General features: G+C 68.4%; 50 protein-coding genes. 36 read left to right on the forward strand and 14 right to left on the reverse strand.

The window, feature by feature from the left end:
- Positions 1 to 180 precede the first annotated feature (180 nt).
- Positions 181 to 723 (reverse strand): hypothetical protein, encoded by a 543-nt coding sequence (locus QRN67_RS31695; RefSeq protein WP_285414994.1) that lies wholly within the window; start codon positions 721 to 723, stop codon positions 181 to 183.
- Positions 724 to 841: 118 nt separating this feature from the next.
- Between QRN67_RS31695 and QRN67_RS31700 the strand changes: the two genes are divergently transcribed.
- Positions 842 to 1,822 carry a LysR family transcriptional regulator gene (locus QRN67_RS31700; protein ID WP_081267392.1) on the forward strand — a complete coding sequence of 327 codons (981 nt, stop codon included), beginning with the start codon at positions 842 to 844 and terminating at the stop codon, positions 1,820 to 1,822.
- A gap of 20 nt (positions 1,823 to 1,842) precedes the next feature.
- Here the strand turns inward: QRN67_RS31700 and QRN67_RS31705 are convergent, their stop codons facing one another.
- Positions 1,843 to 2,016: a hypothetical protein gene (locus tag QRN67_RS31705; protein ID WP_172839818.1), complete on the reverse strand. Its 174-nt coding sequence runs from the start codon at positions 2,014 to 2,016 to the stop codon at positions 1,843 to 1,845.
- 126 nt (positions 2,017 to 2,142) lie between these two features.
- Between QRN67_RS31705 and QRN67_RS31710 the strand changes: the two genes are divergently transcribed.
- Both QRN67_RS31710 and QRN67_RS31715 read left to right on the forward strand, forming a co-directional pair.
- The gene (locus QRN67_RS31710; RefSeq protein ID WP_285414995.1) at positions 2,143 to 2,949 is read left to right on the forward strand and encodes a metallophosphoesterase; all 807 of its coding nucleotides are present in this window, start codon (positions 2,143 to 2,145) and stop codon (positions 2,947 to 2,949) included.
- 108 nt (positions 2,950 to 3,057) lie between these two features.
- Positions 3,058 to 4,554 (forward strand): amidase, encoded by a 1,497-nt coding sequence (locus QRN67_RS31715; protein WP_285414996.1) that lies wholly within the window; start codon positions 3,058 to 3,060, stop codon positions 4,552 to 4,554.
- A gap of 17 nt (positions 4,555 to 4,571) precedes the next feature.
- Here the strand turns inward: QRN67_RS31715 and QRN67_RS31720 are convergent, their stop codons facing one another.
- Positions 4,572 to 5,189, reverse strand: a complete 618-nt coding sequence (locus tag QRN67_RS31720; RefSeq protein WP_081267389.1) for a TetR/AcrR family transcriptional regulator — start codon at positions 5,187 to 5,189, stop codon at positions 4,572 to 4,574.
- Between the two features lie 86 nt (positions 5,190 to 5,275).
- On the reverse strand, positions 5,276 to 6,010 hold the full coding sequence (locus QRN67_RS31725; protein ID WP_081267388.1) for a GntR family transcriptional regulator: 735 nt from the start codon (positions 6,008 to 6,010) through the stop codon (positions 5,276 to 5,278).
- 262 nt (positions 6,011 to 6,272) lie between these two features.
- Between QRN67_RS31725 and QRN67_RS31730 the strand changes: the two genes are divergently transcribed.
- The 8 genes from QRN67_RS31730 to QRN67_RS31765 all read left to right on the forward strand — a co-directional run bounded on the left by QRN67_RS31730 (position 6,273) and on the right by QRN67_RS31765 (position 14,051).
- Entirely contained in the window at positions 6,273 to 7,607 is a 1,335-nt protein-coding gene (locus QRN67_RS31730; protein WP_285414997.1) for an aromatic ring-hydroxylating dioxygenase subunit alpha, read from the forward strand.
- A gap of 10 nt (positions 7,608 to 7,617) precedes the next feature.
- Positions 7,618 to 9,072 (forward strand): glutamine synthetase family protein, encoded by a 1,455-nt coding sequence (locus QRN67_RS31735; protein WP_285414998.1) that lies wholly within the window; start codon positions 7,618 to 7,620, stop codon positions 9,070 to 9,072.
- 19 nt (positions 9,073 to 9,091) lie between these two features.
- Positions 9,092 to 9,415, forward strand: a complete 324-nt coding sequence (locus tag QRN67_RS31740) for a 2Fe-2S iron-sulfur cluster-binding protein (protein ID WP_081267385.1) — start codon at positions 9,092 to 9,094, stop codon at positions 9,413 to 9,415.
- A 107-nt stretch (positions 9,416 to 9,522) separates the two neighbouring features.
- Entirely contained in the window at positions 9,523 to 10,722 is a 1,200-nt protein-coding gene (locus tag QRN67_RS31745) for an ABC transporter substrate-binding protein (protein ID WP_081267384.1), read from the forward strand.
- Between the two features lie 45 nt (positions 10,723 to 10,767).
- On the forward strand, positions 10,768 to 11,628 hold the full coding sequence (locus QRN67_RS31750; RefSeq protein ID WP_285414999.1) for a branched-chain amino acid ABC transporter permease: 861 nt from the start codon (positions 10,768 to 10,770) through the stop codon (positions 11,626 to 11,628).
- Positions 11,625 to 12,587, forward strand: coding sequence for a branched-chain amino acid ABC transporter permease (locus QRN67_RS31755; RefSeq protein ID WP_285415000.1), 963 nt, complete (start codon positions 11,625 to 11,627; stop codon positions 12,585 to 12,587). Before QRN67_RS31750 ends, QRN67_RS31755 begins: the two co-directional genes overlap by 4 nt.
- Entirely contained in the window at positions 12,584 to 13,354 is a 771-nt protein-coding gene (locus QRN67_RS31760) for an ABC transporter ATP-binding protein (protein ID WP_285415001.1), read from the forward strand. The genes QRN67_RS31755 and QRN67_RS31760 overlap by 4 nt, the downstream gene beginning before the upstream one ends.
- Entirely contained in the window at positions 13,347 to 14,051 is a 705-nt protein-coding gene (locus tag QRN67_RS31765) for an ABC transporter ATP-binding protein (protein WP_285415002.1), read from the forward strand. Before QRN67_RS31760 ends, QRN67_RS31765 begins: the two co-directional genes overlap by 8 nt.
- On the opposite strand, the gene QRN67_RS31770 is transcribed toward QRN67_RS31765, so the two are convergent.
- Both QRN67_RS31770 and QRN67_RS31775 read right to left on the reverse strand, forming a co-directional pair.
- On the reverse strand, positions 14,048 to 15,208 hold the full coding sequence (locus QRN67_RS31770) for an ABC transporter substrate-binding protein (RefSeq protein WP_106936180.1): 1,161 nt from the start codon (positions 15,206 to 15,208) through the stop codon (positions 14,048 to 14,050). The two genes, QRN67_RS31765 and QRN67_RS31770, sit on opposite strands and share 4 nt — an antisense overlap.
- Before the next feature lie 104 nt (positions 15,209 to 15,312).
- Positions 15,313 to 16,896 carry a phospholipase D family protein gene (locus tag QRN67_RS31775; protein ID WP_285415003.1) on the reverse strand — a complete coding sequence of 528 codons (1,584 nt, stop codon included), beginning with the start codon at positions 16,894 to 16,896 and terminating at the stop codon, positions 15,313 to 15,315.
- Between the two features lie 75 nt (positions 16,897 to 16,971).
- On the opposite strand from QRN67_RS31775, the gene QRN67_RS31780 reads away from it, so the two are divergent.
- Positions 16,972 to 18,201, forward strand: a complete 1,230-nt coding sequence (locus QRN67_RS31780) for a spore maturation protein (RefSeq protein WP_285415004.1) — start codon at positions 16,972 to 16,974, stop codon at positions 18,199 to 18,201.
- Positions 18,202 to 18,474: 273 nt separating this feature from the next.
- Here QRN67_RS31780 and QRN67_RS31785 read toward each other — a convergent pair whose 3' ends face one another.
- On the reverse strand, positions 18,475 to 20,451 hold the full coding sequence (locus QRN67_RS31785) for an alkyl/aryl-sulfatase (RefSeq protein WP_285415005.1): 1,977 nt from the start codon (positions 20,449 to 20,451) through the stop codon (positions 18,475 to 18,477).
- 73 nt (positions 20,452 to 20,524) lie between these two features.
- Between QRN67_RS31785 and QRN67_RS31790 the strand changes: the two genes are divergently transcribed.
- From QRN67_RS31790 to QRN67_RS31800, 3 genes are read left to right on the forward strand one after another with little or no spacing between them, the layout of a single operon-like run.
- Positions 20,525 to 21,454: a LysR family transcriptional regulator gene (locus QRN67_RS31790; RefSeq protein ID WP_285415006.1), complete on the forward strand. Its 930-nt coding sequence runs from the start codon at positions 20,525 to 20,527 to the stop codon at positions 21,452 to 21,454.
- A gap of 44 nt (positions 21,455 to 21,498) precedes the next feature.
- Positions 21,499 to 22,008 (forward strand): flavin reductase family protein, encoded by a 510-nt coding sequence (locus QRN67_RS31795; protein WP_081267374.1) that lies wholly within the window; start codon positions 21,499 to 21,501, stop codon positions 22,006 to 22,008.
- Positions 22,005 to 22,505, forward strand: a complete 501-nt coding sequence (locus QRN67_RS31800) for a BON domain-containing protein (RefSeq protein ID WP_285415007.1) — start codon at positions 22,005 to 22,007, stop codon at positions 22,503 to 22,505. The genes QRN67_RS31795 and QRN67_RS31800 overlap by 4 nt, the downstream gene beginning before the upstream one ends.
- A 13-nt stretch (positions 22,506 to 22,518) precedes the next feature.
- Here the strand turns inward: QRN67_RS31800 and QRN67_RS31805 are convergent, their stop codons facing one another.
- Genes QRN67_RS31805 through QRN67_RS31820 form a run of 4 tightly spaced genes read right to left on the reverse strand, consistent with a single transcriptional unit; the run spans position 22,519 to position 26,189 of the window.
- Positions 22,519 to 23,322 carry an ABC transporter permease gene (locus QRN67_RS31805; protein ID WP_285415008.1) on the reverse strand — a complete coding sequence of 268 codons (804 nt, stop codon included), beginning with the start codon at positions 23,320 to 23,322 and terminating at the stop codon, positions 22,519 to 22,521.
- Between the two features lie 10 nt (positions 23,323 to 23,332).
- The gene (locus QRN67_RS31810; protein WP_285415009.1) at positions 23,333 to 24,100 is read right to left on the reverse strand and encodes an ABC transporter ATP-binding protein; all 768 of its coding nucleotides are present in this window, start codon (positions 24,098 to 24,100) and stop codon (positions 23,333 to 23,335) included.
- Positions 24,097 to 25,065: an ABC transporter substrate-binding protein gene (locus tag QRN67_RS31815; RefSeq protein WP_285415010.1), complete on the reverse strand. Its 969-nt coding sequence runs from the start codon at positions 25,063 to 25,065 to the stop codon at positions 24,097 to 24,099. Before QRN67_RS31815 ends, QRN67_RS31810 begins: the two co-directional genes overlap by 4 nt.
- Positions 25,062 to 26,189, reverse strand: coding sequence for an aryl-sulfate sulfotransferase (locus tag QRN67_RS31820; RefSeq protein ID WP_285415011.1), 1,128 nt, complete (start codon positions 26,187 to 26,189; stop codon positions 25,062 to 25,064). The genes QRN67_RS31815 and QRN67_RS31820 overlap by 4 nt, the downstream gene beginning before the upstream one ends.
- Before the next feature lie 112 nt (positions 26,190 to 26,301).
- On the opposite strand from QRN67_RS31820, the gene QRN67_RS31825 reads away from it, so the two are divergent.
- The 3 genes from QRN67_RS31825 (at position 26,302) to QRN67_RS31835 (ending at position 29,187) form a co-directional block, all read left to right on the forward strand.
- The gene (locus QRN67_RS31825) at positions 26,302 to 27,255 is read left to right on the forward strand and encodes a LysR family transcriptional regulator (RefSeq protein WP_106936188.1); all 954 of its coding nucleotides are present in this window, start codon (positions 26,302 to 26,304) and stop codon (positions 27,253 to 27,255) included.
- Between the two features lie 73 nt (positions 27,256 to 27,328).
- Positions 27,329 to 28,237: a DMT family transporter gene (locus QRN67_RS31830; RefSeq protein WP_081267365.1), complete on the forward strand. Its 909-nt coding sequence runs from the start codon at positions 27,329 to 27,331 to the stop codon at positions 28,235 to 28,237.
- On the forward strand, positions 28,234 to 29,187 hold the full coding sequence (locus QRN67_RS31835) for a glutaminase (protein ID WP_285415012.1): 954 nt from the start codon (positions 28,234 to 28,236) through the stop codon (positions 29,185 to 29,187). Before QRN67_RS31830 ends, QRN67_RS31835 begins: the two co-directional genes overlap by 4 nt.
- Before the next feature lie 13 nt (positions 29,188 to 29,200).
- Here QRN67_RS31835 and QRN67_RS31840 read toward each other — a convergent pair whose 3' ends face one another.
- Positions 29,201 to 30,193 carry an SDR family oxidoreductase gene (locus tag QRN67_RS31840; RefSeq protein WP_285415013.1) on the reverse strand — a complete coding sequence of 331 codons (993 nt, stop codon included), beginning with the start codon at positions 30,191 to 30,193 and terminating at the stop codon, positions 29,201 to 29,203.
- Between the two features lie 95 nt (positions 30,194 to 30,288).
- Between QRN67_RS31840 and QRN67_RS31845 the strand changes: the two genes are divergently transcribed.
- The 12 genes from QRN67_RS31845 to QRN67_RS31900 all read left to right on the forward strand — a co-directional run bounded on the left by QRN67_RS31845 (position 30,289) and on the right by QRN67_RS31900 (position 42,501).
- Complete coding sequence (locus QRN67_RS31845; protein WP_081267363.1) at positions 30,289 to 31,236, forward strand: LysR family transcriptional regulator; 948 nt, start codon at positions 30,289 to 30,291, stop codon at positions 31,234 to 31,236.
- Positions 31,233 to 31,727 carry a hypothetical protein gene (locus QRN67_RS31850; RefSeq protein WP_081267362.1) on the forward strand — a complete coding sequence of 165 codons (495 nt, stop codon included), beginning with the start codon at positions 31,233 to 31,235 and terminating at the stop codon, positions 31,725 to 31,727. Before QRN67_RS31845 ends, QRN67_RS31850 begins: the two co-directional genes overlap by 4 nt.
- A 377-nt stretch (positions 31,728 to 32,104) precedes the next feature.
- Positions 32,105 to 33,298, forward strand: a complete 1,194-nt coding sequence (urtA, locus tag QRN67_RS31855) for an urea ABC transporter substrate-binding protein (protein ID WP_081267361.1) — start codon at positions 32,105 to 32,107, stop codon at positions 33,296 to 33,298.
- A gap of 5 nt (positions 33,299 to 33,303) precedes the next feature.
- A complete protein-coding gene (urtB, locus tag QRN67_RS31860; protein WP_106936193.1) occupies positions 33,304 to 34,206 on the forward strand; it encodes an urea ABC transporter permease subunit UrtB in 903 nt (300 codons plus the stop codon).
- 4 nt (positions 34,207 to 34,210) lie between these two features.
- On the forward strand, positions 34,211 to 35,266 hold the full coding sequence (gene urtC, locus QRN67_RS31865) for an urea ABC transporter permease subunit UrtC (protein ID WP_285415014.1): 1,056 nt from the start codon (positions 34,211 to 34,213) through the stop codon (positions 35,264 to 35,266).
- A gap of 14 nt (positions 35,267 to 35,280) precedes the next feature.
- Positions 35,281 to 36,063 (forward strand): urea ABC transporter ATP-binding protein UrtD, encoded by a 783-nt coding sequence (urtD, locus tag QRN67_RS31870; protein ID WP_106937606.1) that lies wholly within the window; start codon positions 35,281 to 35,283, stop codon positions 36,061 to 36,063.
- 16 nt (positions 36,064 to 36,079) lie between these two features.
- Complete coding sequence (gene urtE / locus QRN67_RS31875; RefSeq protein WP_081267357.1) at positions 36,080 to 36,769, forward strand: urea ABC transporter ATP-binding subunit UrtE; 690 nt, start codon at positions 36,080 to 36,082, stop codon at positions 36,767 to 36,769.
- Between the two features lie 45 nt (positions 36,770 to 36,814).
- Positions 36,815 to 37,852 carry an aliphatic amidase gene (locus QRN67_RS31880; protein ID WP_081267356.1) on the forward strand — a complete coding sequence of 346 codons (1,038 nt, stop codon included), beginning with the start codon at positions 36,815 to 36,817 and terminating at the stop codon, positions 37,850 to 37,852.
- Positions 37,849 to 38,667, forward strand: a complete 819-nt coding sequence (locus tag QRN67_RS31885; protein WP_285415015.1) for a CbbQ/NirQ/NorQ/GpvN family protein — start codon at positions 37,849 to 37,851, stop codon at positions 38,665 to 38,667. The genes QRN67_RS31880 and QRN67_RS31885 overlap by 4 nt, the downstream gene beginning before the upstream one ends.
- Complete coding sequence (locus QRN67_RS31890) at positions 38,664 to 40,310, forward strand: nitric oxide reductase activation protein NorD (protein WP_285415016.1); 1,647 nt, start codon at positions 38,664 to 38,666, stop codon at positions 40,308 to 40,310. Before QRN67_RS31885 ends, QRN67_RS31890 begins: the two co-directional genes overlap by 4 nt.
- A gap of 40 nt (positions 40,311 to 40,350) precedes the next feature.
- Positions 40,351 to 41,505 (forward strand): transporter substrate-binding domain-containing protein, encoded by a 1,155-nt coding sequence (locus QRN67_RS31895; protein ID WP_081267353.1) that lies wholly within the window; start codon positions 40,351 to 40,353, stop codon positions 41,503 to 41,505.
- Between the two features lie 345 nt (positions 41,506 to 41,850).
- Complete coding sequence (locus tag QRN67_RS31900; protein ID WP_172839817.1) at positions 41,851 to 42,501, forward strand: ANTAR domain-containing response regulator; 651 nt, start codon at positions 41,851 to 41,853, stop codon at positions 42,499 to 42,501.
- 15 nt (positions 42,502 to 42,516) lie between these two features.
- Here QRN67_RS31900 and QRN67_RS31905 read toward each other — a convergent pair whose 3' ends face one another.
- Positions 42,517 to 43,407, reverse strand: coding sequence for a LysR family transcriptional regulator (locus QRN67_RS31905; RefSeq protein ID WP_081267351.1), 891 nt, complete (start codon positions 43,405 to 43,407; stop codon positions 42,517 to 42,519).
- A 125-nt stretch (positions 43,408 to 43,532) separates the two neighbouring features.
- Between QRN67_RS31905 and QRN67_RS31910 the strand changes: the two genes are divergently transcribed.
- The 3 genes from QRN67_RS31910 to QRN67_RS31920 are packed head-to-tail and all read left to right on the forward strand — an operon-like array spanning position 43,533 to position 45,828.
- Positions 43,533 to 43,727, forward strand: coding sequence for a YjiS-like domain-containing protein (locus tag QRN67_RS31910; RefSeq protein ID WP_081267350.1), 195 nt, complete (start codon positions 43,533 to 43,535; stop codon positions 43,725 to 43,727).
- Between the two features lie 57 nt (positions 43,728 to 43,784).
- The gene (locus tag QRN67_RS31915; RefSeq protein WP_285415017.1) at positions 43,785 to 45,458 is read left to right on the forward strand and encodes a hypothetical protein; all 1,674 of its coding nucleotides are present in this window, start codon (positions 43,785 to 43,787) and stop codon (positions 45,456 to 45,458) included.
- A gap of 16 nt (positions 45,459 to 45,474) precedes the next feature.
- Entirely contained in the window at positions 45,475 to 45,828 is a 354-nt protein-coding gene (locus QRN67_RS31920) for a hypothetical protein (protein ID WP_081267348.1), read from the forward strand.
- A 16-nt stretch (positions 45,829 to 45,844) separates the two neighbouring features.
- Here QRN67_RS31920 and QRN67_RS31925 read toward each other — a convergent pair whose 3' ends face one another.
- A complete protein-coding gene (locus QRN67_RS31925) occupies positions 45,845 to 46,882 on the reverse strand; it encodes a LacI family DNA-binding transcriptional regulator (protein WP_081267347.1) in 1,038 nt (345 codons plus the stop codon).
- A gap of 130 nt (positions 46,883 to 47,012) precedes the next feature.
- On the opposite strand from QRN67_RS31925, the gene QRN67_RS31930 reads away from it, so the two are divergent.
- The 3 genes from QRN67_RS31930 to QRN67_RS31940 are packed head-to-tail and all read left to right on the forward strand — an operon-like array spanning position 47,013 to position 49,544.
- Complete coding sequence (locus QRN67_RS31930) at positions 47,013 to 47,879, forward strand: dioxygenase family protein (RefSeq protein WP_285415018.1); 867 nt, start codon at positions 47,013 to 47,015, stop codon at positions 47,877 to 47,879.
- Between the two features lie 19 nt (positions 47,880 to 47,898).
- The gene (locus QRN67_RS31935) at positions 47,899 to 48,663 is read left to right on the forward strand and encodes an SDR family NAD(P)-dependent oxidoreductase (protein ID WP_285415019.1); all 765 of its coding nucleotides are present in this window, start codon (positions 47,899 to 47,901) and stop codon (positions 48,661 to 48,663) included.
- Positions 48,660 to 49,544: a beta-keto acid cleavage family enzyme gene (locus QRN67_RS31940; protein WP_285415020.1), complete on the forward strand. Its 885-nt coding sequence runs from the start codon at positions 48,660 to 48,662 to the stop codon at positions 49,542 to 49,544. Before QRN67_RS31935 ends, QRN67_RS31940 begins: the two co-directional genes overlap by 4 nt.
- Positions 49,545 to 49,620 lie beyond the last annotated feature (76 nt).

Consider the following 49,620-nt stretch of genomic DNA (forward strand, 5'->3'; position numbering starts at 1 on the left):
TGATGAAACCCCTGAGAGCACCAGCCGTCTGCCGAGCCTTCGATCATACAACGGATTTTCCCATTTCGTCAAAGTTCGAAGAACTTTTCACGCCGGCGCCAAGAGCCTTGTCTTCTTCTATATATATAGAAATGAGAAAGCCGCCCGGAGGCGGCTTTCTCAGATCGAAGCTACGCGAGCTTAGTAGTAACGCGAGTTGTTAGTACGGCGCATCGCTTCATACAGCGTGGGCATGCGCACTTCCTGCGAGCGCTGGCTCATACGGGCCAGCGCGTCGATCTTGGCGGCTTCAGCGGCAGGCACAGTGCCTTCGGATTGCTGGCGCCACACCGCGGCTTGCAGCTCCTGCATCACGCGCGGGTCGTTCTTGGCAGTTTCCAGGAAGCGAGCATCAGCGCGAGCTGCGGCACGGCGTTGCGAGGCTGCGCGCCAGAGGCCGGCGACGCCGCTCTTGCCGACCGAACCGGCAAACAGGGCGAACAATGCGATTGCAGCAACGCAGAGCACAGCCCAGACTGCGAGCAGCCCGCCTTCGCTCCAGTTGGAAACAAGCGCATCGGTCACCACCAGCACGGCTGCGGCGATGGCGACGATCAGCAACGCGATGAGCGGACGGGCGCCGTTGGCACCGGCGCGTGCGGCCTGGATCTGGCCGAAAAGAACTTCGGCGCGACGCACGCCGGGGTGGACGGTGGGTTGGTCAACGTGAACAAAGCTGGTCATGATGTCCTCCTGGGACGTTGGTAATCGGTGGTGGCGAACAAGGCCTATGCGCCAATATTAGGGCTTACCCTAGTACGATTCCACTTTATCTTTCTGATGTTTATCATTCACAAAACTGATGGACGTCAACTTTCGCACGCTCGACCTCAACCTGCTCCGCGTCTTCGACGAGGTAATGGCAGAGCGCAACCTCACGCGCGCTGCCCGTAATCTGTCGATCACGCAGCCTGCTGTGAGCAATGCGTTGCGGCGCCTGCGCGATGTACTGGGGGACGAACTGGTGCGCCGCTCCGGCGCCGGCGTCGAGCCCACGCCACGGGCCCTGGCTCTCTGGCCGACGGTGCGCGACGCGCTTCGCCAGCTTCAGCACACGCTGGCGCCCGGCGAATTCGATGCCGCCACGGCGGACACAACCTTCCTGCTGGCCATGGCCGACGCAACCGCGGCCGAGCTCATCCCGGGCCTCGTGCAGATCGCCGAGAAAGAAGCGCCCGCCATCTCGCTGCGCGTGCTGCCGCTGACCACGCGCGACCCGCGCCGCATGCTCGAGCTCGAAGAAGTCGACATGGCCGTCGGCTACTTTCCGGCCGTGATCGCCAGCCTCGCGGCGCGTGGCCAATCAGGCGTCGGGGTTGCGTTCGAGACCCAGCGGCTCTACCTGGGCCAATATGTATGCGTGATGCGCCGGGGCCATCCGCTGGCGGATGCGCCCCTCACGCTCGACGACTATTGCGCGGCGCGGCACCTTCTGGTGAGTTTTTCAGGGCGGCCTTACGGCTTCATCGACCAGACGCTGGGCGCCATGGGGCGCGAGCGGCGCATCGTGGTGACGGTGAACCAGTTCTTCACCGCAGGCCGCGTGGTGGCCAATTCAGACTTGCTGACCGTGCTGCCGCGTCACTTCGTGACAGTCACCGGCATCGACGACCAACTGGTACTGCGCGACCTGCCCTTCGACCAGCCGCCGGTGCATGTGGATGCCATCTGGCACCGGCGCGCCCAGCACGGGCATTCGCACGAGTGGCTGCGCACGGCGCTGTTGCGCTCGGCAGCCGCAGCTTTCGCCGGATCGGTCCTCGGGCAGAGGGTGCCCGACTGACCTGCCAGCCCGTCGACCGCTCAGCGGACGACGCTGAGCCAGGCCGAGGCGGCGGCGCGCAGTTCCTGCGCGTGGTGGGCTCCGCGACCGGCGCGAATGTCGGCGCTTTCCATCAGTGCTGCGGCGTGGCTGGCCGGGGCGTTGACGGTCGAGGAGCGAAAGAAACGTGCCACTTGGGCGATGAGGCTGAACATGGTGTTGCGCGGCTTGTGGCCGTGCTCTGAGTGGTTGATGTACCAAGAATAAGGGTTATCCCTAGGTTTTCAACCCTGACCTTATGCGCTTCATGCATGGGTCAATTCCCCTAGACTGGTTCGACGATGAAGTTGCAACTGTTGTCCGACCTTCACCTGGAATCCCATCCCCGCTTCCATGCCGAGCCTGTTCCGGGCGCCGACATGCTGATCCTGGCGGGCGACATCGGCTCCTACCAGCAAGGCTCCCGCCTGACCGACACCGACTTCGGCCTGGGCCGATTCTCTCCCCGCAACGGCTGGCCGACGCCCGTCATCTACGTGCCGGGCAACCACGAGTACGACAACGCCGACTTCGACGAAACCCACGAACGCCTGCGCACCTTGTGCGAAGAGCTCGACATCCTCTGGCTCGAGCGCGAAACCCGCGTCATCGACGGCATCCGCTTCGTCGGCACCACGCTCTGGGCCGACTTCGACGCACTGGCCACCCCTGCCGACAGCCTCGCCGACGCCCTCAAGAAACGGGGCAAGGCGATGCGCGCGGCCGATTTCTACCTTGAAAAAGCGGCCACCATGCGTAACGGCCAACTGTTCCTCGCCGCCCAGTTGCGGGAGCAGGCGCTCGCCTGCCAGACATGGATCGAACAGGCACTGGCCGAGCCTTTCGACGGCACCACGGTCGCCATCACGCATTTCGCACCCAGCCTCGACAGCGGCGATCCGCGCTACGGGCTGACTCCCGGCACCGCCGGTTTCTGCAATGCGCTCGACGAACTGCTCCCCCACACCAGGCTGTGGCTGCACGGCCACCTGCACTGCCCGTCCGATTACATGAAGAACGGCTGCCGCGTCGTGGCCAATCCGCTGGGCTACGCGCGCAACGGCGAGCAGGAAGGCTTCAAGCCCCACCTGCTGATCGACATCCACTGATGAAAAGGCGCGCGGCAGCCCGCGCGCGCTGTAACGGCCGGCAACGCACTGGCCGCACCCGCTGTGTAGACTGCCAGAGGACCACCCATCCACCCGGAGGAGAGCGCCATGACGCAACAGCAACAACAACGTCGGACTTTCCTTCAGCAGTCGGCCGGCCTCGCAGCCGCCACCGGCATGCTCTCCTTCTGGCCGAAGGCATCGGCCCAGGCGCCCGAGACGGGCGGCAAGGCGATGGGCCAGTCGTCGATGGCCGAGCTGTCGCGCCGGCTCGCAGCCGGCTCGGTCAGCAGCAGCCAGTTGGTGGAAGAGGCGCTCGCGGCCATCCAGAACCCCGCCGGCGAAGGCGCGCGCGCCTTCATCCGCGTACACGCCGATTCGGCCCGTGCCGCCGCAGCCCGGCTCGACGCCGACCGCAAGGCTGGCCGCCCCGCCGCCTCTCACATCTCAGGCATCCCCATATCGCTCAAGGACCTGTTCGACGAAGCCGGCGTCACCACGCTCGGCGGCTCGACCGTGCTGGCCGGCCAGCCGCCGGCAGCGCGCGACGCCATCGTGGTCGAGCGGCTGCGGCGTGCCGGCGCGATCATCATCGGGCGCACCAACACGGTCGAGTTCGCCTACACGGGCCTGGGCATCAACCCGCACTACGGCACGCCGAAGAATGTCTACGACCGTGCCGTCGGCCGTATCCCGGGCGGATCGACATCGGGTGGCGCGATCTCGGTGGCCGACGGCATGGCGGCCGGCGCCATCGGCACCGACACCGGCGGCTCGCTGCGCATTCCCTCGGCGCTCAACGGGCTCGTGGGCTTCAAGCCGACGCAGCGGCGCATTCCGCTCGACGGCGTGCTGCCGCTGTCGACCTCCTTCGATTCCGCCGGGCCGATCGCCTGGACGGTGGAAGACTGCGCCCTGCTCGACGCCGTGATGGCTGGCGAACTGCCTCGCCCGATCCGCGTGCCGCCGCTGCGCGGCCTGCGCTTCGCGGTGCCCAAAACCTTCTTCCAGGATGAGCTGTCGCCGGCAGTGGCCGCTGCGTTCGCGGCGGCGCTGTCGAAGCTTTCCGCCGCCGGGGCCACGGTCACCGAACTGCCGATGGCCGAGTTCGCGAAGGCGCCCGCCATCAACCCGCGCGGCACGATCACCGCCGCCGAGGCCTTCGCCTGGCACCGCGAATTCATCAAGACCGGCGCCGCCAAGTACGACCCACGCGTGCTGGCCCGCATCAGGACCGGCGAGACCATCACCGCGCCCGACTACCTCCAGCTGCAGGCGCTGCGCCGCCAGTTCATCCGCTCGATCAACACCGCGGCCGCCGGCTACGACGCGATGCTGATGCCGACCACGCCCGACACCGCGCCGACCATTGCCGAGGTGCTGAAGGACGACGAAACCTACTACCGCATCAACGGCCGCATGTTGCGCAACCCGTCGGTGGTGAACCTGTTCGACGGCTGCGCGCTTTCCGTGCCTTGCCACGAGGCGGGCAGCGCGCCGGTCGGGCTGATGATCGCCGGCATCGGCAACACGGACCACCGCTTGCTGGCGGTCGGCTGGGCCGTCGAGGCCGCGGTGACGCCGCGCCGAGTGCTCAGCAGCTGAGCAGCTGAGCCGGGCCTTCAGCGCGAGGCCAGGCCCTCGAAGCAGGTGGCGAGCACCAGCTCGACGATCTGCTCGTCGGTCTGCAGCCCGCCGGCCTTGAGGAAGCCCAGCACCGGATCGCAGGCCCGCGCGAACAGCGTGTAGAGCACGGCGAGGGCCGGCAGCTTCGGGTTCAGCGAACCGTCGGCCTGCGCGGCCTGGATCCAGCCGCCGAGCTGGTCGCTGATGGTTACCAGGCGGTCGAGGTAGGCGCGGTTGTTCATCAGCGCGGCGCGCAGGGTCGAGTTCTGGTGCGGCAGCGACGGCATCTCGCCGGCCAGCTGAACCTGCATCGACCAACGCACCACGGCGCGCAGCTTGGCGATCGGCTTGTCCTCCGGCGGCACCGAGGCCAGGAACTCCATGGTGCGCTGCATGATGCGCACCATGGCCGCGGCGGCAAGGTCTTCCTTGCTGGGAAAGTGCTTGTAGAGACTGGCCTTGGCGATGCCGACCGCGGCAGCCACCTCGTCGACCGTCATCGATTCGAACCCCTTTTCGGCCAGCAACCGGTTCGCGGTCTGCACGATGGCCTCCTCGCGGGCCTGGAGCATCTGTTCCTTGAATGAGGTCTTGGCGGGGGAAACGGCATTCATGCCGGAAATTCTAGTCTTGTGCGTCGCCAATCAGACGACATGCCCGCCGAAATACCAGCCAGTCTTTTACAGACTGAACAGTACGCTCAAGTGTTGCGCCCCTTGGAGACAAGCCGGATCCCCGGCATCAGCTCGGCCGCCAGCTCGGGCCGTTCCAGCGCGTAGTCGAGGTTCATCCGCGCGATTTCGACGTGCTCCTCACCCAGCGCCTGGGCACGAGAGCCCTGTCCGCGTTCGATGGCCTGCACCATCGCGTGGTGCGTGCGGTGCGCCTGGCGCATCCACTGCTGGCCCTCTTCCATCGACGACTGCATGGGCAGCATCGCGCTGGGCGCGGCGAAAGGCTGGCCGCCGAGCATGTCCATCACCCGCTTGAGCGCGAGGTTGCCGCAGCCTTCGAGGATCAGCTTGTGGAAGCGGTCGTTCATTTCGACGTAGGCCGCGTAGTCGTCCAGATCCATGCTGGGCTTATTGACCGCGCGGTCGCCGGCGTCCAGGCAATCCTTGAGGTCGCGCAGCAGCTGGCGCGGCGCGCCGTCCTCGGCCAGCAGGCGGGCGGCAAAGCCTTCGATCACGCCTCGCACGCGGATGGCGTCAGCCACTTCCTGGGAGGTGAAGCGGCGCATCTGGTAGCCGCCGGAAGGCGACTGCTCGATCAGCCCTTCGTGCTCCAGGCTGGCCAGCGCCAGCCGCACCGGCGTGCGCGATGCCTCGAGCTTCTCGGCCAGCGGGATCTCGGCCAGCCGCTCTCCGGGCACGAATTCGCCCTTGAGGATCATGTCGCGCAACTGCACGAGGACGCGGGATTGTTGGGAGTCCATCGGCGAATTCTAGGAGACGCGCCTGACACTGCACGCAGCATATTTGCGCTGGCTCGGTTGTTGCATGCACTTCATGTAAACAAGTGTCAAAAACCGACGTTACGCTCAGCGTTTACCCTGATTTTTGGCGTTTCATGCCCCATTCCGGGGCGAAACCGCAGATGTAAGTTTGACCGGAATCCGGGGTCACCAAGACAATGCATACAGTTGCATGCAATGCCTGCAGATCCCTTCCACAGCCCCCAAAGATGGAGCCCGCACGATGATCAGCGCCGAGCAGAACGATTTCATCACCCGCGTCGGACCCGACGCTCCCGCCGGCAAGCTGCTGCGCCGCTACTGGCAGCCGGTGGCACTGGCCGACGAGCTCGCCGGCCCGCGACCGGTGAAGCCGGTGAAGCTCATGGGGCAGGACTTCGTCCTGTTCCGTGACGAAAGCGGCCAGCTCGGCATGCTCGACCGCGACTGCCCGCACCGCGGCGCCGACCTCGCCTTCGGCCGGCTCGAGAACGGCGGCCTGCGCTGCGCCTTCCACGGCTGGCTGTTCGACGCCAAGGGCAACTGCCTCGAAACCCCCGCCGAGCCCGCCACCAGCAAGCTGTGCAGCCGCATCAAGCAGTCGGCCTATCCGGTGGTCGAGAAGGCCGGAACGATCTTCGCGTACATCGGCGAGGGCGAGCCCCCCGCGTTTCCCGACTTCGACTGCTTCGTCGCGCCCGACAGCCACACCTTCGCGTTCAAGGGCCTGTTCGAGTGCAACTGGCTGCAGGCGCTCGAAGTGGGCATCGACCCCGCGCACGCCTCGTACCTGCACCGCTTCTTCGAGGACGAAGACACCTCCGGCAGCTACGGCAAGCAATTCCGCGGGGCTTCGGCCGACTCCGACATGCCCATCACCAAGGTGCTGCGCGAGTACGACCGCCCCGACATCAGCGTCGAACCGACCGACTACGGCTTCCGCCTGAAGGCGCTGCGCAAGCTGAGCGAAGACACCACCCACGTGCGCGTGACCAACGTGGTGTTCCCGCAGGCCTTCGTGATTCCGATGAGCGCCGAGATGACCATCTCGCAATGGCACGTGCCCGTGGACGACACGCACTGCTACTGGTATGCCATCTTCACCAGCTTCACCGGCCCGGTCGACAAGCAGCAGATGCGAGACCAGCGCCTGAAGCTCTACGAGCTGCCCGACTACACCTCGCGCAAGAACAAGCGCAACAACTACGGCTACAGCATCGAAGAGCAGCTGACCGAGACCTACACCGGCATGGGCGACGACATCAACGTGCACGACCAGTGGGCGGTGGAGTCGCAGGGCGCCATCCAGGACCGCACGCGCGAGCACCTCGGCAGCACCGACAAGGGCATCGTCGCCTATCGCCGCCTGCTGGTGAAGGCCATCGAGGCCACGCTGGCCGGCGAAAGCGCGCCGATGCTCATCGACGCCGCACAGGCCGGCGCGATGACCGGCCCGCCCTCCATCGACGGCATCGGCCGCAACGTCAGCGACGAAGCCGCTACCGAGGCCTACTGGCAGGAGGCCGACCGGGCACGCCGGATGAAGTCCGACTGGGCCTCGGCACGGCTCGCCGCCTGAAGCCCGCGCCATGAGCAGCATCAGCAGCAACAAGTTCGTCGACCGCTTCGGTCTCTGGTCCGACGACCAGCATGCGCAGGCCAGGGAACTGGTGCGCCGCATCGACAGCGGCGAGGTCGATCTCGTGCGCTTCGCCTGGCCCGACCAGCACGGCATCCTGCGCGGCAAGACGCTGGTCGCCAGCGAGGCGCGCTCCGCCCTCTGGGAAGGCGTGAACCTCACCTCCACCCTGCTGGCCAAGGACACCTCGCACAAGACCGTGTTCCCGGTGTTCACACAGGGCGGCGGCTTCGCCATCGAGGGCCTGCAGGGCGGCGCCGACTTCACCATCGTGGCCGACCCCGCCACCTTCAAGGTGCTGCCGTGGTCGCCGCGCACCGGCTGGGTGATGTGCGACGCCTACATGGCCGACGGCAAGCCCTGCCCCTTCGCCACGCGGCAGATCCTGCAGCGCGCGGTGCGCCAGCTCGACGAGCTGGGGCTGGACTTCATCGCCGGCCTGGAAGTGGAGTTCCACGTCTTCAGGCTCGACGACGCGCGCATGGGCCTGGCCGACTCGGGCCAGCCCGGCGAACCGCCGCGCGTGTCGCTGCTGTCGCACGGCCACCAGTACCTGACCGAGCTGCGCTACGACCGCGTCGACACGCTGATGGAGCTGCTGCGCTCTCAGCTCATGGCACTCGGCCTGCCGCTGCGCTCGCTGGAAATCGAGTTCGGCCCGAGCCAGTTCGAGCTGACCTTCGGGCCCACCGCCGGCGTGATGCCGGCCGACACCATGGTGCTGCTGCGCAGCGCCATCAAGCAGATCTGCCAGCGCAACGGCCTGCACGCCACCTTCATGTGCCGCCCGAAGATCCCGAACGTGATGTCCAGCGGCTGGCACCTGCACCAGTCGCTGCGCCGCAAGAGCGACGGCGTGAATGCGTTCATACCCGAGACCGAGGGCCAGACGCTCAGCGAGATCGGCATGCACTACCTCGGCGGCCTCAAGGCGCACGCCTGCGGCGCGGCCGCGCTCGCGAGCCCCACCATCAACGGCTACCGGCGCTACCGCCCCTTCTCGCTCGCGCCCGACCGCGCGATCTGGGCAAGAGACAACCGCGGCGCGATGCTGCGTGTGCTCGGCGGCGTGGGGCAGAGTGCCTCGCGCATCGAGAACCGCGTGGGCGAGCCGACGGCCAATCCGTACCTCTACCTCGCGTCGCAGCTGTTCTCGGGACTGGACGGCATCCGCCACAAGACCGACCCCGGGCCCTCGGCCGACGCGCCGTACGAAACCCCGGCGGAGCAGCTGCCGCGCTCGCTCGGCGACGCCCTCGCCTGCCTGCGCCGCGACGAGATGCTCAACGCGCAGATGGGCAAGACCTTCGTCGACTACCTCTGCCACATCAAGGAAGCGGAAATCGCCCGCTTCAACCTCGAAGTCAGCGAGTGGGAACACCGCGAGTACTTCGACATGTTCTGAACGAGCCCCAAGAACAACAATGCCCACGATCCACTACATCCTCAAGGACGGCACCACCCGCGACGTCGACGCCAAGGTCGGCGCCAGCGTGATGGAAACCGCCATTCGCGCCAACGTGCGCGGCATCGATGCCGAGTGCGGCGGCTGCTGCTCCTGCGCCACCTGCCACGTCTACGTGGACGACGCCTTCATCGACCTGCTGCCGCCGCCCGACGACATGGAAAGCGCGCTGCTCGACGCCGTTGCGTCCGAGCGCAGGCCCGGCTCGCGCCTGAGTTGCCAGCTCGGCATCACCGCGGCCTTCGATGGCCTCACGGTGCGCGTGCCCGATACGCAGGTCTGACAGCCAGCTCGGGCATCATCGCCCGCTTTGCACATCCGGTTACACGACAGCGGCGCCCCGAGGGGGGCGCATCCATTCCACCTGAAAGGCGTTTTCAAATGACGGCAATGACGATGACCAAGAGAACCATCCTCTCGACCCTGCTGCTGGCGAGCTTCGGCGTGCTGGGCACGACCGCCGCGCAGGCGGCCGACGAGCCCCTGCGCATCGGCCTGATCGCGACCTACTCCGGCCCCTATGCCGACTACGGCCGCCAGTTCGACGCCGGCATCGCGCTCTACCTGAAGGAGCACGGCGGCAAGGTGGGCGGCCGAACGGTCGAGATCATCAAGAAGGACACCGCCGGCCCGGCGCCCGACGCCGCCAAGCGCATCGCGCAGGAACTGATCGTGCGCGACAAGGTGAGCGTGCTCACCGGCCTGGACTTCAGCCCCAACGCCTACGCCGTGGGCGCCATCGCCACGCAGGCCAAGATCCCGACCATCGTGATGAACGCCGCCTCCTCGGCCATCACCACCAGCTCGCCCTACGTGGCGCGCCTGTCGTTCACCGTGCAGCAGGTCACCGACCCGATGGCGCGCTACATGCTCAAGGAAGGCATCAAGGACGCCTACACCGTGGTCGCCGACTACGCATCGGGCGTCGACGCCGAGACCGCCTTCAAGAAGACCTTCACCGCCGGCGGCGGCAAGGTGTCGGGCGAAGTGCGCACGCCGATGAACAACCCCGACTTCTCGGCCTACGTGCAGCGCATCAAGGACGCCAAGCCCCAGGCCGTGTTCTTCTTCTTCCCCTCGGGCGTGATGCCGCCGGCCTTCCTGAAGGTCTGGAAGGAACGCGGCATGGAGCAGGCCGGCATCAAGCTCTACGCCACCGGCGAAGCCACCGACGACAGCTACCTCGACGCCACCGGCGACGTGGCGCTGGGCCTGGTCACCAGCCACCACTACTCGTTCGCGCACCCCTCGCCCAAGAACCAGAAGTTCGTGCGCGACTTCGCCGCCGACAACGGCGCCAAGCTGCGCCCCAGCTACTTCGCCGTGACCGCCTACGATGCCATGGCCGCCATCGACCTCGCGCTGGCCAAGACCAAGGGCGACACCGGCGGCGACAAGTTCATGGAGGCGCTGAAGGGCCTGAGCTTCGAGAGCCCGCGCGGCCCGATCGAGATCGACCCGGCCACGCGCGACATCGTGCAGACCGTCTACATCCGCAAGACCGAGCGCGTGAACGGCCAGCTGGTGAACGTCGAGTTCGACAAGTTCGACCGCGTGAAGGACCCGGCGAAGGAAGCCGCGGCCAAGTAAACGCAAAGAACAGAAGCCAGCATTCAGCCAGCGAGCGGGAAATTCATGGGCATCGTGATCTTCGACGGAGTGGCCTACGGCATGCTCCTGTTCCTCATCGGCGTGGGCCTGTCCATCACGATGGGACTCATGAATTTCGTCAACCTCGCGCACGGCAGCTTCGCGATGGTCGGCGGCTACGTGGCCGCCGTGCTGATGAACCACTTCGGGCTCGGCTTCGGCCTCTCGCTGGCGGCGGCCTTCGTGGCGGCGGCGCTGGTGGGCGCGGTGCTGGAGTTCGTGTTCTACCGCCGGCTGTACCGCGCGCATCCGCTCGACCAGGTGCTGCTGTCGATCGGCGTGGTGTTCGTGTCGATCGCCGCCTTCACCTATTTCTTCGGCCCGACGATGCAGCCCTTCACGCTGCCCGCGGCGCTCGACGGGCAGGTGTCGCTGCTGGGCCTGGAGGTGGGCCGCTACCGGCTGTTCCTGATCGCCTGCGGCGCGGCGGTGCTCGTCGCCCTGCTGCTGGGCCTGGGCAGGACCCGCTACGGCGCGATGGTGCGCGCGGCGGTGGACAACCAGCGCGTGGCCGGCGGCACCGGCATCCACGTGCAGCGCCTGTTCTTCCTGACCTTCTCGCTGGGCTGCGGCCTCGCCGGCCTGGGCGGCGCGCTGAGCCTGGGCATGCTGGGGCTGGAGCCTTCGTTCCCGCTCAAGTACCTCGTGTACTTCCTGATGGTGGTGTGCGTGGGCGGCGCCGGCACCGTCACCGGGCCGTTCATCGCGGCGCTGCTGGTCGGCATCGTCGACGTGGCGGGCAAGTACTACCTGCCCGAAGCCGGCGCCTTTCTCATCTACGTCTTCATGATCGTCATGCTGCTGGTGCGCCCGAACGGCATCGTCGCCAAGAAGGGGCTCGCATGAAAGCCCTGACCGTCTCTCCCGCGCAGCTGCGCGCCGCGGAAGCCGTCTTCTGGATCGCGCTCGCGTCGAGCTTCTTCCTGCTGCCCGACAAGCTCACGCTGATGAGCCAGATCATGATCTTCGGCCTGTTCGCGGTGTCGCTCGACATGGCGCTGGGCTACGCGGGCATCCTCACCGTCGGCCATGCCGCGTTCTTCGGCGCTGGCGCCTACGCGGCCGGGCTGCTCGCCAAGTACGGCTGGAGCGAGCCCTTCACCGGCCTCGCGTTCGCGCTGGTCGTCAGCGGCCTGCTGGGCTATGCACTAAGCTACCTGGTGGTGCGCGGCGCCGACCTCACGCGGCTGATGATCACCATCGGCGTGTGCGTGCTGCTGTTCGAGGTGGCCAACCGGCTCTCGGGCATCACCGGCGGCACCGACGGGCTGCAGGGCGTGGTCATCGCGCCGGTGCTCGGCATGTTCGACTTCGACCTCTACGGCAAGACCGCCTTCTGCTACGCCTTCGGCGTGGTGTTCGCGATGTTCCTGCTGGTGCGGCTGGTGCTGCGCTCGCCTTTCGGGCTGGCGCTGCGTGGCATCCACGACAGCCGCAAGCGCATGCTGGCCATCGGCTCGCCGGTGGAAGCGCGGCTGCGAATGGCCTACGCCTTCTCGGCCGCGGTGGCCGGCGTGGCGGGCGCGCTGCTGGCGCAGACCACGCAGTTCGTCGGCATCGAGTCGATCGGCTTCAACCGCTCGGCCGAGGTGCTCATCATCCTGGTGCTGGGCGGCACCGGCCGGCTGTACGGCGGCATGATCGGCGCCATCGTCTACATGCTGGTGCACGACTGGTTCGCGGACATGAATCCGCAGTACTGGATGTTCTGGCTCGGCATCTTCCTGATCGCGGCGGTCATGCTGGGACGCGGCGGCATCATGGGCGCGCTGTCGCGCTTCGTCCGCACGGAGAAGGCGCGATGAGCCCGGCAACCAAGACGCACACCCTGCGCACCCAGGGCCTGGGCATCCGCTTCGGCGAATTCCAGGCGGTGAGCGACGTGAATCTCTCGCTCGAGCCCGGCGCGCGCCAAGCGCTGATCGGCCCCAACGGCGCGGGCAAGACCACGCTCATCAACCTGCTCACCGGCGTGTTCAAGCCCACGAGCGGATCGATCCACATGGGCGACCACGACCTCACCCGCCTGTCCGCCGACAAGCGCGCGCGCATGGGCCTGTCGCGCACTTTCCAGATCAACACGCTGTTCCCCAGCCTCACGCCGCTGCTGTCGGTGGTGCTGGCGATCAGCGAGCGCGAGGGGTTGGGCGCCACCTGGTGGCGGCCGCTGAAGGGCTGCACCAGGGTGTTCGACGAGGCGCACTCGCTGCTGGGCATATTCAGGCTCGACAGCCTGGCCGACGTGCCGGTGTCCGAGCTGGCCTACGGCAAGCAGCGCCTGCTCGAGATCGCGCTGGCGCTGGCCGCCAAGCCTCGCATCCTGCTGCTCGACGAGCCCGCGGCCGGCGTGCCGCAGGACGAGAGCGGCGAGCTGTTCGAGGTCATCGCGGCGCTGCCGCAGGACATCAGCGTGCTGTTCATCGAGCACGACATGAAGCTCGTCTTCCGCTTCTCGCGCCGCATCTCGGTGCTCGTCGGCGGACGCATCCTCACCGAGGGAACGCCCTCGGAAATCAGCGCCGACCCGCGCGTTCGCGAGGTCTACCTGGGAAGTTCGCACCACCATGCCTGAAGCACTCGCCTTCGACCGCGTCACCGCCGGCTACGGCAATGCGGTCGTGCTCGACCGACTCGACTTTTCCCTGCAGCAGGGCGAGAGCCTCGCCATCCTCGGGCGCAACGGCGTGGGCAAGACCACGCTGCTCGAAACGCTGATGGGCAACACCCGCGTGATGCAGGGCGCGATCCGCTGGCAGGGCGCGGACATCACGCGCTGGCCATCGCACCAGCGCGTGCGCGCCGGGCTGGGCTGGGTGCCGCAGGAGCGCGAGGTGTTTCCGTCGCTCACCGTGGAAGAAAACCTCACGGTGATCTCGCGGCTCGGCGGATGGAACCTGAAGCGCGTCTACGACTTCTTCCCGCGCCTGCGCGAGCGGCGCGGCAACTACGGCAACCAGCTCTCGGGCGGCGAGCAGCAGATGCTCGCCATCGGCCGCGCGCTGATGACCAACCCCAGGCTGCTGCTGCTCGACGAGCCGATGGAAGGCCTCGCGCCGATCATCGTGGAAGAGCTGGCGGCCGCCATCCGCCGGCTGTGCGAATCGGAAGGGCTGGCCTCGATCGTGGTCGAGCAGCACCCGGTGCTGGCGCTGGAGATGACGCACAAGGCCATCGTGCTGGAGCGCGGCACCGTGGTGCACGCGGGGCCGAGCAGCGAACTGGCGTCGGACCAGGAGCTGCTCGAGGGTTTGCTGGGCGTCGGGGTCTAGCTCAGCATCTGGCCGCGGCTGCCGATCACCGCCACGTCCACGAACTGGCCGCCTTCGCGGTTGGTGCGGCCGTAGTTGATCTTCACCCCGCCCAGGTCGAAGCTCTCGATGCTGGCCAGCCCCGACATCACCGACGCGCGCGTCAGCGAGCCACCGGCGCGGCGCATGCCCTCGGCCAGCACGGCGGCATTGATGTAGCCCTCCAGGCTGGTGAGCGAGAACTCCTTGATGCCGCTGGCCACCATGTCGGCCTGGTAGCGGCGCACGATCTCGAACCGGGTCGAATACGGCGAAGGCACCACGATCACGAAGCCCAGGCCCTTGGCCAGGTCGCCCATGGCCGACAACGCACTGGCCGTGATCGAAAGGCCGTAGGCCGAGCTGCTGTTGCCCGCCTCGCGCAGCGCCTTCAGGAACACCGGCGCGGTACCGGCCAGCCCGACCACCACCACCTGCGGCCTGGCCTTGGCGATGGCTTCGGCGGCGGGCCCTACTTCCATGCTGGTGGTGTTGGGCGTGGTCGCGATCACCGCCGGCTCCAGCTTGGCCTTGGCCAGCGCTGCCTTGAAGGCCGCCAGCACCGACTGCCCCAGCGGATCGTTCGAATGCACGAGGCCGATGCGGCTCTGGCCCAGCACTGCGGCGGTGCTCACGAGCTTGTCGACTTCCTGGTCGTAGTTGGCACGCACCCAGAAGGTGTTGGGCGAGTTCTTCTTGCGCAGCGCGATGGTGCCGGTGATGGGGCCCACCACGGCCATGCCGGGCACCGCGTCCATCACCTCGGCGGTCTGGCGCGTGCCCAGCGGGTGCACCAGCGCGAGCACGGAGCTGTCTTTCTCGAAGGCCAGCGCATTGGCCTTGGCCACTTCGGGCTTGAAGGTGTCGTCGGCCATCACGAGCTCGACCTTGGTGCCGTTGATGCCGCCCGCCTTGTTCAGCGCCGCGAAGAAGGCGCTCGAACCCTGGTAGAGCCCCTGGCCGTTGGCCTTCTCGACGCTGCTGTTGTCGAAGGTGGTCCCGACGCGAACCGCCTTGTTCTGCGCCAGGGCCGGGAACCCCAGGCCTGCTGCGGCGGCGGTTGCTGCCAGTCCGGTCAGCGCACGCCGACGGCTGGTGGAAAGCGGCGCAATCGACTCGCGCGGCACTGGAACGGTCATGGTCGAAGTCTCCGGATGGGGATGTTTTGGTGACAAAAACTCACATTCTTTCAAGGAATGTAACGCACCTTCCCTCAATCCGGAATGACACGACGGCGGCTTCGCTAGAGCAATTCCTCGCCCACGATGGGCAGCAGCAGCCAGTTCTTGAAGCGCAGCCAGAGGAACTCGCCGGGCTCGTCCTCGTGCACGATGTCGCCGCCGGCGTCGTCGTATTCCAGCCACTGCACGCGGCGGCCGTCCGGCCCGAGGCGCAGGCGGTAGCCGAGGTTGACGCGCTCGCCGCCCATGAGCCTGTCGTAGTCCTTCACCAGCTCGGGACTGTCGATGACCAGCCCCATCTCGGTGTTGACCGCCGCCGAGCGGTGGTCGAGGTTCATCGAGCCGACGAAGAAGCGCTCGTCGTCCACCACCGCGAGCTTGGCGTGCAGCCGGCTGATCGATTTGCCGAAATCGCCGAAGCGCCCCGAGCGCCCGGTCAGCGTGGGTGCGATCTCGTAGATGGTGACGCCGATCTTGAGCATGTCGGCGCGGTAGCGCTCGTAGCCCGCGTAGGCCAGCGGCTCGTCGGTGGCGCCCAGCGAGTTGGTGACCACCGTGATGCGCCCGCCACGCTGAATGGCCGCCTTCATCATCGCCATGCCGCGCGCGCCCGGAATGAAATACGGCGAGCCGATCTTCACCTCGCGCTTGGCCGAATTGATGACGCCCAGCGCGCCCTCGGTCACGCTGCCTTCGTAGGCTGCGTCGGGCTTGCGCGTGATTTTCTCGGGGTCGTCCACGAACAGCGTCGACGGCGCCCAGTAGCGCTCCACGTTGCCGGCAATGAGCTGCTGCCCCACCGGCGACTTGTCGAGCACGTCGCGCTGGTGCATGGCCACGTCGGGCACCGCCGTGCGCGCGATGGCGTCGAACCGCTTCTGCGCCTCTTCCACCGGCATGCGCAGCGGCGCGATCTGCTCGATGGGTCGCACGTGCTCGCTGTTCCAGTAGCGGTCGAAGCCGGCGGACATCTGGCGCACCACCGGGCCGCTGGACAGCACGTCCATGTCGATGAAGTTGGCGGCTGTGCTGCGCATGAAGTACTCGTTGGCGATGTTGCGGCCGCCCGACACCGCGAAGCTGTTGTCGGCCACCAGCAGCTTGTTGTGCATGCGGTGGTTGATGCGGCCGAAGTCGGTCAGCGAGAACAGCAGCCGCGTCGCCAGCGAATCGGCGCGCGAGGGCAGCGGGTTGAACAGCCGCACCTCGATGTTCGGGAACGCCGACAGCGTGCTGAACACCTCGTCCTCTCCCGCCGTGTAGAGGTCGTCCACCAGCAGGCGCACGCGCACGCCGCGCGCGGCGGCCTCGCGCAGCTCCTTGAGGAACAGCAGGCCGACGTCGTCCTTCTGGATCAGGTAGTACTGCACGTCGAGCGACTTCTCGGCGTGCCGCGCGAGCGAGATGCGCGCGTCGAACGCGAAGGCCGCCTCCGGCAGCAGCCGGAAGCCCGACAGCGACGTGGATCCGCCCGGCGTGCCCCGGGCCGCGAGCTGCGCCAGTTCGGTCTGCGCCACGTCCGCGGCCGTGAAGGCGGTGGCCACGGGCATCGGCTTGCCCGGCGGCAGGCTCACGCAGCCGGCAAGCCAGAGGGAGGCCGCGCCCAGTGCCAGGGCGGCAAGTCGGCGGAGGTTGGCAGCACGCATGGGCCGAACTGTAGCTCGCGGCGGCCTGGCGTGTTCAGCGCCCTATGATCGACCCGCACAAAAGGGAAAAGAAGCGTGCTCAACGGCTTGTGGCTGGGTTTCTTCGGGGTGGCGGCGCTGGCCGCGCTGGGGCGCTGGCTCGTCGGCGGCGACCCGACGGTGTTCGCGGCGCTGGTCGAAAGCCTGTTTGCGATGGCGCGGCTCGCGGTCGAGGTGATGGTGCTGCTTTTCGGCACGCTCACGCTGTGGCTGGGCTTCCTGCGCATCGCCGAGGCGGCGGGGTTGGTGGGCTGGCTGGCGCGGCTTTTGGGGCCGCTTTTCCGGCGCCTGATGCCGGGCGTGCCGGCCGGGCACCCGGCGCTCGGCCTCATCACCATGAACTTCGCCGCCAACGCACTCGGGCTGGACAACGCCGCCACGCCCATCGGCCTGAAGGCCATGCGCGAACTGCAGCGGCTCAACCCCGACCCGGTGACGGCCACCAACGCGCAGATCCTGTTCCTGGTGCTGAACGCCTCGTCGCTCACGCTGCTGCCCGTGACCATCTTCATGTACCGCACGCAGCAGGGCGCGAGCGACCCCACGCTGGTGTTCCTGCCGATATTGCTGGCCACCAGCGCCTCGACGCTGGTCGGGCTGCTGTCGGTGGCGGTGGTGCAGCGCCTGCGGCTGTGGGACCCGGTGGTGCTGGCCTACCTGTTGCCCGGCGCGCTGCTGCTGGGCGGCTTCATGGCGCTGCTGGGCACGCTGTCGGCGGCGGCCATCGCGTCGCTGTCGTCGCTGCTTGGCAACCTCACGCTGTTCGGCGTGATCGTGTTGTTCCTGCTGGCCGGGGCCATCCGGCGCATCAAGGTGTACGAGTGCTTCATCGAAGGCGCGAAGGAAGGCTTCGACATTGCGAAGAACCTGCTGCCGTACCTGGTCGCGATGCTGTGCGCAATCGGCGTGCTGCGTGCCTCGGGCGCGCTCGACTTCGCGCTGAACGGCCTGCGCTGGCTGGTGACGGCGGGCGGCTTCGACGCGCGCTTCGTCGACGCCATGCCCACGGCGCTGGTCAAGCCTTTCTCGGGCAGCGCGGCGCGCGCGATGCTGATCGAGACCATGAAGAGCCAGGGCGTCGACAGCTTCCCGGCGCTGGTGGCCGCCACCATCCAGGGCAGCACCGAGACCACTTTCTACGTGCTGGCGGTGTACTTCGGTGCGGTCGGCATCCAGCGCACGCGGCATGCGGTGTCTTGTGCGTTGCTTGCCGAGCTGGCCGGGGTGATTGCTGCTGTCGCCGTCTGCTATTGGTTCTTTGGGTAGGCTTGGCGCCGATTCAGGGCGCGCTCACGCCGACGGGGTACCTTGCTCCGCGAATGTCCCCCGCCCTTCGGGCTCCTCCTTTATTTCGCTGCGCAAGGCACCCCATCGGCGTGATCGTTGTACAGAGCGGTCGTTGATCGGCCGAACACCAGCAGCGTGCCCTGTGCACAGGACACCGGGTGCTCCCCGCAGCGAAATAAAGGAGGAGGCCGCAGGCCGGGGGACATTCGCGGAGGGGAGTACCCGGTGGCCTGTGCACTCGCCCTGAAAAAACTACCGCCGCGGCTCCACCACAGGAAACATGGGCTCGAAGGTATCGAGCATCGACATCAGCTCGGCCAGCTTGGCCCGGTCGCCTTCGATCTTCACCTTCCCGGTCAACACGGCAGCCGGAAAGCTCGTCTCCTTCAGCGTCACCGCATCGAGCGTGGCCCGGCTCAATGTCACCGTCGCATCCGCGCCCGGCTGCTGCCCCGCGATGTGCGTCAACGCGGAGTTTTCCAGCGTCAACACGAACTGCTGGTTCGAATCGGTGAAGTTCCAGTTGATGACCAGCTTCTTGCCCTCCGCCTTGGCCGCGTCGAGCCGCACGCCCAGGAAATCGAAGAACAGGTCGTTGCTCACCGCCTTGAGCGTGTCAGCGTTCGCGCTGCTGCCGATCGAAATCTTCGGCACGCCATTGCGCAGCTCCATCGCGCCCACCAGGTAGGCGCTGCGCCAGGTGCCGGCCTCCGACTGATAGCCCAGCTGCTCCAGCGCGTCGGCGCCCAGTTCGCGGGCCGCGCGGTTCGACGGCTCCGCGTACACCACCTGGTTCATCGCGCTGGCCACCCAGCGGAACTCGCCCTTGCGGAAATCGTCGCGCGCACGCGCGATCACCGCGTCGGCACCGCCCATGTACTCGATCGTCTTCTTCGCATACGCCACCGGCGGCAGCGGATCCAGGTTGGCGGGGTTGGCGTCGTACCAGCCCAGGTACTTCTGGTAGACCGCCTTGGCGTTGTGGCGCAGCGTGCCGTAGTAGCCGCGCGCCGACCACTCCTGCGACAGGCTCGCGGGCATGCGCAGCGTCTCGGCGATGTCGGCCGCGGTGTAGCCCTGGTTCAGCAGGCGCAGCGACTGGTCGTTGATGAACTTGTACATGTCGCGCTGCTTCTTCAGCAGGTCGACGATGCGGTCCTGCCCGAAGGTGGGCCAATGGTGCTGCGCGATCAGCACGTCGGCCTTGCCGCCGAAGGCCACGCGCGCCTCGTCGATGTACTTCGACCACAGGTTGCCGTCGCGCACCTCGGCGCCGCGGATCGTGTACAGGTTGTGCATGTTGTGCGTCACGTCTTCCGCCATGTTGAGCACGCGGAACTGCGGCAGGTACATGAGCATTTCCGAAGGCGCCTCGGAGCCCGGCACCAGGTGGAACACGAACTGCACGCCGTCGATGGTGCGCGCCTCGGTCGGCTTGTCGATGCTGGCCGTGGGCGCGATCAGCGTGACCGTGCCGCGCGCCAGCGCCTTGCCCAGCCCCGTGTCGACCTGCCCGCGAACGCCCGGCGGCAGCAGCGAGCCGAACTGGTACTGCGAGCGCCGGCTCATCGCGTTGCCCGCGAGGATGTTCTCGGCCACCGCGGTTTCCATGAAGCCGGCGGGCGCCAGCACCTGCACCTTGCCGGCGGCCACGTCGGCCTCGGTGGTCACGCCCTTCACGCCGCCGAAGTGGTCGGCATGGCCGTGCGAATAGATCACCGTGCCGACCGGCTTCCTCGGCCGGTGCTGGTAGTACAGGTCGAGCGCGGCGCGCGCGGTCTCGGCGGTGAGCAGCGGGTCGATGACGATCAGCGAGCTGTCGCCTTCGACGATGGTCATGTTCGCCAGGTCGAAGCCGCGCACCTGGTAGACCCGGTCCGTCACCTGGAACAGCCCGTGCATGGCGTTCAGCTGTGCCTGCCGCCACAGGCTGGGGTTGACGGTGTCTGCGGGCACGTCGGCCTTGAGGAAGTCGTAGGGCTTCATGCTCCACGCCGGGCGCGGGCCGGCGCCGGGCACCAGCGCGTCGGGCACGGTGGCGATGAAGCCGCGCATGGCGTCTTCGAAGTCGCGGCGATCGGCGAAGGGCAGCGTCTTCGCCATGTCGGCGTTGGCCTGCAGCGTGGAAGGCTCGGGCGGCTTGGGGGCCGTCTGCGCGGAAACCGGCGGGGCACCCAGCATGCAGGCCAGCGCGACGAACCCGGCTGTACGGGAGAGGGAGGAAATCATGGCGCGATTCTCCGAACCGCTGAAAGCATTGGCAAATGCAAAATACGAAGTCTGATTTTCAGAAATTTGCAAAATGCAGCTGCGCCAGCTCCAGCATCTCGTCGCCCTCGCGGACCAGGGCAGCTTCGGCCGTGCGGCCCAGGCCGTGCACCTGTCGCAGCCCGCGCTTTCGCGCAGCATCGACACCCTCGAAGAAGGCCTGCAGGCCCGCCTGATCGACCGCGCCTACGGCACCGTGCGCTTCACCCAGGCCGGCGAGCTGGTGCTGGCCCGCGCCCGCGAGCTGCTGGCCGATGCCGCGCAGATCGAGCGCGACGTGCTGCAGCTCGAAGGCCTGGCCATCGGCAGCCTCGCGGTGGGCCTCGGGCCGTTCGCGGCCGGCACGCTGGGGCGCATGGCCCTGTCGCTCATGGCCCAGCGCCATCCGCAACTGCTGATGCGCATGGAAGTGGCCGACACGGCCAGCCTGTGCGAGCGCCTGCATCGCCGACAGCTCGACCTGTTCATCGCCGACACGCGCGACCTGAACAAGCAGCCCGGCCTGAAGCTGGCGCGGCTGCCCGACGTGCCGGTGTCCTTCTTCGTGCGGCCGAAGCACCCGCTGCTCAGACTGAAGCAGGTCACGCTCGAGAGCCTCATGGACTATCCCGTGGCCGGCCCGCAGTTGCCGGCCGAGGTGGCGGCGCAGTTCGACCGGCAGGCCAGGCACGGCAAAAGCGTCAAGGGCGGCGACCGCAGCCTGTTCAACGTGAGTTGCGACGACGCGGGCACGCTGCGGCACCTGGCGCTCACGGCCAACGCTGCCATCCTTGCGCCGCTGGCGCCCGCGCCGGGGCACGAAACCGGCGCGCTGGTGCCGCTGCCGGTGGCCGGCCTCACGGGCATGCAAACGCATTACAGCCTCGTGACGCTCGCAGGGCGTACCCTCTCGCCTGCGGCCACCGCCTATTCCCGGTTGGTGACCGAGTTGATGAGCCCCGCCAAGCAGCCCCCGGGTCGCTGAGCCAAAATGGCCTTCTGCCCTCCAAGCCCTCGCAGCCTTTTTCAGTGACCACTCTCCGCCGGGCCCAGCCGCCCTCCTTTTCTCCCGACGAGTTTCGTGAAGCGCTCGGCATGTTCGCCACCGGCGTCACCATCGTCACCGCCCGGGCGGCCGACGGCACGCTGGTCGGCCTCACGGCCAACTCCTTCAATTCCGTCTCGCTCGCGCCGCCGCTGGTGCTGTGGAGCCTGGCGCGCGCGGCCGGATCGATGCCCGCGCTCAGCGCCGGTTCGCACTACACCGTCAACATCCTGGCGGCCAGCCAGAAGGCGCTGGCCGAACGCTTCGCCACCAAGAACATCGACCGCTGGGCCGACGTGGCCTTCACCGAAGGCCTGGGCGGTGCGCCCGTGCTGGCCGGCGCCGCCGCGAGCTTCGAGTGCTTCAACCGCAGCCGCTACGACGAAGGCGACCATGTGATCTTCGTCGGCGAAGTGGAGCGCTGCACGCACGACATCGGCGCCTCGCCGCTGCTGTTCCACGGCGGGCGCTTCTACACGGAACACCCCTTGTGACCCTGCGCCCTGCGCTGATGGCCGTCCTGCTGCTCGCAGCGCAGGCCGGCATGGCGCAGGAAGCGGGCGGGCCGCTCAAGCAGAACTGGTTCGACGACCCGTTCTTCCAGGTGTCGGCGGGCCTGCCGGCCTGCCCAATGCCCGAGGGGCCGTTCTATACCGCCGAAGAACGCCGCGTGCAAACCCATTCGCGGCTGGAACGCGGCACCAGCTGCTGGCTGGCCGGCAAGTGCACCGACAGCAACGCCTACCGCTACGACAAGCCGCTGGCGCCCAAGGTGCGCGCCGCGCTGCGGGCGGTGCCCGGCGTGGACAAGGGCAGCGTGTGGGTGATGATCCAGCGGCGCTGGGTGTACCTGCAGGGCTGCGTGCCCAACGCCGCGCTGGCAAAAAGACTGGAGCGCACCGCCCGCGCCCTGCCCGACGTCGAGGCCGTGGTGCCCGACCTGATGGTGGGCACGCGCGGCAAGCCGCCCTACCCGCTGGCCGCGCAGTGACAGGCCCGGGGCGCTAGAGCGCCGACTCGTGCCAGTGCCGCAGCAGCAGCCGGCCGATGGCGCTCACCGCCAGGAAGAACACGAAGCCCAGCAGCGTCGCCGCGATCACCTCGGCGAACAGCAGCGCGGTGTACATGCGCCCCTGCGCGAACACGATCTGCACGCCCAGGCCGCCTTCGGCATTGCCCGAGCCGATGATGAACTCGCCCACGATGGCGCCGATCACCGACAGCCCCGCCGAGATGCGCAGCCCCGCGAAGATGTGCGGCAGCGAGCCCGGCAGCCGCAGTTTCCAGAACGACACCAGCCCGCCCGCGCGGTGCAGCGCGAACAGCTCCGCCAGGTTGCGCGAGGTCGAACGCAGGCCCAGCATCGTGTTGTTGATGATCGGGAACAGCGACATGATGAAGCTCACGATCACCACCGACAGCTCGTTGTAGCCGAACCAGAGCACGATCAGCGGCGCGATCGCCACCACCGGCACGGTCTGCAGCAGCACCGCATACGGATACAGGCTGCGCTCCAGCAGCCGCGACTGCGCCAGCACGGCCGCACCCGCGATGCCGAGCACGATGGCCATTGCGTAGCCCAGCAGCGCCTCCTTCAGCGTCGACAGCGTGGCGCCGATCAGCACGCCGGCGTTCTCCGCCGTGGCGGCCGCCACTTCCTGCGGCGACGGCAGCAGGTAGCCCTTGCCCTGGTAGACGGTGGCGCTCAGCAGCCACCAGAGGCCGATGGCCAGCAGCGCGACCACCAGCACCGGGGCGGCGTTGCGCACGAAGGCTGCGGCGGGGGAAGAAATGGATCCTTGCGTCATCGCCGTCTCCTCACGCAACCGCCTGTGCGCGATGCTGCGCGCGCAGCACCGCCGTCACCTGCCCGGTCAGCGCCGCGAAGCCCGCGCTGGCGCGCAGCTCCGGCGCGCGCGGGAATCCGAAAGGCACGTCGATCACGTCGAGGATGCGCCCCGGCCGCGGCGACATCACCACCACCCGGTTCGACAGGTACACCGCCTCGTGCACGTTGTGCGTCACCAGCACGCCGGTGAAGCCGGCCTGGCGCCACAGCGACGACAGCTCCTCCTGCAGCACGTCGCGCGTGAGTTCGTCGACCGCCGCCAGCGGCTCGTCGAGCAGCAGCAGCCCGGGCCGCAAGGCCAGCGCACGCGCCAGCGACAGCCGCATGCGCATGCCGCCCGAAAGCTGGTGCGGGTACGACTTCTCAAATCCGGCGAGCCCCACCAGCTTGAGCGCCTCGGCCGCGCGGGGCCGGTAGCTGGCCGGCGCGTGGCCTTCGAGCTCCATCAGCAGCTGCGCGTTGCGTTCCACCGTGCGCCAGGGCAGCAGCGCGGCCTCCTGGAACACGAAGGCGGTCTCCATGCCATCGGGCCGGGTGCAGCGCCCGGTGCTCGGCTCCACGAGCCCCGCCATGATGCGCAGCAGGGTCGACTTGCCGCAGCCCGAAGGCCCGACGATGGAAACGAACTCGCCCGGGCGCAGCGCGAAGTCGACCGTGTCCAGCGCCAGCAACCCGCCATCCTTGCGCGTGTCGAAACGCTTCGACACGCCCTCCAGCCCGACGGCCGCGCCGCTCATGGGGCGCAGCCCGGCACCAGCGTGCGGTCGTAGCCCTGCTTCGCGTCGAAGTTCGCCGGCAGGAAATTGACGCTGCGCAGCTGGCCCGCCAACTCGTTCCAGCGTGCGTCGCTCATGCAGCCGATGCGGCCCAGGTCGTGGGAGATCAGCGTCTCGATCATTTCCTTGTTGGCCGCATCGTAGATCTCGGGCGTCATCTGCTTGTTCATGCCGGTGATCAGCGGCTTGAGCCCCTGCGGGTTGCGCACGTAGTTGGCCCAGCCCTTCTGCACCGCCGCGATGGTGGCCTTCACCAGCGCGGGGTTCTTGCGGATCATGTCGTCGGTGGTGAAGAGCACGTCGTACGGCCGGTAGCCCAGCGACGCCAGCGTGATCTGCTGCACCTGCACGCCGGCCGCGGCCATGCGCGCGGGCAGGAAGAGCGAGTAGCCCTGCTGCACCATCTTCGGGTCGTTGCGGAACAGGCTCAGGTCGCCGCTCACCGGGATCTCGCGCGTGCCGGCGAGCTTGTACTGCTTCTTCGTCCACTCCCAGTAGGCGTTGCCGAGGTTCACCGCGAAGGTGCGGCCCTGCAGGTCGGTGATGGACTTCACCGCCGGGTCGGCGTGATAGACCAGCGTGTAGGGCACGTAGTCGAGGTGCGCGAACACCGCGCGCACCGGCGCGCCGCGCAGGCGGGCCAACAGCACGTCGTCGGCGTTGCCGATGCCGAACTCGGCCTGGCCCGAGGCCACCTGCGGAATGGTCTGGATCTTCGGGCCGCCCTGCAGCACGCTGATCTCGATGCCGGCCTCCTTGCCGAGCTTGTCCTGCTGGGCCTGCCAGTAGCCGGCCTGGTCGGGCTGGGCGAACCAGTTGCTGAGGATGCGCACTGGCTTGGGCGCGTCGGCGGCCTGTGCCGCGAGCGGAAGCAACGTGGCCAGCGCAAAAGCGAGCGCGAGAGGACGAAGGGCGGAAGAAATCATGATGCGGACACCTTGAGCCAGGGAAGTTGCGCCGCCGTGTAGCGGAAGGTCTGGAACACGCTGTTCTGCCGGCCGGGCACGTATTTGCGCGCGGCTTCGTCGGGGTATTCGGCGAACCAGGGAATCACGTACTCCCACACCACCTCGCCGGCCGGCGTGACCTCGAACAGGCGCCCGGTGGCCGACTCGGTGACGTGCGTGTTGCCGTTGGGCAGTCGCTGCGCGCTGCCCATGTAGGCGGTGTAGAACGCGTTGACCAGTTCGTCCGCGTACTGCCACACGACCTCGTTGGAGGCCGGGTCGATTTCGAGAACGCGGGAGAACGCCACATGCTTGCCGGTGCGGAAGTTGCCGTTGTCGAAAGCAAGAATGTTGCCGTTGTCCAGCGCGACCGGCGCATGCTGGTGCGACAGCACCGACGGCGGAATGTGCAGCTTCACGCCGCCCGTGGCGCGGTCGACGCCCACGATGCCCGAGGTGGTGCGCAGGCTCATGAGCACCAGCCCCTCGCGCGTCACGTCCAGGCCGTTCACCAGCGGCCAGTGGGTGCGGCCGAAGCCGGGGTGGATGGGGAAGTCTTCCGGCTTCAGGTGCTCCCAGGCCTTCCATTCCCACACCAGCTTGCCGTTGCGGTCGACCTCGCGGATCACGTCGCCGTACATCGTCTCGTCGGGGCCGTGCGCCGTGCCGCCGGGCACGCGCTCGGCAAAGCCGGGCGGCACGGGCGCGCAGCCTGCGTACAGCAGGTGGCCGTTGGCCAGCCAGCGGGCGTCGTGGTGGTGCGTCGGATCCTGGTAGCGCCAGACGATCTCGCCCGCGGGCGTGGCCTCGTAGAAATCGCCGCCGTGCCACAGCGACCAGGCGCCGTAGATCTCGGGCGAATCGGCGTGGTTGCCGTTGTAGCCGAGGTTGCCGTTGGGCAGGATCACGGCCGCGCGGCCCGGGCGCACCGGCATCTTCCACTGGTGCGCGACGCGGCCCTCGATGTCGATCAGGTAGACGTTGCCGTCGTCGGTCTGCGGCGCGATCAGGGTGTAGCCGCCGGCGCTGAGCGCCGGGTCGTGGGCGATCAGGCCGACGCCGCGGCGGCGCTGGGTGATCTGGTCTACGGTGGTGGTGGGCACGGAACGAACCTCGGGGAGATTGAAGAATGGCGCGAATGTAGGACGCATCGCCCGTCAGGAAAATCTGTTTGTTTTGTACGGTGCGTATGGAAATTCCATACACTCCCCGGCCATGCGCGCCATCTCCCAGACCTTCCGCTGTTTCGACGAAGTGGCCCGCCGCGGCTCGGTGCGCAAGGCCGCCGAGGCGCTGCACCTCACGGCGGCCGCCGTGCACCAGCAGGTGCTCAACCTCGAGGAACAGGTGGGCACGCCGCTGTTCGACCGGCTGCCGCGCGGCATGCAGCTCACCACGGCCGGCGAGATCATGGTGGCCGCCGTGCGGCGCGGCCAGCGCGACTTCGACAACGCCCTGGCCCAGGTGGAAGACCTGCGGTCGCTGCGGCGCGGGCACATCAACCTGGCGGTGTCGCATTCGTCGGCCGAGCAGCTGGTGCCCGAGGTCATCGAGGCCGCCATGAAGCACTACCCCGGCGTGACCTACAGCGTGCGCTCGGGCAGCGGCGAGAACATCCTGAAGTGGGTGGCCAACGGCGAGTCGGACATCGGCTTCTGCCTTCGCCGCAAGCCGCCGCCCGGCGTGGAAGAGATCCGCGCGTTCCCGCAGCACCTGGGCCTGGTCACGCCGCCGGGCCATCCGCTCACGGCGGCCAGCAAGCTGCCGCGCCTGCGCGACTGCCTCGATCACCCGCTGATCCTCATGACGCCCGACACCGAGCTGCGCGCCATGGTCGACCAGATCGACCACCGCGAGCACCGCAAGGTGCGCCCGCTGGTGGAGACCAGCTCGGTCGCGATGGTGCGGCGCCTGGTGGCCGGCGGCACCGGCATCGGCTTTCTCATTCCGGAGAACGTGGCCGAGGACGTGGAGCGCGGCACGCTGGTGTGGACCGGCCTGGCCGACGCGGGCGCGCGCTCGTTCAGCTGCCTCTACCAGCGCGCCGGCCAGACCACGGCGGTGGCCATGGGCATGTTCCTGCAGTTCCTGGAAGCCGCGCTGCTGGCCATCGAGAAGCGCTTCGAGCGGCAGGCGCCGCTGCCGTCGCTGAACGGCTTCGCGCAGTAAACACGCCGGCGCGATACGATCATCGGACGAATTACGCGGCTTTTTTCCAGCCGCGACCGACCGACAGCAGCGAATGATCCAGCGCAAGACCCACCTCGACTCCCTCGCCATCGGCCTCCTGATCGCCTGCTGCGCGTTCTGGGGACTCCAGCAGATCCTCATCAAGACCACCGTGGCCGAGGTGCCGCCGATGTGGCAGGCCTCGATCCGCATGGTGGGCGCCACCGCGCTGCTGTGGCTGTGGTGTGTGTGGCGGCGCGTGCCGCTGTTCGAGCGCGACGGCACGCTGTGGCCGGGGCTGCTGGCCGGGCTGCTGTTCTCGGGCGAGTTCGCGGGCATCTACCTGGGGCTGCAGAACACCAGCGCGTCGCGGCTCACCGTGTTCCTCTACACCGCGCCGTTCTGGGTGTCGCTTTTGCTGCCGCGCTGGGTGCCGGCCGAGCGGCTGCGCGGCTTCCAGTGGCTGGGCCTGTTCATCGCGTTCTCGGGCGTGGTGCTGGCCTTCAGCGAGGGCTTCGGCCACATGAGTTCGTCGCAGCTGGTGGGCGACGCCATGGGCCTCGCGGCCGGCGCCCTGTGGGGCCTGACCACGCTCACGCTGCGCACCACCAAACTGGCCACGGCCAGCGCCGAGAAGACGCTGTTCTACCAGGTGGCGGTCACCGCGGCGATGTGCCCGCTGCTGTCGCTGGCGCTCGGCGAGCACTGGGGCTTCGCCTATTCAGCCGGCGCCTGGACCTCCATCGGCCTGCAGACCGTGATCGGCGCCTTCGCGAGCTACCTCACCTGGATGTGGCTTCTGCGGCACTACCCGGCCACGCAGATGTCGTCCTTCACCTTCCTCACGCCGCTGTTCGCGCTGGTTTTCGGCGTGGTGGTGCTCAAGGAGCCGCTCACGGTGCAGCTGATCGTGGCGCTGATCGGCGTGGCGCTGGGCATCGTGCTGGTGAACCGGCGGCCTGCGGTACAACGCGCCGCATGAACGGCAACACCATGAACTTCCAGCCGGTGCTCGACGAGATCGTCGCCACCCTGCGCCCGCAGATCGACCAGGGCTGCCCCGGCGGCACCGTGGCCAGCTACATCCCGGCGCTGGCGCGCATCGACGCGCGGCAGTTCGGCATCGCGCTGCGCACCTGCGACGGCACCGAGGCAGGCGCGGGCGACTTCGAGACGCCCTTCTCCATCCAGAGCGTGTCCAAGCTCTTCACGCTCACGCTGGCCATGCAGCGCATGGGCGACGCGCTGTGGGAGCGCATCGGCCGCGAGCCCTCGGGCAATCCGTTCAACTCGCTGGTGCAGCTGGAGAACGAACAGGGCAAGCCGCGCAACCCTTTCATCAATGCCGGCGCCATCGCGGTGGCCGACCGGCTGGTGAGCCAGGCCAAGGCCGGCGGCGGCAGCGCCAAGGCCGACATCCTCGCGCTCATGGCCAACCTGTGCGGCGAGCCCATCGCCTTCGACGACGAGGTGGCGCAGTCCGAAGCCGACACGGGCTTTCGCAACTTCGCGCTGGCCAACTTCATGAAGAGCTTCGGCAAGATCGACAACGACGTCGCCACCGTGCTCGACACCTACTTCCACCAGTGCGCGCTGCGCATGAGCTGCCGCCAGCTGGCGCGCGCCGCCGCCTTCCTGTGCCGCGACGGCGCGCACCCGGTCGAAGGCCAGCCCGATATCACCGGCGAGCGGCAGACCCGCCGCATCAACGCGCTGATGCTCACCTGCGGCACCTACGACGCGGCCGGCGACGTGGCCTTCTCCATCGGCCTGCCCTGCAAGAGCGGCGTGGGCGGCGGCATCGTGGCCGTGGTGCCCGACAAGCTCACGCTGTGCGTCTGGTCGCCGGCGCTCGATGCCACCGGCAATTCGCTGCTGGGCATGAAGGCGCTGGAGCTGTTCGTGGCGCGCACGGGGCTGTCGGTGTTCTGATTGACGTTGCCCCTCAGGCCGCGGCCGCCACCGGCGCCGTCGCCAGGCAGCCCATGCCCTCGAGCGATGCCTCGACCGCCTCGTCGAGCGGCGTGTGCGGCTCGCGGCCCAGCAAGGCCACCAGCTTCGCGTTGTCCATGCCCACGGGCGTTTGCCACAGGTAGCGCATCTCGCGCATTTCACGGAAGGTGGCGACGAAGGGCGAAGCCAGCGTCAGCAGCCACCACGGAAAGGCCGACACCCGCGCCTCGGTGCCGGTGCGGCGCATCACCGCCTTGCGGATGGCGCCGCTCATGCGCGTGCCGTCGGCGTCCCAGTGGCCGGCCATGTGGAAGCGCGCGAAGGGCTCGAGCCGGTCGCGCCGCGCCAGCAGCTCGACCATGGTGCGCGCCACGTCCGGCAGGTACGACCACTGGTGGCCGATGCCGGCGCGGCCAGGGTAGCTCACCGCCTTGACCGGCTGCCCCGCCTTCACCAGCCCCTGAGAGAACCAGTTGTTGCCGGCCCGGGGACCGAAGAAGTCACCGGCGCGCACGATCAGCACGCGGGCGCCCTCGCGGCTCGCGTCTTCGAGGCGCTTCTCCATCTCGACGCGGATCGCGCCCTTGCGGGTGGCCGGATGCTGGGGCGATGTTTCGGCCAGCAGCGGAAAGGCGTCGGGGCCGAAGTTGTAGACCGTGCCCGGCAGCACGATGGTCGCGCCGTCCGCCTTGGCGGCGGCGATGGTGTTGTCGAGCATCGGCAGCACCAGCTGCGACCAGTTGCGGTAGCCCGGCGGGTTGACCGCATGCACGATGACCGCGCAGCCCCTCGCGGCCTGCCGCACGGCCTGCGCGTCCATCGCGTCGCCGGCCAGCCAGGTGATGCCGTCGCGCTTTCCTTCGCTCGCGCCGCGCTTCAGTGCGCGCACCTCCCAGCCCGCGTCGCGCAGCTGGCGGGCCACCTCGCCGCCGATGCCGCCCGTCGCGCCAAGGACCAGAACCGTGTTGTCGTTGCCGTGTGCCATGGAATGCTCCAGAACAGTTGTCGATGGATGAATTCTGGAACCGGGCCGGTTCGATTGGAATTACCGAACATGAGCCAGCAGCTATACATTTATGCATGACTTCGAACATCGGCTGGGAGCTCTACCGCTCCTTCCTCGGCGTGCTGCGCGAGGGTTCTCTCTCGGGCGCGGCGCGCGCGCTGGGCATCACCCAGCCCACGGCGGGGCGCCACGTGGCGGCGCTCGAGGAAGCGCTGGGCGTGGTGCTTTTCACCCGCTCGCAGGTCGGCCTGCTGCCCACCGAAGTGGCGCTGGCGTTGCGCACGCATGCCGAGGCCATGGAAAGCACCGCCGCATCGCTGCAGCGCGCCGCCAGCAGCCAGGGCGAAGGCGTGCGCGGCGTGGTGCGGGTGTCGGCCAGCGAGGTGATCGGCGTCGAGGTGCTGCCGCCCATCGTGGCGCGGCTGCGCGAGGAGCATCCGGCGCTGAAGGTCGAGCTGGTGCTGACCAACCGCGTGCAGGACCTGCTGCGGCGCGAGGCCGACATCGCCGTGCGCATGGTGCGACCCCGGCAGGAGCAGCTGGTGGCGCGCCGCATCGGGAACATCGAGCTCGGCTTCCATGCGCACCGCGACTACCTCGCGCGCCACGGCACGCCGCGCCGGCTCGAGGAACTGGCCGGCCACGCGGTCATCGGCTACGACCAGCCCTCGGCCTTCGTGCGCAACGCGGGCAAGTCGCTGCCGGGCTACAGCCGCGACAGCTTCTCGCTGCGCACCGACAGCGACCTCGGGCAACTGGCGCTCATACGCGCCGGCGCGGGCATCGGCGTGTGCCAGGTCGGCCTGGCCCGGCGCACCGAGGCGCTGGTGCGGCTGATGCCGCGCGCCATGGCGCTCAAGCTCGACACCTGGGTCACCATGCACGAGGACCTGCGCAACAGCCCGCGCTGCCGCGCCGCCTTCGACGCATTGGCCGAGGGACTGCAACAGTACGTTGACGGCCAGGAAGACGCCGGCGCGCGGGGGAAAATGGCCCGCGCAAGCAAACAGGCCTCCGAATGACAGAACCATCGAACGAATCCGACACCCTCCCCCTGCAGGAAGCCCGCCTCTGGCGCGACGACACCTGGACCGCCCGCGTCATCAAGAACGAGGAAGACGACGGCTGGGCCGTCGAGATGACCCGCCACGGCGACCCCGAGCCGGCCCTGGTCGGCCCCTGGACCATGGGCCGCGACAAGAAGAACCCCAAGCCGCTGGACGGCCCCGCCTTCTCCACGCTGGTGAAGACCGCCGCCGAAGTGATCCGCCGCCACGAGCAGCAACTGCACGCCACGCTCAACAAGAGCGTGACCGTCACAGCGCGCAACGACCAGCGTGTGCGCGTGGCGCTGGCCATCGTGCCCGACGAGGACAACCCCTCGGCCACGCTCAGCGCCTACGACGATGCCGACGACGCCGAGCTCGCCAGCGTGAGCGTGTCGCCCGCCTTCAGGCTCACGGCCGCAAGCGCCAGCGCATGGATCGAGTCGGGCTACGCGCGCCCGCGCTGAGCGCGAATAACACATGAATCGCGATTTCGCCAATTAGCGAAACAGCGTATGTTCATGCCGGGGTGAGTTGAGAAGAATCCGCCCCAACGAGCAATCGTTACCAGTCATACGACACCCGCTGCCAGTGCTGCCAGCGAGGCGTCGGGCAATAAAGCCCGAATCGGTTTCACCACCGGTTCGGGCTTTTTTGTTTTCTCGGCCGCAAGGAAACTTTTCGAAACGGATGCGCTGCATCCGGTGGCGAAGCCTTGCCCAAAGAAAACGCACTGGCAGCCGAACGCCCGTTTGCAGGGCCGCGCCGCGGGAGGAGACACCCAACGCGCGGTTCCGAAGGTCGGATCTTCCTGATGACTCGCACAAACACAAAGGAATTTGACATGACGAACGCTTTCAACCGCCGCCAGATCGTGAAGACCGGCGGCTCGATGATCGTGCTGGGCGCCGCGGGCGGCGTGGCCGGCATCGCATCGGCGCAGGACGGCGGCACCGTGAAACTCGGCCTGCTGCATTCGCTCTCGGGCACCATCGCCATCGCCGAGGCCTCGCTGGTCGATGCCGAGAAGCTCGCCATCGAGGAGATCAACGCGTCCGGCGGCGTGATGGGCAAGAAGATCGAGGCCGTGGTGGAAGACGGCGCCAGCGAGAACCCGGTGTTCGCCGAGAAGGCGCGCAAGCTGCTGGAGCGCGACAAGGTGGCCGCCATCATCGGCTGCTACACATCGGCCTCGCGCAAGGCGCTGCTGCCGGTGCTCAACCAGGCCAAGGGACTGCTGTTCTACCCGACCTACTACGAAGGCCAGGAGCAGGACAAGCGCGTGTTCTATCCCTCGCAGGAGGCCACGCAGTCGGTGATCGCGGCGGTCGAGTGGATGGCGCGCGAGAAGGGCAAGAGCTTCTTCCTGGTGGGCTCCGACTACATCTACCCGCGCACCTGCAACAAGATCGCCAAGCCCGCCATCGCCAAGGCCGGCGGCAAGGTGCTCGGCGAGGAGTACGCGCCGCTGGGCCACACCGAGTTCTCGTCGATCATCAACAAGATCAAGGCCGCCAAGCCCGACTGCATCTACAGCACCGTGGTGGGCGGCTCCAACGTGGCCTTCTACAAGCAGCTGCGCGCGGCGGGACTGGACGGCGCCAGGCAGGTGCTGCTGTCCACCGTGGTGTCGGAGAACGAGATCGACGGCATCGGCAAGGACAACGCCGCCGGCTACTACGCCTGCATGGGCTACTTCCAGAGCATCAAGTCGCCGGCCAACGAGAAGTTCGTGAAGGCCTTCAAGGCCAAGTACGGGCAGGACCGCGTGATCGGCGACCCGATGGAGGTGGCCTACAACAGCGTCTACCTGTGGAAGCTGGCGGTGGAGAAGGCCAAGTCCTTCGACGTCGACAAGGTCACGGCGGCAGCGGCGGGCGTGGAAATAGAAGCGCCCGAAGGCACGGTGCGCGTGCACGCCACCAACCACCACGTGTGGAAGAAGGTGCGCGTGGGCCGCGCCCGGCCCGACGGGCAGTTCGACATCGTGTGGGAATCGCCCCAGCTGGTCGAGCCCAACCCCTTCCCGAAGGTCTGAACGCGATGAACTTCGACATCGCGGTGATGCAGGTGTTCAACGGCGTGAGCCTGTTCACCATCCTGCTGCTGATGGCGATCGGGCTGGCCATCGTGTTCGGCCTGATGGGCGTCATCAACATGGCGCACGGCGAGCTGATGGCCCTGGGCGCCTACATGACCTACCTGGCCGCGCGCTTCTTCGAGCACTTCGCGCCGGGCTTCATGGACCTGTACCTGTTCGCCGCGATTCCGTTCGCGTTCGCGGTGACCTTCGCGTTCGGCTATGTGCTGGAGCGCGGCTTCATCCGCTTCTTCTACGACCGCCCGCTGGACACCCTGCTCGCGACCTGGGGCCTGAGCCTGATGCTGCAGCAGGCCTACCGCTCGATCTTCGGCGCGCAGGAGGTGAGCGTGCCGCTGGCCTCGTGGCTCGCCGGGGCGTGGGAGCCGACGCCGGGCATCCAGCTGCCGCTCACGCGCATCTTCATCGTGGGGCTCACGGCCCTGGTCGCGACCGGCGTGTACCTGCTGCTGTACCGCACGCCGTGGGGGCTCAAGGTGCGCGCGGTGACGCAGAACCGCGCCATTGCCGGCGCGGTGGGCATCGACACGCACCGGGTGGACGCCATGACCTTCGCGCTGGGCTCGGGCCTGGCGGGCATCGCGGGCGCGGTGTTCACCATGATCGGCTCGACCAACCCGGGCACGGGGCAGCTCTACATCGTCGACTCGTTCATCGTGGTGGTGTTCGGCGGCGTGCAGAGCCTGGTGGGCACCGCGCTCTCGGGCTTCTCCATCGCGCAGTCGCAGACCTGGCTGGAGTACCTGATGAGCGGCTCGATGGCCAAGGCGACGATCCTGCTGCTGGTGATCGTGGTGCTGTACTTCCGGCCCAACGGGCTGTTCGCCACGCGGTCGAGGAGCTGAGGGCATGTTGTCGAAACTCTCTCCCCAACGCAGGCGCGACATCGGCGCGATGGCCGCGGTGCTCCTGCTGCTGGCCGTGGTGCTGCCTGCCGCGCTCGATCCGTTCCGGCTCAACCTTGTGAGCAAGTACCTGGCCTTCGCCTTCGTCGCGGTCGGCGTGGTGCTGACCTGGGGCTACGGCGGCGTGCTGAGCCTGGGCCAGGGCATGTTCTTCGGCCTGGGCGGCTACATGATGGCGATGTTCCTCAAGCTCGAAGCCTCGGCGCCCGAGCTGCCGGACTTCATGGTGTGGAGCAGCGTCGACCAGCTGCCTTCGTGGTGGGTTCCGTTCCACTCGCTGGGCTGGACCGTCGTCGGCATCCTCGCCGTTCCCGCGGTGCTGGCTTACGTGTTCTCCTACGCCATCTTCAAGCGGCGGGTGAGCGGCGTGTACTTCGCGATCGTCACGCTGTCGCTGGCGCTCACGCTCACCGTGGTGGTCATCGGCCAGCAGGGCGACACCGGCGGCGCCAACGGCATCACCGATTTCCGCACGCTGCTGGGCCTGGACATCGCGGGCGACGACGCCAAGCGCACGATGTATTTCGTCGAGGTGCTGGCGATCGCGCTGGTGATGGCGGTGTCGCTCGTCATCGTGCGCAGCCGCTTCGGCAAGATCCTCATCGCCATCCGCGACCGGGAAGACCGCGTGCGCTTCAGCGGCTACAACACGGCGCACATGAAGGCCTTCGTGTTCGCGGTGGCCGCGGTGCTGTCTTCCATCGGCGGGGCCTTCTACAGCCTGCAGGTGGGGCTGATCGCGCCGGGCGTGATAGGCGTGGTGGCCTCGGTGGAGATGGTGATCTACGCGGCGGTGGGCGGCCGGCTGTCGATACCGGGTGCTGTCGTCGGTGCGCTGCTGATCGGCTTTCTCAAGTCGTACCTGTCCGAGACCTTTCCTGAAGGCTGGCTGTACTTCCTGGGCGCCGTGTTCATCCTCGTGGTGTGGGCCATGCCCGAGGGGCTCGCGGGCCTGGGCGCGAGGCTGCTGCGCCGGCGCGGCGCGGAGGCCGCGCCATGAACGCGACCATGACCATGCCCAACGGCGGCCTGCCGCAGGCCGCCTCGGCGGTGCCGCCTTCGAACGAGCAGATCCTTCGCGTCGAAGACCTCACCGTGTCCTTCGACGGCTTCAAGGCGGTGGACGGCCTGAGCCTTGCGGTCGAGCGCAACGAGCTGCGCGTGATCATCGGCCCGAACGGCGCGGGCAAGACCACGCTGCTGGACATGATCTGCGGCAAGACCCGTCCGAGCGCGGGCCGCGTGCTGTTCAACGGCCAGGACCTCGGCCGCCTGAACGAGTACGAGATCGTGCGTGCCGGCGTGGGCCGCAAGTTCCAGACGCCCTCGGTCTACGAAGACCTCACGGTGCTGGAGAACTTCGAGATCTCGCTGCCGCGCATGCACGGGCTGCTGCAATCGCTGGCCTTTCGCCGCACCGCCGCGCTGCGCGAGCGCATCGACGCGATGGCGGCCGACGTGTTCCTGCTCGACCAGCTCGAGCGCCGCGCGGGCCAGCTCAGCCACGGCCAGAAGCAGTGGCTGGAGATCGGCATGCTGCTGATGCAGGAGCCCGAACTTCTTCTGCTCGACGAGCCCGTGGCCGGCATGAGCCCGCGCGAGCGCGAGCAGACCGGCGACCTGCTGCGGCGCATCTCGGTGGGCAAGTCGGTGGTGGTGATCGAGCACGACATGGACTTCGTCAAGCGCATCGCCCACCGCGTGACCGTGCTGCACCAGGGCCGGCTGCTGAGCGAGGGAACGGCCGCCGAAGTGCAGTCCGACCCGCGCGTGATCGACGTGTACCTGGGCCATTGAGCACAAGGAGAAACAGATGCTCGAAGTCTCCGAACTCGACGTCGCCTATGGCGAGTCGCACGTCATCCGCGATGTTTCGCTGCGCGTCGCGCCCGGCGAGGCGGTGGCCATCATGGGCCGCAACGGCATGGGCAAGACCACGCTGCTGAAGTCGCTCATCGGCCTGCTGCCCGCGCGCGGCGGCAGCATCCGCCTGGGCGGCGCCGACATCACGAAGCTGCCGAGCTACCAGCGCGTGGCGCAGGGCCTGGCCTTCGTGCCGCAGGGGCGCATGGTGTTCCCGTTCCTCACGGTGGAGCAGAACATTCTCTCGGGCGCCGCGAAGTCCGGCCACCGCACGGTGCCCGACTACCTCTACCGCTTCTTCCCCGTGCTCAAGGACATGAAGCAGCGCAAGGCCGGCAACCTCTCGGGCGGCCAGCAGCAGATGCTGGCGATTGCGCGCGCGCTCATCTCCGAGCCCAAGCTGCTGATCCTCGACGAGCCGACCGAGGGCATCCAGCCTTCGATCATCAAGGAGATCGCGCAGACACTGAACGTGCTGCGCGCCGAGCGCGGCTTCGCCATCGTGGTGTCGGAGCAGGTGCTGAGCTTCGCGCTCGACCTGGCCGACCGCTTTCTCGTCATCGACCGCGGGCGCCTCGTGCACGACGAGGCGCGCGCAACGCTCGACCAGGACAAGGTCAGGTCTTTCCTGACCGTGTGAGAGCCCATCCCTTTTTTCTTCAACCCCTCTTTCAGGAGCAGCGTCATGAGACATGGTGATATTTCGAGCAGCAACGATTGCGTGGGCGTCGCGGTCGTCAACTACAAGATGCCCCGCCTGCACACCAAGGCCGAGGTGCTGGACAACGCCCGCAAGATCGGCGAGATGCTGGTCGGCATGAAGAAGGGCCTGCCGGGCATGGACCTGGTGGTGTTCCCCGAATATTCCACCCACGGGATCATGTACGACGCCAAGGAGATGTACGACACGGCCGCCACCGTGCCCGGCGAGGAGACGGCCATCTTCGCGGACGCCTGCCGCCGCGCCAACGTGTGGGGCGTGTTCTCGCTGACCGGCGAGCGCCACGAGGAGCATCCGAACAAGGCGCCCTACAACACGCTGATCCTCATGAACAACCAGGGCGAGATCGTCCAGAAGTACCGCAAGATCATGCCGTGGGTGCCCATCGAGGGCTGGTACCCGGGCGACTGCACCTACGTGAGCGAAGGCCCCAAGGGCATGAAGATCAGCCTGATCATCTGCGACGACGGCAACTACCCCGAGATCTGGCGCGACTGCGCGATGCGCGGCGCCGAACTCATCATCCGCTGCCAGGGCTACATGTACCCGGCCAAGGAGCAGCAGATCATGGTGTCGAAGGCCATGGCCTTCATGAACAACACCTACGTGGCGGTGGCCAACGCGGCGGGCTTCGACGGCGTGTACTCGTACTTCGGCCATTCCGCGCTCATCGGCTTCGACGGCCGCACGCTCGGCGAATGCGGCGAGGAAGAGATGGGCATCAACTACGCCGAGCTTTCCATGGGCCTGATCCGCGACGCGCGCAAGAACGGCCAGTCGCAGAACCACCTGTTCAAGCTGGTGCACCGCGGCTACACCGGCACCATCAACTCCGGCGACGGCGACAAGGGCGTGGCGGCCTGCCCGTACAACTTCTACACCCAGTGGATCAACGACCCCGAGGGCACGCGCGAGATGGTGGAGTCGTTCACGCGCAGCACGGTGGGCACGCCCGAATGCCCGATCGAAGGCATTCCGAACGAGCCGGCCAAGCACCGATGAACGCGGCGGTCCCCGATCCGCTGGCCGCCTACCGCATCGAGGCCGAGCCCTTCTACCGTCCCGCGGGCAACGAGGTGGCGCTCTACCGGCAGGCGTACCGCCACCGCATGCCGCTGATCCTGAAAGGCCCGACCGGCTGCGGCAAGACGCGCTTCGTGGAGCACATGGCGTGGTCGCTGGGCCGGCCGCTGGTGACGCTGGCCTGCAACGAGGACATGACGGCCTCGGACCTCGTCGGGCGCTACCTGCTCGACGCCAACGGCACCGCCTGGCACGACGGGCCGCTGACGCTGGCGGTGCGGCACGGCGGCATCTGCTACCTCGACGAAGTGGTGGAGGCGCGGCAGGACACGACCGTGGTGATCCACCCGCTGACGGATGCGCGGCGCATATTGCCGCTCGACAAGAAGGGCGAGCTGGTACACGCGCACCCCGATTTCCAGCTGGTGGTGTCGTACAACCCCGGCTACCAGAGCAGCGCGAAGGACATGAAACCCTCGACGCGCCAGCGCTTCGCGGCGCTGGAGTTCGACTACCCCGGCAGCGCGCTGGAGGCGAAGATCGTCGCGCACGAGGCCGGCGTCGAACCCGGGCTCGCCGCGAAGCTGGTGGCCATCGCGCGCTGCTCGCGCGAGCTGAAGCACCGCGGGCTCGACGAAGGCGTGTCGACGCGCATGCTGATCTACGCGGGCGTGCTGATACGCGACGGCGTGACGCCGCGCGAGAGCTGCGAGATGACGATGACGCGCGCATTGACCGACGACCCCGACATGGCAAGCGCGCTGCAGGGCTTCGTCGAGGCGCAGTTCGGATGAACGACGCGTACGGCGGCCCCGGTGCGCTGTCGCTGCTGGCGCGCGGCCTGGCGGGCGTCGACGTGGAAGTACAGGCGCTGACTGGCGCGGGCACGCGCGCCGTGCTCACGGGCCGCAAGCTGCTGCTGCCCGAAGGCACCGGCGACCCGAAACTGCGCCGCGCCATGCTCGCGCATGCGGTCGCGCACCTGCGGCACTCGCGGCCCGCGCGCCCGGCACAAGGACTCAAGCCGATGGGCATCGCCGTGGTCTCGGCCATCGAGGACGCGCGCGTGGAGCGCCTCCTGTGGCGCGACTTCCCCGGCATGCACGGCTGGTTCGCCGCATCGCTGCCGGCCGCGTCCGACCCCCTCGACCTGCGCTTCGCGGCGCTCGTCTCCCGGATGGACCGCCTGCTGCTGCTGCCCGACGCGATCGACGACAACCACTGGGTGAACAAGGCACGTCGCATGTTCGACGAGACCATAGCCAGCGCGGGCCTGGAGGACTACGACGCCTTCCGCGCCATCGCGTCGATCCTCGCCAACGACCTGGGCCAGATGCGCGTGCGCTTCGAGCCCCAGCATTACGCCGTGCCCGCGCCCTGGCGCGACGACAACAGCTACCTGTGGGAATTTGCCGAGACGGAGACCGCGCCCGACGAAGCCATCGCGCTGCAGCAGGCAGGCGCACGGCCGCCACCGCCTTCCGATGCGCCGGACGAGGGCAGCGGCCCGCCTCCTTCCGATGCGGCGGGCGACATCGAACTCGGCCGCTACACGTATCCCGAATGGGACCGCAAGCTCGAGCGACTGCGCCCCGACTGGTGCACGGTGATCGAAAAGCTGCCGGCGTGGCAGGGCCTGCTGCCGGGGCGCGAGCAGGCCGCGCCCGGCAACGGGCGCATCGCCCCGCTCGCCCTGCCCCGCGCGCGCCACCTCGACCGCACGCACCGCCTGCGCCGCCAGTGGGAAGGCGACGACATCGACCTGAACGCGGCCATCGAGGTGCTGGTCGATCGGCGCCTGCGGCTGCGGCCCGATGCGCGGCTGTTCATGCGCCCGGGCAAGGGCCCGCGCCCGTCGAGCGTGCTGGTGCTGCTCGACCTGTCGGCGTCGGCGAACGACCCGGGGCCGCATGCAGCCTCGCTGCTCGACATCGAGAAGCAGGCCGCGCTGCTGCTGGCCGCGTCGAACGCGCGCGGCATCGACCGGCTGGCGATCCACGGCTTTTCGTCGAACACGCGCGCCGAGGTGTACTACTACCGCCTGCTCGAAGCCGGCCGTCCGCTCGACGCACCGACGAGCGCCATGATCGGCGCGCTGCGCGGGCGCTACTCGACCCGCATGGGCGCCGCGCTGCGCCACGCCGCCGCGCTGATGCAAGCCGAGCCGCCCGGCCAGCGCGCGGTGCTGCTGGTGACCGACGGCGCGCCTTCCGACATCGACGTGCACGATCCGCAATACCTGATCGATGACGCCCGCCAGGCCGTCGCCGAGGCCCGCGACGCCGGCGTGCGCACCGCCTGCATCGCGGTGGACGGCGCGGCAGACGCCTATGTGCGGCGCATCTTCGGCTGGCGCAACTATTGCATCGCCGACGACGCGCGCAGCCTGCCGGTGCGGCTCTCGCGCATGAGCGCACGCCTTGCATCGGCCCACTGACTGAAGACTATGATGATTCGACACCCCAGGAGACTTCAGCGTGGCTGACAAGGACCCCATACGCGTCGGCATCCTCTATTCGGAAACCGGCGTCACATCGACCATCGGACTCTCGCAGCTGCAGGGCGCGTTGCTCGGCATCGAGGAGATCAACGCGGCAGGCGGCGTGGACGGCCGCGAGATCGTGGCGGTGCGCTACGACCCGCAGTCCAACCCCGCGCGCTACGCCCAGCTTGCCGAGAAGCTGATCGTGCAGGACCGCGTGAACGTGATCTTCGGCTGCTACATGTCGAGCAGCCGCAAGGCGGTGATACCGGTCATAGAGAAGTGGAACAAGCTGCTGTTCTACCCGACGCTGTACGAGGGCTTCGAGTACTCGGGCAACGTGATCTACACCGGCGCGGCGCCCAACCAGAACAGCGTGCAGCTGGCCGAGTTCATGACCACGAACTTCGGCGCGCGGGTGTACCTGATCGGCTCCGACTACATCTACCCCTACGAGTCGAACCGCATCATGGGCGAGCTGGTGATGCAGCGCCCCGGCAGCGAGAAGCTGGGCGAGCGCTACGTGGCGCTGGACGCCGGCGAGCGAGACTACCGGGCCATCATGGACGACATCCGCGACAAGCGGCCCGACTTCATCTTCTCGACGGTGGTGGGCGACTCCACCGCGAGCCTGTACCGCGCGTATGCCGAGGCGGGCTTCGACCCGAAGACGATGCCGATCGCCAGCCTCACGACTTCGGAGGCGGAGATCTCTCAGATGGGCCACGGCGTGGCGACGGGGCACTTCACGGCGGCGCCGTATTTCCAGTCGATCGACTCGGCCGCGAACCGGCGCTGCCTGGCGATGCTGCGCGCGCGCTTCGGCGACGGCTGCGTGCCCAACCTGTGCTGGGAGGCTTCGTATTTCCAGATGCACATTTTTGCGAACGCGTACCGGCAGGCGGGGAGCGACGGCATCGCGGAGATTCTTCCGTACATCCTGGGCAGCGAGTTCGATGCGCCGCAGGGGCTGGTGAAGATCGACCCGGCCAACCATCACACATGCCTGTACCCACGCATCGGGCGGGTCGACGCGCACGGGCAGTTCACCATCGTGCGGCAGGCGACGCGGGCGGTGTACCCGGATCCTTACCTCGTCACTCACTCGCTGGGCGACTGGACGGCCAAGCTGGATACGCTGGAGATCTAGGATGAACTTCCGTTCCTCCATTTGTTGCTCCAGGAGGCATTCGGGGCGCGCTCACGCCGACGGGGTACCTTGCTCCGCGAATGTCCCCCGGCCTGCGGCCTCCTCCTTTATTTCGCTGCGCAAGGCACCCCATCGTCGTGATCGTTGGACAGAGCGGTTGTTGATCAACTGCGAACCAACAGCGTGCCCTGTGCACAGGACACCGGGTGCTCCCCGCAGCGAAATAAAGGAGGAGGGGCGCAGCCCCGGGGGACATTCGCGGAGGGGAGCACCCGGTGTCCTGTGCACACGCCCCGAAAAAAGGCGCCCCGAACAACAGCGTCAGAAAAACAAGAAGGCCTGAAAGTGGAAGGCACAGCCCCCAAACGGCACACCCTGCGCGTCACGCCGCCGCAGCTGAAAGAGCTGCGCCTGCTGAAGATCGCCGTGATCCACCCCGACGACAACGACGGCCGCCAACTCACGCAACAGCTGCAACGCATCGGCTGCCAGGTGCAGGCCTTCTGGCCACCCGTGCAAGTCCTGCCCGAAGGCATCGACGTCGCCTTCATGGCCGTGCAGCCCGACTTCATCAACATGCGCTTCGAATGGACCAAGAGCGAAGACGCGCCGGCCATCATCGCGGTCGTCACCTACGAGAACCCGACCATCATCGAGGCCGTGCTGGAAATCGGCGCCAAGGCAGTTTTGCCTTCGCCGGTGCGTTCGTTCGGTCTGTTCTCGGCACTGGTGGTGGCGCGCGAGGCGCACAAGGAGGCACGCTCGCTCGCCAAGCGGCTGCGCAAGGTCGAAGCCAAGCTGCTGGGGCAGCGCCGCATTGCCGAGGCCAAGGCCATCCTCATGAAGACGCACGACGTGTCCGAAGGCCAAGCCTACGACCTGATCCGCGACCAGGCCATGAGCAAGCGCACCACCACCGAAGAAATAGCGACCGCCATCGTCAATGCCAACGAGATCCTCTCGCTGGGCATGCGCCCCAAGCCCGACGCGGGCTGATCCACCAGGTTCGGCTCAGGCCTGGCGGAACGCCGTCAGCACCTTCAGCACGCTCAGCGTGGCGCCGTCGAGCGCCGCGTGCTGGCGATGCGCGATGCCCACGCGCCGCGTGAGCCTGGGGCTCACCGGCAGGATCTGCATGCGGTCGCCGCGCACGTTGTCGGTGCTCTGCTGCAGCGGCAGCAGCGCCGCGCCATAGCCGGCCGCCACCAGGCTGCGGATGGCGGCGTCGTAGTTGAGCTCGATGCGCGCACGCGGCGCGAAGCCCGCCTCGGCAAACCATTCCATCGTGAGCCGGTACATGTGCGTGGTGGCTTCGTTGAAGATCAGCGGCTGCGCCGCCAGCCACGCCGGCGTGACGCGCTTCGGCGCCTTCCAGCGCGGGGGCACGAAGGCCATCATGGGCTGTTCGCACCACGGCGTGACGACGATGCCGCGCACCGGCGGCTGCGGAATCGCGACCAGCCCGATGTCGAGCGTGCCGGCGGCCAGCCGCTCCATGGCCTCGTAGGAGCCGCGGATGCTCACCTCCACGTCGATGCCCGAATGCTCCGCGCCCAGCGCCTCCAGCACCTGCGGCAGCAGGTCGACCAGCACGCCGGTGGAGGTGCCCAGCCGCACCCGGCCGGTGCGGCCCTCGGCCTGGCGCTTGACGGCTTCCACGGCGTCGTCGGTGTCGCGCAGCAGCTTGCGCCCGCGCTCGACCAATGCGGCGCCGGCGGCGGTCGGCGTGATGCGGCGGTTGCCGCGCACCACCAGCGGCGCCTCCAGCCGCGACTCGAGTTCGCTGATGTGCAGGCTCACCGTCGGCTGCGCCAGGTGCAGCGCCTTGGCCGCGGCCGAAAAGGTGCCGAGGTCGACGATGGCGATGAGGGTGCGCAGTTGGTCGAGGTTGAGTTGTCGCATCGGGTCGCCGTGTTGGGGGTGAAGAATCGCGCCATCAGCAAAGCTGATTGCAAGCCTCAGGATTCTCAACTTCCACAATATCACGCACCGCCGGAAGATGAGCGCTCCCAACCAAGGAGCCCATCGTGACCGCGCCGAAGCCATCGACTTTTCACCAACGCCTGATCCATGCCCTGCGCGGCTGGCGCCGCCGCGTGGTGAATCGCCGCCGCGCGCGCGCCGACATGCGGCACCTGGCCGGCATGAGCGAGCACGAGCTGCGCGACCTGGGCATCGGGCGCAGCGAGGTGCCGGAGCTGCTGGACCGCCACCGCTACTGAGCCTCTGCGGCGTTTTTTCTTCAGGTATCGCGCCGGTTTTGAGGTTCAATCCGGGGCGTGCCCAAGCCCTCTCTTCTCTCCATCGAACTCACTTCGCCGCAGTCGGTCAATGGCCGGCGCGCGGCTTTCCAGTCGCTCTGGCTGCTGGTGCGCATGCAACACGCCCACGAAGCCGGCACCGGCGTCGTGCGACTGGCCGACCTGCGCGGCGAAGTGTCCGACGCCAGCACGCTGCGCATGGTCGTGAGCCGCGCGTTCCGCGACTTCAAGGCCTGGAACATCGAGGTCGGCTGGGGCGAAGACACGCTGCGCGAGCCGCGCTTCCTGAATGCCGAGCGGCGCAGCCAGGGCCCGTTCTGGCTGCCGGCCGCCGAAGCCAGGCGCGTGCGCGTGCTGGTGGAAGGCCGCGCGGCCACCGCCGCCGAGGTGGCGTCGTTCCTCGGCTTGCGCGCGCGCAAGTCGCAGGCCCCGGCCGGCTCGCCGCCGCCCGACGCGGTGCACCTGCAGGACGCGGCCTTCTGGAAGCAGCTGGTCGCCTCCCAGCAGGCGGCGCGGCAGGGCCGGCTGATGGCGCCGGTGGCCGGCATGAACGCCGGCGATGCGAGTGCCAGCGGCCAGCCGGCCAGCGCGCTCGAATCGATACGCCTGGCCGGCACGCTGGCCGCCACCGATTTCCAGCGCGCGCTGGTCACGCTCAACGAGGCCATGCTGTGGCGTCGGCTCGGCGACAACGAGCAGGCGCGGCGCCGGCTGCAGGCGCTGAAGAAGCAGCGGCTGGCGCATCACGTGGCGGGCAACGACTACCTCGGCGCGATGGAATGCATCGTCGCCGCGTGGTGCGCCTACACCGCGCGCGACCTGCCGCTGGCGCAGTCGCTGCTGGGCGGCATGGCCGACGACGCGGCGCGCGGACTGGTGCTGCGGCATCACCCCGACGTGCGCTTCGAATGGTGCAACCTGTGGGCGCTGGTGTGCCGCTCGCGCGCGCTCGGGCTCTCGGCCGACGACAAGCCGGCCGCAGCCGCGCTCGCCCAGGAATCGCTGCGCCGCTTCGGCGAGGCGCTGGCGGCGGCGTTCGAGTCGCATTCCTTCGACGCGGCGCAGCACGTGGCTGCCAACATGGGCATGGCCGCATGGCTGTTCGACCGCGTGGGCCTGTCGGACCTGCCCGCGCTCGCGCAGGACGGCAACACCGACACCACCCGTCGCGCAGTGCAGTGGATCGCCTTCAGCGAATGGCTGTGCGGCCATACCGACGGCCAGGGCCGCTCGGCGTGGAACGCGATCTACCTGATGCGCATCGCGCGCGGCCACTGCCGGCCCGAGAAGCAGCCCACGCTCGCGCAGTTCCGCGCGCAGAAGCCGCTGGACCCGGCCGCCATGTCGAAGCTCGCGGGCCCGCTGGCCGATGCCTTCGACGCGACGAACTGGCCCGCGCGCTGGGTGCAGGTGGCGCAGGCGCGGCTGGCCGACCACCAGGCCGGCCGCCGCCGCTACCCGGGCCTGCAGCATTGCAGCCTGCTGTTCGAGCACGCCTGGTACGCCGCGCATGCCGGCGAACTGAAGGCCGCGGAGCAATCGCTCGCCCTGCTGCGCGAGGCGCTGCCGCAGCTGGTGCCGAGCGACCGCGCCTACTTCACCGAATCGTGGAACGACACGCTGCCGGCCGAACTGGTGCTGGAGGCAAAGCCGCCGCGCCGGCCGGCTGCGCGAAAGAAAAACGCGTCCTAGACTTCGGGGTCCGACCATGCCCGACAACTCCCACGAACCCATCGACCTGGCCGCGCACCGCGAGCGCCGCGCCCGTCAGCAGCAACAGCGTGCCGCGGAGCAGGCCGCGCGCGACGCGGCCTCACCGTCCGCGTCTGCGTCCGAACCGGGCCCCGGCGAAGTGCCCTGCATCCGCTGCGGCGAGCCGATCTTCGGCTACGTGCTGCGCTGCCCCTACTGCGGCGTGCATTTCAGCGGCCGTGCCGAAGACTTCGCGCCCAGGGAAGGCATGTCGCGGCGCGCGAAGGCGCTGGTCGTGCTGGTTGCCGTGGCGCTGCTGCTGGCAGGCCTGAGCGACGACATCGCCGCCCTGTGGTGGCGCATGAAGTAAGTCGCTTCGCCGCCCGTCAGCGCGGTGCGGCGGTCGACTGGCGCACCACCAGTTCCGGGCGCAGCACCACGGTCGATGCAGACATCGATCGGCCGTCGATCTCGTCGAACAGCATCTCCGCCGCGCGCCAGCCCAGTTCGCGGTGCGGCAGGCGGATGGTGGTGAGCGGCGGGTCGACCATGTCGACCAGCGGCATGTCGTTGTGGCCGGTGATGGAAATGTCCTTGGGAACACGCAGGCCGGCCGCGCGCAGCGCGTCGTAGGCGCCCAGCGCGACGAGGTCGTTGCAGCACACCACCGCCTGCGGGGCCGCGCCGGCATCGAGCATCTGCTTCATGGCCAGCGCGCCGGCCTCGCGGCTGTAGCTCGCGCACTCGACCACGCGGAAGGGCTTCATGCGGTGGTCGCGCAGGGCCTGCTCGACACCCAGCCGCCGGCCAACGCCGGTCGGGATGGTCTGCGGCCCCGCCAGGTGCGCGATGCGCTTGTGGCCGAGCGCCACCAGGTGGTCGACCGCGAGCTTCATCGCCAGCCGGTCGTCGCTGACCACGGCCGGCAGGCGGCCGGTTTCGTCGGCGCGGTTGACCAGCACGGCCGTCATGCCGGCCTTGGCGACGAAGTCGACCAGAGGGTCGTCGCGCGTGGCGGTGGCCATGACCACGCCGTCGACGCGCTGCGCGAGCATGCGCTCCAGCACCGGCCGCGCCAGTGCCGGGTCGGCCACGTTGGTGACGAACACGAAGTACCCGCGCGCCGCCGCGCTGGCCTCGATGCCCTGCAGGATCGGCGGGAACACCGCGTTGGTGATGTCGGGCACCAGCACGCCGATGGTGTGCGTGCGGCCCGTGCGCAACGCCGAGGCCGCGCGATTGGGCCGGTAGCCCAGGCGCTGCGCCGCCTCCTCGACCACGCGCAGCACCTCGTCGCTGATGAGCGACCGCTTCTCGGGGCTGAGCGCGCGCGAGACGGTGGACACATGCACGCCGGCGGCACGCGCGACGTCGCGGATGGTGACGGTGCCGGAAGAAGGCGCAGTAGGCGGGCTGGTGCTCATTGGTGCAAACGATTGTCGCGAAAGCGGCCGGCCTCGGGCGTCAATGCTTCCCTCAGGGTCTGCCGGAAACCTCCATTTTACTTTTTGGCAAATCTGGCTAATATCGTGCAAACGATTGCACAAATCCACCATGAACATCGCCACCTCCCCCGACTCGGTGCTGGGCCATGTGCTCGACGCCATGAAGCACACGCCCGACCTGCGGCTGCGCACAGTGATGGAAGCGGTCACGCGCCACCTGCACGCGCTGGTGCAGGAAGTGAAACTGACGGAAGAGGAGTTCGAGCAGGCCCTCGAATTCATCGTCGCCATCGGCCATGCCACGGGCGAGACCAAGAACGAAGTGGTGCTGGCGGCGGACATCCTGGGTGTGTCGACCGTGGTCGCGCTGCAGAACAACCAGGACCCGCACGGCGAATCGCCGGCCGCGCTGCTCGGGCCGTTCTGGCGTGCGAACGCGCCGGCCTGCGCGCCGGGCGACAACATCGCGCGCTCGGGCACGCCCGGCACGCCGCTCGAAGTGACGGGCACGGTGCGCGACCAAGAGGGCCGGCCGGTGGCCGGCGCCACGGTCGACGTGTGGCAGGCCTCGCCCGTCGGCCTCTATGAAAACCAGGACCCGTCGCAGGAGGACATGAACCTGCGCGGCCGCTTCACCACCGACGCCGAAGGGCGCTTCCATTTCCGCAGCGTGCGCCCGGCCGGCTACCCGGTGCCGACCGACGGGCCCTGCGGCGTGCTGCTGCGCGCGCAGCAGCGCCACCCCAACCGGCCCGCGCACCTGCACTTCATGGTGAGCAAGCCCGGCCACAAGGTGCTGATCACGCAGGTGTTCGCGGACGACGACGAGAACCTGGAAAGCGACCCGACCTTCGGCGTGACGCGCAGGCTGATCGGGCGCTTCGCGCTGGCGCCCGATGGCAAGAGCGCGTCGATGCACCACGACTTCGAACTCGAACCCGGCGAAATGAAATTCCCGCGCCCCCCGATTCCCTGAACCAACTCCCCCTATCGATATGAGCTTCGATCCTGTCTCCAGACTCGACGGCAAGGTCGCCGTCATCACCGGCGGCCTGGGCGCCATCGGCTATGCCACGGCCACGCGCCTGGCCGCGCTCGGCGCCACCTGCGTGCTGCTGCACCGCAAGGGCGACGACGCAGCGGCGCGCGCGGCCGCCCTGCCCTCTGCCAACGGCCAGCGCCATGCGGCGATCCGCGCCGACATCGTCGACTCGGCGAGCCTCGTGGCCGCCGCGGCCGAGGTGCAGGCCACGCACGGGCGCTGCGACATCCTCGTCAACAGCGCGGGCCACACGCAGCCGGTGCCAGCCGCCGACCTGGACGCGCTGACCGACGAACTCATCGACGACATCGTGCGCGCCAACTTCCGCGGCGTGTTCGCCACCATCCGCGCCTTCGCGCCGATGCTCAAGGCCAGCGGCGACGCGCTGGTGGCCAACATCTCGTCCATCGCGGGCTTCACGGGCGTGGGCAGCAACCTGGCCTACGTGGCGGCCAAGGCCGGGCTCGACGTGGTCGGCGACGCGCTGGCCAAGGCACTGGCACCTGCCGTGCGCGTGGTGTCGGTGTCGCCGGGCGCGGTGGAGTCGGGCTTCGTGCCAGGGCGCGGCGCGGAGTTCGCCAGCAAGATGGCCAGCACCACGCCGCTCGGCCGCATCGGCAAGCCAGACGACGTGGCGGCCACGGTCGAGGCGCTGGCCACCACCATGCGCTTCGTCACGGGCACGCGCATCGTGGTCGACGGAGGGCGCCACCTGTGAGCGCCGCCAAGACACTCATCACCTGCGCCGTCACGGGCAACCTCGTGAAGCCGGAGCAGACGCCGCACCTGCCGATCACGCCGGTGCAGATCGCCGACGAATGCCTGGCCGCCGCCGAGGCCGGCGCGGCCCAGGTGCACATCCATGTGCGCCATCCGGAAACCGGCAAGCCGTCGATGGAGGTGGAGCTGTACCGCGAGGTGGTGGACCGCATCCGCCGCGGCAACCGCGAGCTGATCATCAACCTCACGACCGGCCCGGGCGGGCGCTTCATCCCGAGCGAGGACGACCCGAAGATCGCCGCGCCCGGCACCACGCTGCTGCCGCCCGAGAAGCGCGTGGAGCACATCGCGCTCATCAGGCCCGACGTGTGTTCGCTCGACCTGAACACCATGAACTCCGGCCCCGACGTGGTCATCAACACGCCGAGGAACGTGCGCCGCATGGCGAAGGTGATGCGCGAGGCGGGCGTGAAGCCGGAGCTGGAAATCTTCGATTCGGGCGACATCAACCTGGCGCTGGACCTGATCGCGGACGGCACGCTCGACGGCCCCGCCATGTGGACCTTCGTGCTCGGCGTGAAATACGGCTTTGCGCCCACGCCCGAGACGCTGCTCTACGCGCGCAACATGCTGCCGCGCGGCGCCTTCTGGAGCGCCTTCGGCATCGGCCGCATGGAGTTCCCGATCGTCGCGCAGTCGTGGCTGCTGGGCGGCCATGTGCGCGTGGGCATGGAAGACAACATCTACCTCGAGAAAGGCGTGCTCGCCGAGAGCAACGCGCAGCTGGTGGCGAAGGCGCGCGACATCCTCGTGAGCCTTGGCGGCGAAGTGGCCAACCCGCGTGAGGCGCGCGCGATGCTGGGGCTTTCGAATGCTTGAGGCACGTTGTTCGGGGCGCGATCACGCCGACGGGGTGCCTTGCTCCGCGAATGTCCCCCGGCCTGCGGCCTCCTCC

The sequence above is a fragment of the Variovorax sp. efr-133-TYG-130 genome (genome assembly GCF_030208835.1).
GTDB lineage: Bacteria > Pseudomonadota > Gammaproteobacteria > Burkholderiales > Burkholderiaceae_C > Variovorax.

Excerpts from the sequence above, each read along its gene's own strand:
- QRN67_RS31695 (WP_285414994.1), bottom strand. The coding sequence starts at position 723 with ATGACCAGCTTTGTTCACGTTGACCAACCCACCGTCCACCCCGGCGTG.
- QRN67_RS31700 (WP_081267392.1), top strand. The coding sequence starts at position 842 with ATGGACGTCAACTTTCGCACGCTCGACCTCAACCTGCTCCGCGTCTTC.
- QRN67_RS31705 (WP_172839818.1), bottom strand. The coding sequence starts at position 2,016 with ATGTTCAGCCTCATCGCCCAAGTGGCACGTTTCTTTCGCTCCTCGACC.
- QRN67_RS31710 (WP_285414995.1), top strand. The coding sequence starts at position 2,143 with ATGAAGTTGCAACTGTTGTCCGACCTTCACCTGGAATCCCATCCCCGC.
- QRN67_RS31715 (WP_285414996.1), top strand. The coding sequence starts at position 3,058 with ATGACGCAACAGCAACAACAACGTCGGACTTTCCTTCAGCAGTCGGCC.
- QRN67_RS31720 (WP_081267389.1), bottom strand. The coding sequence starts at position 5,189 with ATGAATGCCGTTTCCCCCGCCAAGACCTCATTCAAGGAACAGATGCTC.
- QRN67_RS31725 (WP_081267388.1), bottom strand. The coding sequence starts at position 6,010 with ATGGACTCCCAACAATCCCGCGTCCTCGTGCAGTTGCGCGACATGATC.
- QRN67_RS31730 (WP_285414997.1), top strand. The coding sequence starts at position 6,273 with ATGATCAGCGCCGAGCAGAACGATTTCATCACCCGCGTCGGACCCGAC.
- QRN67_RS31735 (WP_285414998.1), top strand. The coding sequence starts at position 7,618 with ATGAGCAGCATCAGCAGCAACAAGTTCGTCGACCGCTTCGGTCTCTGG.
- QRN67_RS31740 (WP_081267385.1), top strand. The coding sequence starts at position 9,092 with ATGCCCACGATCCACTACATCCTCAAGGACGGCACCACCCGCGACGTC.
- QRN67_RS31745 (WP_081267384.1), top strand. The coding sequence starts at position 9,523 with ATGACGATGACCAAGAGAACCATCCTCTCGACCCTGCTGCTGGCGAGC.
- QRN67_RS31750 (WP_285414999.1), top strand. The coding sequence starts at position 10,768 with ATGGGCATCGTGATCTTCGACGGAGTGGCCTACGGCATGCTCCTGTTC.
- QRN67_RS31755 (WP_285415000.1), top strand. The coding sequence starts at position 11,625 with ATGAAAGCCCTGACCGTCTCTCCCGCGCAGCTGCGCGCCGCGGAAGCC.
- QRN67_RS31760 (WP_285415001.1), top strand. The coding sequence starts at position 12,584 with ATGAGCCCGGCAACCAAGACGCACACCCTGCGCACCCAGGGCCTGGGC.
- QRN67_RS31765 (WP_285415002.1), top strand. The coding sequence starts at position 13,347 with ATGCCTGAAGCACTCGCCTTCGACCGCGTCACCGCCGGCTACGGCAAT.
- QRN67_RS31770 (WP_106936180.1), bottom strand. The coding sequence starts at position 15,208 with ATGACCGTTCCAGTGCCGCGCGAGTCGATTGCGCCGCTTTCCACCAGC.
- QRN67_RS31775 (WP_285415003.1), bottom strand. The coding sequence starts at position 16,896 with ATGCGTGCTGCCAACCTCCGCCGACTTGCCGCCCTGGCACTGGGCGCG.
- QRN67_RS31785 (WP_285415005.1), bottom strand. The coding sequence starts at position 20,451 with ATGATTTCCTCCCTCTCCCGTACAGCCGGGTTCGTCGCGCTGGCCTGC.
- QRN67_RS31790 (WP_285415006.1), top strand. The coding sequence starts at position 20,525 with ATGCAGCTGCGCCAGCTCCAGCATCTCGTCGCCCTCGCGGACCAGGGC.
- QRN67_RS31805 (WP_285415008.1), bottom strand. The coding sequence starts at position 23,322 with ATGACGCAAGGATCCATTTCTTCCCCCGCCGCAGCCTTCGTGCGCAAC.
- QRN67_RS31810 (WP_285415009.1), bottom strand. The coding sequence starts at position 24,100 with ATGAGCGGCGCGGCCGTCGGGCTGGAGGGCGTGTCGAAGCGTTTCGAC.
- QRN67_RS31815 (WP_285415010.1), bottom strand. The coding sequence starts at position 25,065 with ATGATTTCTTCCGCCCTTCGTCCTCTCGCGCTCGCTTTTGCGCTGGCC.
- QRN67_RS31825 (WP_106936188.1), top strand. The coding sequence starts at position 26,302 with ATGCGCGCCATCTCCCAGACCTTCCGCTGTTTCGACGAAGTGGCCCGC.
- QRN67_RS31830 (WP_081267365.1), top strand. The coding sequence starts at position 27,329 with ATGATCCAGCGCAAGACCCACCTCGACTCCCTCGCCATCGGCCTCCTG.
- QRN67_RS31835 (WP_285415012.1), top strand. The coding sequence starts at position 28,234 with ATGAACGGCAACACCATGAACTTCCAGCCGGTGCTCGACGAGATCGTC.
- QRN67_RS31840 (WP_285415013.1), bottom strand. The coding sequence starts at position 30,193 with ATGGCACACGGCAACGACAACACGGTTCTGGTCCTTGGCGCGACGGGC.
- QRN67_RS31845 (WP_081267363.1), top strand. The coding sequence starts at position 30,289 with ATGACTTCGAACATCGGCTGGGAGCTCTACCGCTCCTTCCTCGGCGTG.
- QRN67_RS31850 (WP_081267362.1), top strand. The coding sequence starts at position 31,233 with ATGACAGAACCATCGAACGAATCCGACACCCTCCCCCTGCAGGAAGCC.
- urtA (WP_081267361.1), top strand. The coding sequence starts at position 32,105 with ATGACGAACGCTTTCAACCGCCGCCAGATCGTGAAGACCGGCGGCTCG.
- urtB (WP_106936193.1), top strand. The coding sequence starts at position 33,304 with ATGAACTTCGACATCGCGGTGATGCAGGTGTTCAACGGCGTGAGCCTG.
- urtC (WP_285415014.1), top strand. The coding sequence starts at position 34,211 with ATGTTGTCGAAACTCTCTCCCCAACGCAGGCGCGACATCGGCGCGATG.
- urtD (WP_106937606.1), top strand. The coding sequence starts at position 35,281 with ATGCCCAACGGCGGCCTGCCGCAGGCCGCCTCGGCGGTGCCGCCTTCG.
- urtE (WP_081267357.1), top strand. The coding sequence starts at position 36,080 with ATGCTCGAAGTCTCCGAACTCGACGTCGCCTATGGCGAGTCGCACGTC.
- QRN67_RS31880 (WP_081267356.1), top strand. The coding sequence starts at position 36,815 with ATGAGACATGGTGATATTTCGAGCAGCAACGATTGCGTGGGCGTCGCG.
- QRN67_RS31885 (WP_285415015.1), top strand. The coding sequence starts at position 37,849 with ATGAACGCGGCGGTCCCCGATCCGCTGGCCGCCTACCGCATCGAGGCC.
- QRN67_RS31890 (WP_285415016.1), top strand. The coding sequence starts at position 38,664 with ATGAACGACGCGTACGGCGGCCCCGGTGCGCTGTCGCTGCTGGCGCGC.
- QRN67_RS31905 (WP_081267351.1), bottom strand. The coding sequence starts at position 43,407 with ATGCGACAACTCAACCTCGACCAACTGCGCACCCTCATCGCCATCGTC.
- QRN67_RS31920 (WP_081267348.1), top strand. The coding sequence starts at position 45,475 with ATGCCCGACAACTCCCACGAACCCATCGACCTGGCCGCGCACCGCGAG.
- QRN67_RS31925 (WP_081267347.1), bottom strand. The coding sequence starts at position 46,882 with ATGAGCACCAGCCCGCCTACTGCGCCTTCTTCCGGCACCGTCACCATC.
- QRN67_RS31930 (WP_285415018.1), top strand. The coding sequence starts at position 47,013 with ATGAACATCGCCACCTCCCCCGACTCGGTGCTGGGCCATGTGCTCGAC.
- QRN67_RS31935 (WP_285415019.1), top strand. The coding sequence starts at position 47,899 with ATGAGCTTCGATCCTGTCTCCAGACTCGACGGCAAGGTCGCCGTCATC.